This is a genomic window from Bradyrhizobium sp. CCBAU 45384 (assembly GCF_028128665.1).
Lineage (GTDB): Bacteria > Pseudomonadota > Alphaproteobacteria > Rhizobiales > Xanthobacteraceae > Bradyrhizobium > Bradyrhizobium manausense.
The window spans coordinates 173,014-230,684 of record NZ_LBIZ01000109.1; the positions used below are offsets into that span (position 1 = coordinate 173,014).

44 protein-coding genes and 5 pseudogenes (3 of these 49 cut by a window edge) are annotated in these 57,671 nt (G+C 58.1%); 24 read left to right on the forward strand and 25 right to left on the reverse strand.

The features are described from left to right. Window positions 1-15 (forward strand): annotated as a pseudogene (locus tag XH80_RS20410) (IS66 family transposase) (its annotated part extends 163 nt beyond the left edge of the window); the annotation flags it as partial. A gap of 14 nt (window positions 16-29) precedes the next feature. On the opposite strand, the gene XH80_RS20415 reads toward XH80_RS20410, so the two are convergent. The 3 genes from XH80_RS20415 to XH80_RS20425 all read right to left on the reverse strand — a co-directional run bounded on the left by XH80_RS20415 (window position 30) and on the right by XH80_RS20425 (window position 3,265). Further along, window positions 30-938: a LysR family transcriptional regulator gene (locus tag XH80_RS20415; RefSeq protein WP_271600116.1), complete on the reverse strand. Its 909-nt coding sequence runs from the start codon at window positions 936-938 to the stop codon at window positions 30-32. A gap of 295 nt (window positions 939-1,233) precedes the next feature. Beyond that, window positions 1,234-2,106: an isocitrate lyase/phosphoenolpyruvate mutase family protein gene (locus XH80_RS20420; RefSeq protein WP_271600117.1), complete on the reverse strand. Its 873-nt coding sequence runs from the start codon at window positions 2,104-2,106 to the stop codon at window positions 1,234-1,236. A gap of 13 nt (window positions 2,107-2,119) precedes the next feature. After that, window positions 2,120-3,265: a pyridoxal phosphate-dependent aminotransferase gene (locus tag XH80_RS20425; protein ID WP_442869165.1), complete on the reverse strand. Its 1,146-nt coding sequence runs from the start codon at window positions 3,263-3,265 to the stop codon at window positions 2,120-2,122. 518 nt (window positions 3,266-3,783) lie between these two features. Between XH80_RS20425 and XH80_RS20430 the strand changes: the two genes are divergently transcribed. The 9 genes from XH80_RS20430 (at window position 3,784) to XH80_RS20470 (ending at window position 14,057) form a co-directional block, all read left to right on the forward strand. Continuing rightward, entirely contained in the window at window positions 3,784-4,965 is a 1,182-nt protein-coding gene (locus XH80_RS20430; RefSeq protein ID WP_271600118.1) for an ABC transporter ATP-binding protein, read from the forward strand. Further along, a complete protein-coding gene (locus XH80_RS20435; RefSeq protein WP_271600119.1) occupies window positions 4,962-5,936 on the forward strand; it encodes a carbohydrate ABC transporter permease in 975 nt (324 codons plus the stop codon). Before XH80_RS20430 ends, XH80_RS20435 begins: the two co-directional genes overlap by 4 nt. After that, window positions 5,933-6,775 carry a carbohydrate ABC transporter permease gene (locus XH80_RS20440; protein ID WP_271600120.1) on the forward strand — a complete coding sequence of 281 codons (843 nt, stop codon included), beginning with the start codon at window positions 5,933-5,935 and terminating at the stop codon, window positions 6,773-6,775. The genes XH80_RS20435 and XH80_RS20440 overlap by 4 nt, the downstream gene beginning before the upstream one ends. A gap of 221 nt (window positions 6,776-6,996) precedes the next feature. Next, on the forward strand, window positions 6,997-8,103 hold the full coding sequence (locus XH80_RS20445) for an aminotransferase-like domain-containing protein (RefSeq protein WP_271600121.1): 1,107 nt from the start codon (window positions 6,997-6,999) through the stop codon (window positions 8,101-8,103). Between the two features lie 16 nt (window positions 8,104-8,119). Continuing rightward, the gene (locus XH80_RS20450) at window positions 8,120-9,175 is read left to right on the forward strand and encodes a succinylglutamate desuccinylase/aspartoacylase family protein (RefSeq protein ID WP_271600122.1); all 1,056 of its coding nucleotides are present in this window, start codon (window positions 8,120-8,122) and stop codon (window positions 9,173-9,175) included. 77 nt (window positions 9,176-9,252) lie between these two features. Further along, on the forward strand, window positions 9,253-10,239 hold the full coding sequence (locus XH80_RS20455; protein WP_271600123.1) for an alpha/beta hydrolase: 987 nt from the start codon (window positions 9,253-9,255) through the stop codon (window positions 10,237-10,239). A gap of 71 nt (window positions 10,240-10,310) precedes the next feature. Continuing rightward, window positions 10,311-11,537, forward strand: coding sequence for an extracellular solute-binding protein (locus XH80_RS20460; protein ID WP_271600124.1), 1,227 nt, complete (start codon window positions 10,311-10,313; stop codon window positions 11,535-11,537). A gap of 158 nt (window positions 11,538-11,695) precedes the next feature. Then, window positions 11,696-12,490, forward strand: a complete 795-nt coding sequence (locus tag XH80_RS20465) for an MBL fold metallo-hydrolase (RefSeq protein ID WP_271600125.1) — start codon at window positions 11,696-11,698, stop codon at window positions 12,488-12,490. 85 nt (window positions 12,491-12,575) lie between these two features. Continuing rightward, window positions 12,576-14,057 (forward strand): alkaline phosphatase family protein, encoded by a 1,482-nt coding sequence (locus XH80_RS20470; protein WP_271600126.1) that lies wholly within the window; start codon window positions 12,576-12,578, stop codon window positions 14,055-14,057. A gap of 282 nt (window positions 14,058-14,339) precedes the next feature. Here XH80_RS20470 and XH80_RS20475 read toward each other — a convergent pair whose 3' ends face one another. The 4 genes from XH80_RS20475 to XH80_RS20490 all read right to left on the reverse strand — a co-directional run bounded on the left by XH80_RS20475 (window position 14,340) and on the right by XH80_RS20490 (window position 20,599). Beyond that, window positions 14,340-16,538, reverse strand: a complete 2,199-nt coding sequence (locus XH80_RS20475; protein WP_271600127.1) for a hydantoinase/oxoprolinase family protein — start codon at window positions 16,536-16,538, stop codon at window positions 14,340-14,342. After that, window positions 16,489-18,174, reverse strand: coding sequence for a hydantoinase B/oxoprolinase family protein (locus XH80_RS20480; RefSeq protein ID WP_271600128.1), 1,686 nt, complete (start codon window positions 18,172-18,174; stop codon window positions 16,489-16,491). The genes XH80_RS20475 and XH80_RS20480 overlap by 50 nt, the downstream gene beginning before the upstream one ends. Continuing rightward, complete coding sequence (locus tag XH80_RS20485) at window positions 18,171-19,139, reverse strand: thioesterase domain-containing protein (RefSeq protein WP_271600129.1); 969 nt, start codon at window positions 19,137-19,139, stop codon at window positions 18,171-18,173. Before XH80_RS20485 ends, XH80_RS20480 begins: the two co-directional genes overlap by 4 nt. A 194-nt stretch (window positions 19,140-19,333) precedes the next feature. Then, complete coding sequence (locus XH80_RS20490) at window positions 19,334-20,599, reverse strand: extracellular solute-binding protein (RefSeq protein ID WP_271600130.1); 1,266 nt, start codon at window positions 20,597-20,599, stop codon at window positions 19,334-19,336. 924 nt (window positions 20,600-21,523) lie between these two features. Between XH80_RS20490 and XH80_RS20495 the strand changes: the two genes are divergently transcribed. From XH80_RS20495 to XH80_RS20515, 5 genes are all read left to right on the forward strand, one after another. Next, window positions 21,524-23,134 carry a carbohydrate porin gene (locus tag XH80_RS20495; protein WP_271600131.1) on the forward strand — a complete coding sequence of 537 codons (1,611 nt, stop codon included), beginning with the start codon at window positions 21,524-21,526 and terminating at the stop codon, window positions 23,132-23,134. Window positions 23,135-23,737: 603 nt separating this feature from the next. After that, window positions 23,738-24,043, forward strand: a complete 306-nt coding sequence (locus tag XH80_RS20500) for a hypothetical protein (protein ID WP_271600132.1) — start codon at window positions 23,738-23,740, stop codon at window positions 24,041-24,043. A 255-nt stretch (window positions 24,044-24,298) separates the two neighbouring features. Beyond that, window positions 24,299-24,490: a hypothetical protein gene (locus tag XH80_RS20505; RefSeq protein ID WP_271600133.1), complete on the forward strand. Its 192-nt coding sequence runs from the start codon at window positions 24,299-24,301 to the stop codon at window positions 24,488-24,490. Between the two features lie 194 nt (window positions 24,491-24,684). Next, window positions 24,685-25,932: a cytochrome P450 gene (locus tag XH80_RS20510; protein ID WP_442869161.1), complete on the forward strand. Its 1,248-nt coding sequence runs from the start codon at window positions 24,685-24,687 to the stop codon at window positions 25,930-25,932. Between the two features lie 917 nt (window positions 25,933-26,849). Further along, window positions 26,850-29,060: a hypothetical protein gene (locus XH80_RS20515; RefSeq protein WP_271600135.1), complete on the forward strand. Its 2,211-nt coding sequence runs from the start codon at window positions 26,850-26,852 to the stop codon at window positions 29,058-29,060. Window positions 29,061-29,838: 778 nt separating this feature from the next. Here the strand turns inward: XH80_RS20515 and XH80_RS20520 are convergent. Together XH80_RS20520 and XH80_RS20525 are read right to left on the reverse strand one after the other, a co-directional pair. Continuing rightward, on the reverse strand, window positions 29,839-31,965 hold the full coding sequence (locus XH80_RS20520) for an NEL-type E3 ubiquitin ligase domain-containing protein (RefSeq protein ID WP_271600136.1): 2,127 nt from the start codon (window positions 31,963-31,965) through the stop codon (window positions 29,839-29,841). Window positions 31,966-33,518: 1,553 nt separating this feature from the next. Beyond that, window positions 33,519-34,866: pseudogene (locus XH80_RS20525) on the reverse strand (MFS transporter). 283 nt (window positions 34,867-35,149) lie between these two features. On the opposite strand from XH80_RS20525, the gene XH80_RS20530 reads away from it, so the two are divergent. Both XH80_RS20530 and XH80_RS20535 read left to right on the forward strand, forming a co-directional pair. Next, entirely contained in the window at window positions 35,150-35,839 is a 690-nt protein-coding gene (locus tag XH80_RS20530) for a hypothetical protein (protein WP_271600137.1), read from the forward strand. Between the two features lie 743 nt (window positions 35,840-36,582). Next, complete coding sequence (locus tag XH80_RS20535) at window positions 36,583-37,158, forward strand: hypothetical protein (RefSeq protein ID WP_271600138.1); 576 nt, start codon at window positions 36,583-36,585, stop codon at window positions 37,156-37,158. A gap of 1,948 nt (window positions 37,159-39,106) precedes the next feature. Here the strand turns inward: XH80_RS20535 and XH80_RS20540 are convergent. Together XH80_RS20540 and XH80_RS20545 are read right to left on the reverse strand one after the other, a co-directional pair. Next, window positions 39,107-39,385, reverse strand: a complete 279-nt coding sequence (locus XH80_RS20540; protein ID WP_271600139.1) for a type IV toxin-antitoxin system AbiEi family antitoxin domain-containing protein — start codon at window positions 39,383-39,385, stop codon at window positions 39,107-39,109. 71 nt (window positions 39,386-39,456) lie between these two features. Next, on the reverse strand, window positions 39,457-40,200 hold the full coding sequence (locus XH80_RS20545; RefSeq protein WP_271600140.1) for a hypothetical protein: 744 nt from the start codon (window positions 40,198-40,200) through the stop codon (window positions 39,457-39,459). Between the two features lie 188 nt (window positions 40,201-40,388). Between XH80_RS20545 and XH80_RS20550 the strand changes: the two genes are divergently transcribed. Then, on the forward strand, window positions 40,389-41,561 hold the full coding sequence (locus XH80_RS20550) for an NAD(P)/FAD-dependent oxidoreductase (RefSeq protein ID WP_271600141.1): 1,173 nt from the start codon (window positions 40,389-40,391) through the stop codon (window positions 41,559-41,561). Between the two features lie 677 nt (window positions 41,562-42,238). Here the strand turns inward: XH80_RS20550 and XH80_RS20555 are convergent. Continuing rightward, window positions 42,239-42,472 (reverse strand): hypothetical protein, encoded by a 234-nt coding sequence (locus tag XH80_RS20555; RefSeq protein WP_271600142.1) that lies wholly within the window; start codon window positions 42,470-42,472, stop codon window positions 42,239-42,241. Window positions 42,473-43,095: 623 nt separating this feature from the next. Between XH80_RS20555 and XH80_RS44060 the strand changes: the two are divergent. Next, a pseudogene (locus XH80_RS44060) lies at window positions 43,096-43,337 on the forward strand (type IV secretory system conjugative DNA transfer family protein). Then, the gene (locus XH80_RS20565) at window positions 43,337-43,855 is read left to right on the forward strand and encodes a type IV secretory system conjugative DNA transfer family protein (RefSeq protein WP_271600175.1); all 519 of its coding nucleotides are present in this window, start codon (window positions 43,337-43,339) and stop codon (window positions 43,853-43,855) included. Before XH80_RS44060 ends, XH80_RS20565 begins: the two are co-directional and overlap by 1 nt. Window positions 43,856-43,861: 6 nt before the next feature. Here XH80_RS20565 and XH80_RS20570 read toward each other — a convergent pair whose 3' ends face one another. From XH80_RS20570 to XH80_RS20605, 10 genes are all read right to left on the reverse strand, one after another. After that, window positions 43,862-44,875, reverse strand: a complete 1,014-nt coding sequence (locus XH80_RS20570; protein WP_271600143.1) for a hypothetical protein — start codon at window positions 44,873-44,875, stop codon at window positions 43,862-43,864. Window positions 44,876-45,119: 244 nt separating this feature from the next. Continuing rightward, window positions 45,120-45,524, reverse strand: a complete 405-nt coding sequence (locus XH80_RS20575; protein WP_271600144.1) for a hypothetical protein — start codon at window positions 45,522-45,524, stop codon at window positions 45,120-45,122. Next, window positions 45,521-45,829 (reverse strand): MobA/MobL family protein, encoded by a 309-nt coding sequence (locus XH80_RS44065; protein WP_442869166.1) that lies wholly within the window; start codon window positions 45,827-45,829, stop codon window positions 45,521-45,523. Before XH80_RS44065 ends, XH80_RS20575 begins: the two co-directional genes overlap by 4 nt. A 119-nt stretch (window positions 45,830-45,948) precedes the next feature. Continuing rightward, on the reverse strand, window positions 45,949-46,839 hold the full coding sequence (locus tag XH80_RS20580) for a hypothetical protein (RefSeq protein WP_271600145.1): 891 nt from the start codon (window positions 46,837-46,839) through the stop codon (window positions 45,949-45,951). Window positions 46,840-47,008: 169 nt separating this feature from the next. Beyond that, the gene (locus XH80_RS20585) at window positions 47,009-47,251 is read right to left on the reverse strand and encodes a hypothetical protein (RefSeq protein ID WP_271600146.1); all 243 of its coding nucleotides are present in this window, start codon (window positions 47,249-47,251) and stop codon (window positions 47,009-47,011) included. A gap of 9 nt (window positions 47,252-47,260) precedes the next feature. Then, the gene (locus tag XH80_RS20590; RefSeq protein ID WP_271600147.1) at window positions 47,261-47,506 is read right to left on the reverse strand and encodes a DUF2188 domain-containing protein; all 246 of its coding nucleotides are present in this window, start codon (window positions 47,504-47,506) and stop codon (window positions 47,261-47,263) included. A gap of 23 nt (window positions 47,507-47,529) precedes the next feature. After that, window positions 47,530-47,883 (reverse strand): DUF6527 family protein, encoded by a 354-nt coding sequence (locus XH80_RS44070; protein WP_442869162.1) that lies wholly within the window; start codon window positions 47,881-47,883, stop codon window positions 47,530-47,532. Beyond that, window positions 47,880-49,289 carry a ThiF family adenylyltransferase gene (locus tag XH80_RS20595; protein WP_271600148.1) on the reverse strand — a complete coding sequence of 470 codons (1,410 nt, stop codon included), beginning with the start codon at window positions 49,287-49,289 and terminating at the stop codon, window positions 47,880-47,882. The genes XH80_RS44070 and XH80_RS20595 overlap by 4 nt, the downstream gene beginning before the upstream one ends. Beyond that, window positions 49,286-49,663: an E2/UBC family protein gene (locus XH80_RS20600; protein ID WP_271600149.1), complete on the reverse strand. Its 378-nt coding sequence runs from the start codon at window positions 49,661-49,663 to the stop codon at window positions 49,286-49,288. Before XH80_RS20600 ends, XH80_RS20595 begins: the two co-directional genes overlap by 4 nt. Continuing rightward, window positions 49,641-50,168 carry a multiubiquitin domain-containing protein gene (locus tag XH80_RS20605; protein ID WP_271600150.1) on the reverse strand — a complete coding sequence of 176 codons (528 nt, stop codon included), beginning with the start codon at window positions 50,166-50,168 and terminating at the stop codon, window positions 49,641-49,643. The genes XH80_RS20600 and XH80_RS20605 overlap by 23 nt, the downstream gene beginning before the upstream one ends. A gap of 113 nt (window positions 50,169-50,281) precedes the next feature. Between XH80_RS20605 and XH80_RS20610 the strand changes: the two genes are divergently transcribed. Further along, window positions 50,282-51,391, forward strand: coding sequence for an ATP-binding protein (locus XH80_RS20610; RefSeq protein WP_271600151.1), 1,110 nt, complete (start codon window positions 50,282-50,284; stop codon window positions 51,389-51,391). A 318-nt stretch (window positions 51,392-51,709) separates the two neighbouring features. Then, window positions 51,710-53,650, forward strand: coding sequence for a S8 family peptidase (locus tag XH80_RS20615; RefSeq protein ID WP_271600152.1), 1,941 nt, complete (start codon window positions 51,710-51,712; stop codon window positions 53,648-53,650). A gap of 434 nt (window positions 53,651-54,084) precedes the next feature. Here XH80_RS20615 and XH80_RS20620 read toward each other — a convergent pair whose 3' ends face one another. Then, complete coding sequence (locus tag XH80_RS20620) at window positions 54,085-54,504, reverse strand: SET domain-containing protein (RefSeq protein ID WP_271600153.1); 420 nt, start codon at window positions 54,502-54,504, stop codon at window positions 54,085-54,087. A 1,513-nt stretch (window positions 54,505-56,017) separates the two neighbouring features. Then, window positions 56,018-57,271, reverse strand: a complete 1,254-nt coding sequence (locus tag XH80_RS20625) for a DUF418 domain-containing protein (protein ID WP_271600154.1) — start codon at window positions 57,269-57,271, stop codon at window positions 56,018-56,020. Between the two features lie 232 nt (window positions 57,272-57,503). Between XH80_RS20625 and XH80_RS20630 the strand changes: the two are divergent. Further along, window positions 57,504-57,641, forward strand: a pseudogene (locus tag XH80_RS20630) (IS5/IS1182 family transposase); the annotation flags it as partial. Here XH80_RS20630 and XH80_RS20635 read toward each other — a convergent pair. Beyond that, a protein-coding gene (locus tag XH80_RS20635) for a hypothetical protein (RefSeq protein ID WP_271600155.1) crosses the window boundary here: on the reverse strand, window positions 57,575-57,671 show its 3' portion. 59 nt of this gene lie beyond the right edge of the window; only the last 97 of its 156 coding nucleotides appear in the window; its start codon lies off the right edge, out of view; it ends in the stop codon at window positions 57,575-57,577. The pseudogene XH80_RS20630 and the gene XH80_RS20635 sit on opposite strands and share 67 nt — an antisense overlap. Continuing rightward, window positions 57,659-57,671, forward strand: a pseudogene (locus XH80_RS20640) (transposase) (its annotated part continues 299 nt past the right edge of the window); the annotation flags it as partial. The gene XH80_RS20635 and the pseudogene XH80_RS20640 overlap by 72 nt on opposite strands.

A 57,671-nucleotide genomic window follows, 5' to 3' on the forward strand; every position in this document is an offset into this window, starting at 1 on the left:
GGCAGGATCTGCTTGCCTTCTGTCCGTAGCTAGGCAACTTCTGAAAGTGCAGCGTTCTTACAAAGCCGCACCAGCCATCGACAGAACGCCCGCGCGATTTCCGGGTTATCGGTGCGATCAACTGCATACGCTCGGTACTGCATTCCGCTCGGAGTTCGGGATCCTGGGATCACGTTCAAAGCTCCCGAACGTACCAGGTCACTGACAATGATTTCGGGGGCGACCAGCAGGCACTTTCCTGTCATCACCGCAGGTAACGCGAGGTAATTGTGATCATACCGCGCCCCTGATTTTATATCGTTCGAACTCAGGTTCATTGCCCGCAACCAAGTGGGAAGGATGTCGGGCCGAGAGGTAATGTTGAGGATTGGCGTGCTACGAATGACCGCGAGGCTCCTTCCATCAACTTGATTTGGAGAGCCTACGCAAACAAGTTGTTCGCTGTAAATCTCCCAATCGTCTGCCGGCTCGATAACGGGCAGATCCCGCGTGATCAAAATGTCATAATCGTCGGATGACCTCGGTGGGGACAGTGAACTGATGATGTCCACGATCACCCCACCCATCTCGGCGGAAAACGCCTGCAGGTTTGGTATCAGAAAGGAATAGGCAAACGTTGAGAGCGACGTGCGCACTACAATTCGGTTGGTGTCCGTCCGAGCACGGCGCCGCATCCTCTTTGCGGTGAAACAGACGCTATCGAGCGGTTCGGCGACGGCGTTTGCAAACAATCTTCCGAATTCTGTGATCTGGCTTCGCCGGCCGCGTCGTTGCATGAGCTCCGCACCGAGATAGTTCTGAAGCACTGACAAGTAGCGACTGACCGAGCTTTGTGTCGTGCCCAACGTGTTAGCCGCCCGCGTCACACTCCCTTCGCGTGCAATCATCACAAACACACGAATCGCATTCAGCGGCACCTCATCATCTTCGGTCGCCATCTGTTGCTGCTCCAGCGAATTGCGGGACGGTCAGACTGTCTTCACGCGAGTGATAAACATTGTGTTTCTTGCATCAAATTATTCGATATCAACAGTCGGGATCATGCTTATTAGCCCGACTTCATGCAGAAAATCCCCATTCGGTCAGATATTAGTGGAAGCTGCACTCGAAATGCACACGGCCTTCGCCTAGTGTGCCGATAGAGCGAGGCGGGAGGTCGGGGTCGGAACGAGCTTGTCAAGATATTCAGAACTTCGAAGCAAGCGACATCCCTTGACATTTGACCGGAACTCGTTAGCGGAGAAACCGTGTCTCTGCTACTTTCACCTCGTCCATCTTCTGCAGCCTGAAAATCTCTTCAACGGGCAGAATGTCTTTGTGAACATTCTGCACGCCACCATCAGCGATGATCCGGCGGAAAATTTCTTGCATAGCCGTAGTCGCGGCCCGGATCCCGTAATTGCCGTAGATCATCATGCGAATGTTCCCAAGCGCCTTGACCCGGGCGGCGTCGAGCTCCGGGTAGGCATTTGGCACAATCACCAGTGGCACCGCCCCGGTCCACGCCCGCGAGAAGCCCTCTATCTCCGAAGGATTCTTCTTTTTGGAGTGAATTAGGATCATGTCCGCGCCGGCCTCCCGATAGGCGTTCGCCCGATGCAACGCTTCGGACTGGCCCAAGCCGGCTATGAGTGCCTCGGTGCGCGCGATGACTAGAAAGGCCGGATCACCTCTAGTGGCGATTGCAGCCTCAATCTTGCCCTGGAACTCTTCGACCCTTAGTAGCTCCTGGCGGCCGCCGGCGGCTAGGCTGGTGACCTTCGGAAATGTCTTATCCTCGATGACCACGGCGCTAGCGCCCGCTCGCTCATATTCGCGGATCGCATAGACCACGTTAATCGCGTTACCATAGCCTGTATCGATATCGGCAACGATCGGGAGGCTCGTTCTGGCTGCCATCGCTCGCAGCACATCGAGGTGCTGCGTCATCGTAATGAGGCTCATGTCAGCCAAGCCATAGAGCGCTGACAGCTCGAATCCCGACGCCCACAGCCCATCGAATCCTGCCTCTTCGGCTAGGATTGCGGAAAGGGGACTGTGAGCAGCCATGACATGAACGAGACCTGTCTCGGCTATACGGGCACGGAGGCGTTCGGCAGGCGACATCGGGAGGAGCCTTTCAGGACAGGGCGGCGCAAGCGGCGATAATGCGATCGCAGGCCCGGGTGAGATCCTCAGTCGAGGAAGCATACGAAATGCGAATGTAGGGCGACGCCATGAAACCGCTGCCGGGCACCACTGCAACAGAAAAGGCGTCGAGCAGATACATGGCAAAGTCCGTGTCTGTCTCGATCACCCTTCCACCCGGCGTACGCTTTCCAATCACACCAGCGCAGGAGGGGAAGACATAGAATGCACCATCGGGCGCGCGGCAGGAAAGTCCCTCGGCCTGCTTGAGTTTTTGGAGAACAAGGTCACGACGCTTCAAAAATGCTGACGCGAACTCTTGCACATGTTGCCGGCCGCCCGATAGAGCTGCCACAGCTGCATGTTGCGAAATCGAACTCGTATGGGAGGACGTCTGCCCCTGAATGATATTCATGGCTTTGATCAGTGCCACAGGGCCGGCGCCATAGCCGACGCGCCATCCGGTCATCGCATCGGCTTTTGAAACACCGTTGACGGTCAGGGTGCGCTCGTAAAGATCGGGTGCGACAGCGGCCATGGTGGCGAATTCGCAGCCATAGGTCAGCTTCTCGTAGATATCATCGGAGAGGACGTGGACTTGCGGGTAGCGACGCAGCACTGCCGCCAAGCCAAGCAATTCGTCTCGACTGTAGACTGCTCCCGTGGGATTGGAGGGGGAGTTCAACATCAGCCATTTGGTGCGCGAGGTGATGGCAGCCTCTAAGGCGTCCGGACGGAGTTTGAAGCCGTGCAATTCGCCGCAAGCTACGAGGAGCGGCGTTCCACCGGCGAGTTTGACCATATCGGGATAGGAGACCCAGCAAGGGGTCGGTATTACGACCTCGTCGCTTGGATCGAGGCTGGCAAACAATGCGTTGAAAACGACCTGCTTGGCGCCACACCCGACCGTGATCTGGTCTATGCTGTAGTCAAGCCCGTGGTCGCTGCTCAAGCTGTCGCGGATCGCCTTGCGGAGCTCTTTGATACCTGCAACGGGCGTGTATTTGGTGCGACCACGGCGGATAGCCTGAACGCCAGCCTCGCAAACAGCGCTCGGCGTCTCGAAGTCCGGCTCGCCTGCGCTGAGCGTTATCACGTCCGCCCCTGCCTCACGCAGCTCGGCGGCCCGTGCCGTCATTGCCTTGGTTTCCGATGGGCGGATGACTTTGAGACGTTCTGCAAGGAGGGGCACGGTGAAGGACCTTTTAGACCAGGAGGGACGTTCGGCCTTCCAACTATAGGCTGTTGGGCAATCAACCAATTTGACCAATCGCGTTTTTGATTTGATCCATCGAAAATTGAGATCAGTTCGCCCTCTCTCCATGGACTGCAGCTGCAGCTGCCACATGTCGCCAAACTAGAACGTCGCTCAGCGGGAGAAACGGCGTCCGCGATGCGCCGCGAATGACGCGACGGTGGAGAGGGGCAGCGCAAGGCGGCGCGGTAAAGATCGACCGATTGCGCGGACACAATTGAATTTGGGCAAATTGACGCTTTTCGTTCATAGCGATCGTTTCTTTGCAACATCCGATCGAAATCTTGAATGATTGTCATGCGAGCGTAGCAATACCGGGTTCTAAGACCAGCCAGACAAACAGCTCCGACGAACGACGGTGGTGGTCCGCACGCTTGTTCGTGACGGTGTAAGGGACGGCTATGGCATCCGTATCGATCAGCGGTATCCACAAAAGCTTTGGCGCGACACCAGTGCTTCGAGGAGTCTCCCTGTCGATCGCCGACGGCGAGTTCCTGACGCTTTTGGGTCCCTCGGGTTGTGGAAAATCGACGCTGCTGCGCATTTTGGCGGGGCTGGAGATACAGGACTCAGGTTCGCTCTCGATTGGCCCAGAGGCTGTCGATGGTCTCCGGCCCAAGCGGCGCGATGTTGCGATGGTGTTCCAGTCCTATGCGCTCTATCCGCATATGACGGTCGCCGCCAACATGGCGCTCCCACTTCGGATGCGCATGTTCTCGGCGGGCCAGAGGCTTCCCTTTTTCGGCCGGCTTATGCCTGGTTCGGCGAAGATCGAGGCCGAAATCGAAGCAGAAGTTACCCGCACGGCAAAGTCGCTCGGCATTGGCCATCTGCTCTCTCGCAAGCCCGGCCAACTCTCCGGCGGCCAACGCCAGCGCGTAGCCGTCGGACGAGCCATGGTGCGCCATCCAGCTGTGTTTCTGATGGATGAGCCGCTGTCCAACCTCGATGCCAAGCTACGGGTGCAGATGCGAGCCGAGATCAAGGAATTGCACCAGAGGCTCGGGGGCACGTTCGTCTACGTGACCCATGACCAGGCGGAAGCCATGACGCTGTCGGATCGAGTGGCGGTGATGCTCGAAGGCGAGCTGCTGCAGGTTGCTCCGCCCCAAGACATCTATGCTGATCCTGATGACCGCCGGATCGCCGAATTCATCGGTTCGCCCAAGATCAACATGCTCGATGGCATCGTGCGCGAGCGAGACCTCATCGACGTGGCAGGGTCTACGCTTGCCACCGAGGTCGATGCACTCCCAGGCACGCCGCTGACCCTTGGAATCAGGCCGGAAAGCTTGCACCTTAGCGATCATGCGGGCCATGGCACGCTCACAGGCTCCGTGCGGATGATCGAGCATATGGGCTCTGATCTGTTCGTCCACCTTGCTCTGGCCGGACTCGATGCTCCGTTCGTTGCAAGATTGCTTGCCGAACGGGCGCCTCACGTTCTGCCGGGGCAGACCCTCCATGTCGACGTTCGTCCCGATCGTGTGCTGCTCTTTGCGCGCAATGGGCGACGGCTGCGTCGGCAAGCCGAAGCCGGGACTCTGGCATCCGTTACACCCATTCGGGAAAACGTTCGATGAGCGGGGCAGGCGCGATCAGAGGGAGGCCGGAGGCGACGACATCGGCCGGCATCCAACCTGCTCTGCAAACGCTGTCCGCATCGCTGTCGAAGCGTCGTGCCCTTGCTGAAACGACAGCAGGATGGACGCTTGCAGCGCCGGCGGCGCTGCTCTTGCTCGGACTGTTCTTCCTGCCTGTCTTCGGCGTCTTCTTTATAGCGCTCACGGACTGGCAGTTCGGCGCGCGTTCGTTCTCCTTCGTGGGCTTGGCCAATTTTGAGGATGTCTTCGCTGATGCGGGATTTAGAACATCGCTTCTCAATACCCTGATCTACGTTCTGATTGTGGTGCCGGGGACAGTGGTCCTTGGCCTCGCGGTTGCCCTTCTGATTGAAAGCGGAAAGACCTGCCGCGCTTTCTATCGCGCCATTCACTTTTTGCCCTTTATGGCGACGCTCACCGCGATGGCGATCGCTTGGGAGGCGCTACTGCACCCCACAATCGGCCTCGTCAACCAGTCGCTTGCCGCGCTTGGCTTACCGACGGCGAATTGGCTACGCGACGAGACTACGGCACTGCCGGTCCTAGCGATGATCGGCATATGGCAAAACCTTGGCTACGCCATGGTTCTGTTTCTTGCAGGCTTAAAAAGCATTCCGCAGGATTTGTACGATGCGGCGGCCGTCGACGGCGCCGATATGTGGCTGGACCGGCTAAGAACTGTGACCCTGCCGATGCTTGGGCCGGTCTCGATGTTCGTCCTGATCGTGGTGGCGCTGAGGGCATTTGAGACCTTCGATACCGTGAAAGTCCTGACCCAAGGCGGCCCCGGTCACGCCTCGGAGGTGCTGCTTTACACCCTCTACCGTGAGAGCTTCGAATATTTGCGCACCGGTTACGGAGCCGCGGTCGCCGTCGTGTTCCTTGTGATTGTCGTGACGCTCACCTTGGTCCAGATGCGCGTTCTGGATAGAAAAGTGCACTATCAATGAGCCTCGCCAGATCGACGCTGTCGCCGCCAACCGGCGTTCTTCGCCATGCCGCCTTGCTGATGAGCGGAGCGCTTATCCTTGTCCCCTTTGTGTGGATGCTTTCGCTTTCAATCAAGCCGCCCGGCGAGATCTTTCGCGCTTCCTTTTCGCTCTGGCCGGTTCATTTCTATGGTGTCGAAAATTACACAAAGGCACTCACAGAGGTGCCTCTTCCGCGCTACATGGGCAATGGCCTGCTTGTCTGCGCCCTCATCTTGCTCCTGCAAATCTTGGTTTGCGCGCCGTGCGCCTACGCGCTTGCCAAGCTGAGATTTCCCGGACGCGACCTGCTTTTTGGCATGGTTCTGGTTGGTCTGTTGCTACCACATCAGGTCTTGTCATTGCCGCTGTTTGTTCTGGCAAGCCAGCTCGGCATTCTCAATACCTATGCCGCGCTTGTTTTTCCGTATGTGGTGTCGCCATTCGGCATTTTCCTGTTTCGCCAGTTCTTCAAGACGATTCCGGACGATGTCGTTCATGCCGCCCGTCTTGACGGGCTTTCTGAACTTGCCATCGTCTGGAGGATCATGGTTCCCATGGCGCTCCCCGCGCTCATTGCATTCGCCATCTTTTCGGTTGTCGGGCACTGGAACGATCTTTTCTGGCCGCTGATTGCGGTGCGAGACGAGTCTCTTATGCCGCCCCCGCTCGGCATAATGGCCTTCAAGAGCGAGGAGGCCGGCAACGACTACGGGCCGCTGATGGCAGCGGCAACCCTTGTCATTCTCCCCCTGGTCATCGCTTTCCTGGCTGCACAAAAGTGGTTTGTGGAAGGAATGACCGGCGGAGCCGTAAAGTAGGCGCGGAGACCGGAAATGCCTTCCACACGCCGATTGTTCCTGTCGGGCTGAGTTCGTTGATCCTGCCACTGACGCGGCGCCGGCGAGCATCCAAAACAAGCCGCCAAATCACAGCCCGCGCCAAGCTCTCGGGCGGAGAACACTGACGCCTGCATCGAATCCATGACCCACCAGATGCGCCTGCTCGAGACTTGCTAGGCATCCAATCCAAGGGCTCAACTATGATCCTCACCGATAAATCGAACGCGCTTCTCAACATGAGCGGCAATCTACCGCCAAAAGTCCCCCACGCTTTTGACGCCGTTTACAAAGCTGCCGTCCAAAACGTTCTGGAAGCATTCGCACCGAACGAACTCATAGGTGCGCACCAGTTCCGCGGTAGCCAACGCGACCGCAGCCTTGGCGCGCGTTTTCTTGGTCGGCGACTACCGCAGGTCCCCCCGGCTGACCGGGTCGTGGTTGCGAACGGCACGCAAAGTATTCTCATGATGCTCCTGGCCGGCCTTGTCGGCCGCAACGGTCGGCTCGCGCTTGAGTCCCTCAGCTATCCGACGCTGCTGCCCTTTGCTCGACAGCTCGGCTTTCAGCTTTCACCGGTAGCGATGGACGAGGAGGGCGTTCTGCCGGACCACTTCGAGGCGGTCTGTCGCTCGGAACGACCGGCAGCCTACTATGCCATGCCGACACTGCAGAATCCGACCACAGCAGTGATGAGCATAGAGAGGCGCCAAGCGATCGCCGAGATCTGCCGCCAATATGGCGTGACAATCATCGAAGATGACATCTACAGCCTGCTTCCAAAAAACGTTCCACCTCCATTGTCGACTTTCGCACCGGAGATCTCCTGGTACATCCTTGGGACTGCCAAATCGTTGGCGGCCGCGCTGAAGGTCGCCTATGTTCTCGCGCCGACTGCACGGGCCGCAGAAGAACGGTTTTGGCCCGGCGTGCGTGCCACCTACTGGATGTGCGCACCGATGAACGGAAGCGTTGTCTCCTCACTGATCGAGATGGGCGCCGTCGATGTCGTCATCGATGCGGTTCGAGAAGAGACGCGCGCTCGCCATACCTTGGTCGCCGACCGGCTTGGCAGCGCGAACATGCGTAGCCGGCCGGACTGCTTGCACGTCTGGCTCTCGTTGCCTGCGAACCGACCTGCAATAGAGTTTGTCGCAGGCGTGCGTGCACTCGGGGTGGAGGTCAGCGTGAGCAGTACTTACGCTATGGACAATGCGCCCCCCAACGCAGTTCGGTTCGGAATGGGTACCCCGCCGGACCGCGCTGCTTTCGAGCGCGGACTCGCTGCGATTGCAGATGTTTACCTTTAGTTGAGGGGAGCAGAGCATGGGCCCGCAAACTCAACAGTCGTCCAAGATATGGACAACAATCGACATCGACGCGCCAGGTAAACAGGCTGGCTTTCTCATGCTACCATTGGCTGTGCATGATCGCTCAGGCGATGATGCGGGCTACAATTGCGAGCCGATTCCAATTGTGACGATCCGCAACGGAGAAGGTCCGAGTGTGCTGCTCATGGCTGGCAATCACGGAAATGAGTACGAGGGCCAGATCATTCTCATGAAGTTGATCCGCGCACTGCGCTGCGAAGACGTACGCGGTCGGCTGATTGTACTTCCAGGTGCGAACGCGCCCGCCGTCCGAACCGACCGCCGCAATTCACCGCTCGATGATGGGAATCTGAATCGGCACTTCCCGGGAGGTCCGTCGGGCGGGCCGACCTCAATGATCGCGCATTATATCGAAAGTGAACTCCTGCCTCGCGTCGAATATGTCGTCGATCTCCATTCAGGCAGTCTCACCTTCGAATATTTGCCTTGCGCCGTGGTGGCCCGCCCAACAGGCTCAGATGATCTCAACGAAGCGCTAACACGTCTACGTGTCTTCGGCATGCCAATCGGCATGATCATTGAGCATTCGACAGGCGGCGACGGCGCGTTGATCGGCGCTTGCCGGCGGCAAGGGGTCAAACATCTTTCAACCGAGCTGGGGGGCGGGGGCAGCGTGGCCCCTCGCGCAATCGAGATGGCCGAGCATGGTTTGGCTCGGCTGCTTCACCATGTCGGCGCTACGAGCCGGCCTCTCCCCCACTGGCCGCCGCCGGAGTGCCGCCTGCTGAAGCGTGTTTCTAGCAGGGACTATGTCTATGCCGACGCCGCAGAGCGGGGGCTCTTTGAGCCGCTCGTTGGGCTCAACGACACCGTGTGCGAAGGACAGGTCGTGGGGAATATTCACTTTACGAGTACCCCCTGGCGGGATGCCGAACCAGTTATCGCCAAAGCTGATGGCGTGGTGCTCACCCGGCGAATCCCGGCTCGAACCGGGCGCGGCGACTGCGTTTTTGCACTAGGACGTGATTGGGTGCCGTCGTCTGGAAAGTGATGCCCACATTCCATAGCCGCCTTCAAAGCACCCAAATTTGAGGGACGTCCAACGTCCCCAGCGAGAAAGAGAATCTCATGTCTGCGCAGAGCACCGAAGACGGGCGGGCCGTCTCAATCGACTTGATAGATCCCGATATGGCGATCGCCATGGCCAAGGTGGCAGAAATGGTCGCAGCTGATGGCGGAGCGCCTACCACCTTCCAAGGGGACCGCGACCAGCAAACAAGGTTTGCTCCGTTCTGGAATGAGGGTTCTCCTGACGTCGAGACGATCCTGCCATTGACGATCCTCGGCCCACAAGGACCGCTTCGCGCCCGCCTGTACAGGAACGGTTGGAAACGTGTTCCACTAACGCTGTTCATGCACGGGGGCGGTTTCGTTCGGGGCTCGCTCGACCATTGCGATTGTATCTGCCGGAGGATGGTTGCCCAGGGCGATCTCGCCGTTATCTCGACTGAATACAGCCTCGCTCCAGAACACCCCTATCCGGCGGCGCTGGAAGATATGGTCTCAGCGCTTGATCAGGTATTCACCCTGGCCGAAGACCATGGGCTGGATCGAAGCCGCATCTCCGTTTGTGGAGGATCGGCAGGTGCAGCGCTTGCCTTGACATCGACGCTCCGGCGCCGCGACGAAGGGAAGGAGCTTCCGGTCGGCATGGCACTCTTTTACGGCGTCTATGACATCATGAACGCCGAAAGGCCCAGTTATCGACTGTTCGGAAGCGGACAATTCGGCATGTCCAAGGCTCGCATGGAGCATTATGTCCGGGCTCTCGTACCAAAAGGCATTTCTCCTTTCGATCCCTACCTTGCCCCCCTACACGCCGACCTCAAGCGATTGCCACCCGTCTGGATGGGTATCGCCGAGCTCGATGTTCTTCGGGATGAGCAGCTCGAAATGGCCGAGCGGCTCCAAGCAGCAGGGGTCTCAGTTGATCTACAGCGCTACGAAGGCCTGATCCACGGCTTTGCCAATCGCGCCCGCCTCATTCCGCGCGCCGATGCCGCTATTGGGAGTGCCGCACGATTTCTGGCGGCGTTGCCCGCCGCCAGGATTTGAAGGCGACGCCCGATAGCTACAGCCTTGCTTTCCTGCAAACCTGGTGCACAAGGTTGAGATCTGAACCTCCGATGATGATCAAAAAATCAATTCTCTTGCTCATCTGTTTGGACGCCGCTCTCATCGGCCAAGCCCACGCCACTAATGTGGACGTTCTAACATTGGGTTCCCTGATACCAGCCCAATCTATCGAGACCTTCAAGGCCGACAATCCGAGCATCGACCTGAAGGTGCGTCCGGCTGCCAGCGATTATGACGATCTTACCCAGCGCCTGCTGCGAGACAACGTGGTCGGCACAGTACCTGACGTTATTTTTCAGGGCTATAACCGTTCTGAACTGACGATCCGCAGAGGTTTGGCAATTCCGCTCACGCCGTTCCTTAACCAGGATAAAGCCTGGGCCGATACCAGCTACGAAGCCATTTCTAACGAGCTCTGCCGCAGCGGCGATACACCTTACGGACTGCCATACATCGTCTCTGTGCCGATCCTCTATTACAACGCCGATCTCGTCCACAAGGCAGGCGGCGACCCTGACCACTTGCCAAATACCTGGCCAGAGATCACGGCTCTCGCTGCCAAGATCACTGCTCTCGGGAATAACCGGATCGGCGGCTACTTCGATTACGCCGCGGCCGGCAACTGGACCTTCATGGCCCTGATCGAATCCCAAGGTGGACGGATGATGTCCGCCGACGATCGCACGATCACCTTCAACGGACAGGAAGGCTTGCGCGCCCTCGAAATTGTACGCGATTTCGGCAAGGCTGGCCAAATAGATATGCCACGTGAACAAGCTTATCAGGCATTCTCAGCCGGAACGGTGGGAATGCTCGTGACCTCGAGCGGATTTCTGAAGACGCAGCTCAAACAGGCCAAGTTCGATCTGCGCACGACGCCGATTCCGATCACAGACAATGGCCGCGTGCCGGCGGGCGGCGGCTGTATCATGATGCTCGCTCGCAACCCCGACCAACAGAAGGCAGCCTGGACTTTCATGAAATTCATGGAGAGCATGCCTGTCCAGCACCTGGTCTCAGATGTAACGAGTTATGTGCCGGGTAACCGGAAGGCAACTGCCGACCTCGAAGCATCGATACCGCCTCAAGATGCACGGATAGCCTCAATACGGGCCTCAACGAAGGCCGGGGGATGGTATTCGTTCCCAGGAGACAATTCGCTCAGGATCACGGATCGAATTCGCGTGCTGCTCCAGGAGGTCGTGACACTTCGCCGGTCCCCGGAAGAGGCTCTGGAGGAGATGACTAAATCAGTCCAACAGTTGCTCCCGAAATGAGATGCCGGCTGAAAGAGACTGGCACTCCGGCGGCCGTTGCCCCTGGGTCAGCGAGCGCAGCAATCGAGCATTGGTGAGCCTCGTTGTCTGGATAACCCTTCGTCAGCTCGCCAATCCGCAACAACATCTCCCGTTCCCGTCTACCAAAAGCAATCGCCATGACTAAATCACTCTACATGGTTCGATTTCATGGTGTCGCCGCTTATGAAATCGTGTCAGCTGACGGCAAGCGCATTTTGCTCGACCCGTTCTTTACGGGCAACCCGGCGTGTTCGATCGAGGTGAAAGACTTCGAGCGTGTTGACCTGATCATAGTGACGCATGCGGCTCGCGACCACTTGGGCGACACCCCCGCCATCGCAAAACTTACCGGCGCATCCGTCCTGTGCGGCAACGAAGTCCAGGCTTACCTCAGGACCATGAACGTCCCTGCATCTCAAATTCGGCCGACCGCCTGGGGCATGCGTCTGGAGATCGCTGGCCTTGAGATCCAAACGCTGGAATGCCGCCATTGCTCAGGCGTGAGCATGCCGGACGGATCTTTTGTCTCGGGTATTCCACTCGCCTTCATTATCGAACTCGGAGACGGCATACGCTGGTATCATCCCGGCGATACGTCGTTGTTCTCCGACATGCGCCTGCAGGGTGAGCTCTACAAGCCGACCATCGGTTCTCTCGGGATAGCCAATCCAACCGGTATTGCAGATGAGAGGCCCGGTCGCAAACTCACGACCGACCTTTCACCGCGGGAAGGCGTCCTGGCAGCACAATGGCTTGGTTTGAAGACGGTCTTGCCCTGCCACTACACCGACCAAGACGACCCGCTGGTCCACCAATTCGAACGATGCCTCTCGGATGCGAGAGCTCGAGGTGAGCGCGTCCCAGACTCGCTCGTCTTGGCCCCAGGAGAGTGGATCAGCTTAGATTCAGACGGATGTGTTAGGCGACACTGAGTCTGCAAACAACCCCAATCAGCACGCGCAAACCTGCAAGCGCTATCGACTCGAAGCGTAAAGCCCTCACGGAACGGAATTGCGGATGTTTGAATCGCCTCGAATTCTCGTCGTCAGCTTCGACGGGCTCCGCCCGGACCTGGTCAGCGCGGAGCTGACCCCCAATCTGTGGCGACTGAAAGGGAGGGGTGTGACACTCGCAAACCACCGCACCGTCTATCCAAGCGAAACCCGTTCTGCTTTCCCAAGCCTCGTCACCGGCGCAACACCGGACCGACACGGAATGGTTGGCAACAAATATGTCGATCGTGCGCGCTCTCCATTTCGCTATATCGATACCTCCGATGCAGTCCTCCTGCGCCAACTCGATCTAGAGAGCGGCGGCAATTTGTATTCGGCGCCCTCACTCGGCGAGCTCCTGGCCAGAAATGGTCGAAGCCTTGCCGTTCTCTCCACCAATACGGCAGGTACGACACGGCTCTTTCACCACAAGGCTGAGGACTTCGGGCATATACGTCTGTCCGGCCACTTCAAAGAGGCCTGTACGCCTGAGAACGTTCTTGCCGACATCGAGGCGCAGCTCGGTCCATTGCCCCCAGCGCTTCCAAAGACGGAGCCGGACCGCGCTGGCCAGGATTGGATTACTTCCGCTTTCTTGCATTTCATATGGCCCAGGTGTCGACCCGACGTCACGATTCTCTCGTTTGGAGAACCCGACGTAACGTCTCATTTCCACGGCACGGGTGCGGGAGAGACCAAATCGATCATCGCACATTGCGATCGGCAGTTCGGCCGCGTGCTCGATTGGTGGGACGCCGAGGGCAGGGCAGCCGGCGTACAGATTTTTGCTATATCCGATCATGGTCATATCACCGGTCATACGCGGGTCTCTATTGCTGACGGCCTGCGTCAGGCTGGCTTCAGCCCAGGAGTAGCGCCGGCTACGGGCGTTGATGTGGTCGTCGTGCCAGGACAAGTCGGTGCACTCTATCTCGGTGAGCCTGATGAGGCGAAACTGAAGAGCCTGGTTGCAACTATTACGACCGAGCCATGGTGTGGCTCGGTCTTCACGCGTGCCAGAGATGCGATCCACGGGATTGCGCCGGGAAGCTTGTCAAGGCACCTCGTCTTTGCAGATCATCCTCGCGCCCCGGACGTTGCGTTTTCCTTCCGGACCGACGACAGCATCGACGAATTCGGTCTTGTTGGAGGCACATTCTATGACAACGATCGGAGGACCGGCCTCGGCCTGCATGGCGGTCTTCATCCAAAGGAACTTGCCGCACTCGGTCTCGCGGCAGGCACCGCATTTCCCGCAGCCGGGACCTCGTCCTCCCTGCCTTCCGGAATTTGCGATGTGGCGCCCACCGTCCTACATCTGCTTGGGCTAGACAGACCTGCGACTATGACAGGCAGGGTGCTACGTGAACTGCTCGAGCCGTCTCATGGCTGCGGCATCACTCGCGAGGAGGCCTTCGAAGCGCATCTCGGATCTTATCGACAATTGCTCAAGCGCGCGCATGTTGGCGAGGCCAGCTACCTTGTCGGTGGCTGGGTTTCATCTTGAGGAAAATCTCTAATTTTTCGAAATGGCCTCAGGTTGAGGCGTGCGGCAATCTAACTCGCAAACTTCCTACATTGCCTTTGCCGTATCACGCCGTTTGTTGCAGACTGGCCAGGATCGATCGCAGGGACACATCGGCATGACCGCCGGTTCGTTGTGGCGGGGCCGTTTTTTCGACCCGAGCAGTCGTTGCCCCCGGGTTTCAGGACGCTCCTGAATGGCCTAAATGGATCGGCTCGGTGGGAGGCAACATGACGCCAAGGCCGAGCACGGAGGCCTCCCGCTTTAGGCGCGTGACAGCTCCTCTGATTTGACTGCCTCCAGCCTGACGCCTCGGCTGAGAGGGCTGGTTTGCGCCGAACCTTCCGCAATATCGATGATGAGACTGAGCGAGGGATCGACCTCCACTTTACAGCCAGGTCCGATGACCGTGGTGGACTCGCGCTCTTCGACGACCGCAGGCCCCTCAAACTTCATTCCCGGGCGTAGGCGATAACGGTCGAGGACATCAGCCGCCAAAAATCCGTGCTCGCCGAAATAGACCTGTCTGGATGCTTTTCGCAGTTCGCCTACATGGCGCTCGGGGCCCGCGAAGCGCAAGCTCACCTCGGGGGCCGGACCGACCGCCTCAAGGCGCCAAGTCAGCGCTTCGATCGGTACGCCAACGACGCTCCGTCCAAACCGAAGCTCGTAGGCCTTTCTGAACCGGCCGATGAGCGAATCTGCGGTTGCTGCGTCCAGGATACCGTTGGGAACGTCGACCGGGACCTCGAAACCCTGTCCGAGATAGCGCATGTCCACGCTCCGCCGAAAGCTAACGCAATGAGGCGCAATGCCACTGCCTGTGAGAAACGCGCTTGCCTCCTGCTCCATAGCCTCCAGCAAGCCGTTAACGCGCGGCCAATCCAAAGCTAAAACACGTGCGCTGTAGCTGCGTGACAAAGTGATCGCCGGTGCGGCCACGAGAAAGCCTAGCGCAGACATGACCCCTGCGCCGAGTGGAACGACCAGACGCTTGATCCCCAACAGGCGAGCCAGCGAATGTGCATGGACCGGACCTGCTCCGCCGAACGCAAGAAGCGCGTATTGGCGAGGATCGCGCCCTTTCTCCGCAATATAAATGCGCATGGCGGCCGCCATTTTTTCATCAACAATCCTGCGGATCCCAACCGCGGCCTCAACGACTTCAAGTCCGAGCGGTTCGGCGATGTGCTTAGTAAGCGCTCGCTCTACCGCGGCCATGTCGAGCGTCATCTCGCCCCCGAGAAAATAATCCGGTGATAGATAACCGAGAACAAGATCAGCGTCTGTCACCGTTGGGAGGCTGCCTCCCCGACCGTAGCAAACCGGTCCCGGCTCGGATCCCGCGCTCTCAGGGCCGACCTTGAGCAGACCCATTTGGTCGACCCGCGCAATCGACCCGCCGCCGGCGCCGATCTCGATGAGGTCGATAACCGGAATTTTCAAGGGCAGCCCCGATCCCTTCTGAAAACGGCTGACTCTGGCTGTCTCAAATTCGTTCGAACGCTCAGGTTGGCCACACTCGATCAAACACATTTTGGCGGTCGTGCCGCCCATATCGAAGGAGATCAGATCGGGGATCTGAGTGATCCTGCTGTAGAAGGCGGCCGCGGTCGCCCCGGCAGCCGGACCCGATTCGATCAGCTGAATTGGCTCCGACTCGGCAGCTTCCAGTCCTGTGAGACCTCCACCGGACAACATCAACGAGAGCGAGCCGAAAAAGCCTCTCTTACGAAGACCGCCCTCAAGCCGCCTCACGTAGCGATTCATCATCGGCTGTACATATGCGTTGGCGCACGCCGTATTGCCGCGCTCGTACTCGCGGATCTCTGGCGCAATACCGTGGGAGACAGTTATGGGCACGCCTGGCAATTCCGACGCCAGAATCTGCTTTGCGCGCCGCTCGTGAGCCCCGTTGGCATAGCTATGCAGGAAGCAGACTGCGATCGCTTCGACAGAGTCGGCCTTGAACTGCTGGGCTGCGGCTCGGACATCGGCTTCCACGAGCTCCGAGATGACCTCACCCGTAGCATTGATTCGTTCACTTGCCTCCAGCCGTAAACGCCGAGGCACCAGCGGTTCGGGCCGCCGCAAGAATAGATCGTGCCTGTCGTGGCGGATCTCCTTGCCAAGTTCTAGGAAATCGCGGAACCCTCGCGTCGTCAAAAGTCCGATCTTTGCGCCCCGTCGTTCGATGATGGTGTTTGTGACCAGGGTCGTTCCGTGAACGAGGTGACCAACGTGTTCTATTGCGCGGTGGGACTGGTCCAAAAGTCGCTCCAGTCCTTCCAGGATCGCACGGCTTGGGTCCACGTGTGTCGTAAGCTGCTTACCAAGAAAGATCGTCCCGGTCTGCGGGTCGACGAGTACCAAATCTGTAAACGTCCCTCCGACATCGACGCCTATCCTAACGTTATCTCCTGACCGCTGATTCACCTGCAATCTCCTCAAGCCGTACGCCATAGTCCCGCTCTAAACCGGCAATCGTTACATAACCGTCCTTCAGGTCGCGCAGCATCTCGTCATGGGCGCGCTTCGAAGGATCTCCAAAGCCACCAGCTCCGGCATAGCGCAAGATCAATCGCTGTCCTGGCGATAGAACGCTGCGTGATTTCGGATGCGGCTCCGATCCGTCTTGCCGCCGAATCGAAACAGCTGCGCCGCGCCGTCCGCCCATCAGGCCCTCGGGCGGATTTTTCTGACGGTCAGCCATCAAGGAAAGCTGGATGTCTCCGTTGGCAACGACTTCGACTTCGATCTCCTGACCAAGCCCCCCGCGGTACTGGCCAGCTCCGCCAGAATCGGCGATGAGCTCCTTGCGCCAAACGATCAACGGAGCTGCAACTTCAAACGCCTCGATGCTTCCACAACCCGTATTGGTCGGGAACGGCGTACAGGAATGACCGTCAGAACGAGCGCTTGCTCCCATCCCGCCACTGCCGAACAATACTTGCGAGAAGCGGTTTCCAAAACGATCATTGCCGCTGAAAACCGAGCGCAGAGTTGGCGCCGTCCCTGACTCAGCGATGACCTTGTCCGGAATCACCTGGGCCAAGCACTTGTAAATCGCTCCGGCAAGCAGGTGACCGGTGAGCTGCCGCGCGTTGCAAGCCGCCGGGTAGATTGGATTGAGAATGCTGCCCTCAGGAGCAGTCACGATGATCGAACGGTACGATCCTTCGTTACGAGGCGTTGTAGGGTCAAGCGCACACTTCAAAGGATAGACCGACAACGCGTAAGTGAAGTTCATAACCGAGTTCAAGCCACGCGCGATCTGCTTTGAGCTCCCCGCATAGTCGACATGAAGCTCCGAACCGTACACCTTTACTGCGCAAGCGATCCGGGTCTCCTCCCCATCGTAGCCGTCTGCCACCAGGACTGAACGATAAGTGCCATCGGGCAGATCGTCGATCGCCGCTCTCATCGCACGGTCGGCGCGATGCTGCAACGCAGCCGATATTGCCGTGAGATCTTTAAGACCGGACACTTCAAAAAAGTCAGAAATCTTACGAGCGCAAACCGCATGCGCGGCAACCTGAGCATAGAAATCTCCGATGACCTGTTCGGGGACCCTCACGTTAGCTCGAATAAGCGAGGCAAGGTCGTGATTTTCCTCGCCTCGTCGCAGGAATTTGGTCGGCGGAATGCGGATTCCCTCCTCAATCACCTCGCGACAATCTGCTGAGAAGAGCGCGCCCCCGATGTCGGGCAGATGGGCCATAGATCCGGAAAACCCAATCAGTCGGCCGTGACGAAAAATGGGAGCAAGCATTGCAAGATCCAGGAGGTGCCCAGCGGTCATCCAGGGATCGTTGGTGACGATGCAATCTCCCTCTTGCCAGTCTTCAATCGGTATTTGGGCCAAGCATTGGCGCAGGGTTCTGGGCAGAATGCCGACAAAGGACGGCGTTCCGATGTTGGTGTCGGCGATACTGTCTCCATCTGCATCCATTAGAACGACTGTGAAATCATTTGATTCCCGCACAACCGTCGAGAACGCCGTCCTAAGGAGCGCAACAGCTGCCTCATCGACGACCGAGAGCAGCCGGCTCCAGAAAATCTCGAGCTCGATCGGGTCGAAATCCGCGCCTGCCTTCATGTATTTCCTATCCGCATTTCGGAACTGCCAAACAGATCCAGAGCGCTCCGTATCTCCTCGTGGAGGTCCTCCAGGTGAGATACGGTGGCACGTGCGCCGTGCGCTCCGACGAAGAAGAAATGCCCGCCGGGTAGGTACCTGGCCAGACGCCTCGGCAGGTCAACGACGCGATCCCGTAGACGCAACCAATCATGCGTGGAGAGCTGGGAAGGCGCCAATTTCGGAACGACGTTGTGCAGAACGCTTTTGATAGTGATGGATCCCCAGACCGCCTCGTCCGCGAGTGCATGGCGATAGTCTCGCGAATCCATCGGAATAATCGCCGCGCATATTGGGTAGTCGACGCCAGAGAAGCTGCACGCCTGCAGAAACGCACCGGGCAAATCGCTGGTCACCTCTTCATTGAAGAAGGGCGCCAGCTCAGGTCCCCACAAGCCTGGCGGTACATTCGTCCGGTAGAAAGGCCCGAACATATCGGGGGCGATGACAGTGTGCCCTTCGGCTTTAGCGATTGCGACGAGCTCTTGCAACCACCGCTCATCTCTGGTCAGGCCGTCTCTCGTTCCAGCCGAGAGGTCCCACAGTCCGTTCGGCGCAAGACGCTCCGGCGGCCCGAAGCTATCGTCAGTGCGGGGGAATGGCGGTGTTGCACATAGAGAAACAAAGCACTCAAGCTCCTGTCCCTGGAGGCGCAGTGCACGGGTCAGCGCAAAGGCGAGCTTGCCGCCCATGCTCCAGCCAGCGGCAATGATCGGACGCCCCTTGTCTTGGCCTACCGTCTCAGCAACAAGAGTTGCAAGCGCCGAAGCCCAGCTCTCCAGGTCTAGATCAGACTTCGGACTTACGAGCGCCGGATGGTCGCCCGGGTAGGTTGCTGCCACCAGACCCCAGCCTTTCCGCTCCAACCAGTAGTCCAGGAAATCGCTCGCGTTCCCACTGGGATGGCCGTACGCAATGCGCGCCATCACGCCGCCCCCGGTTAGAAATATGACCAGAGGCTTGGTGGGGTCTCCTGGTCGACCATAGACCAACATCGGGGTCGCATTGATGCTTGACCGCACTTCACCAGGGAAGAGTTCGGACTGCGACTTGGTACATTGCGTTTGAACCATCGTTTTCGAGCTTCACCTTCAAGCTTGCTGAATGAAGAGACCGGGGTCTAAAGGAGCTTTTTGGTTTGCGCCGCCATCTCAGCCAATGCCTGCTTAGGCTCCGAGCGCTGGGTAACGACCTTGCGCATCTCTTCCGCCATCATGTCGACGATCTTGACAGTGTTGTCGCTTGGAAACGAAAACTGATCGCCCGTAATCGACATCCGCTCAGGGAGTGAGCGGTGGTACGGGTGCTCGGCAAGATAGGCTTCGAGAAACTTCGGATCCTTGAGAGCAATCGTATTGATCGGGAGGTAGCCGGTGTGCTTGGCGAGGATGGCTTGGCCTTCCGGGCCGGCTGCGAAACTGATAAAATCCCACAGCCGCCGTTGGCGCTCGGCATCCTTGGTAAAGATGAAGAAGCCGTGCCCAGCGCCAACAAGCTTTCCGTGTGGGTCGGGCACAGGCAACTGGCCAATCTGCAGCTCGAATTTGCCCGAGGCTGCCTTCGCTACCGAGTTGATGCCGCTTGCTGTTCGGATATGCACCCCGGTCATTCCGGAGTTGAAGGCTTGCCGGGCCTGGTCCTGCGTCATGTCTACATTGTTGGTCAGGCCGAACTGGGCAAGAATCTGCAGCGTCTGCAGTCCTTCGACCGAAGTAAAGGTAATCGCGGTCTGCGCCGGATTCATCATATTGCCGCCTAGTGTTGCGAGAATGTTCTGAAACATCCATGCATTGGTGGACATGTATTCGATATAGCCGCCGTTGACGCTTTCTCCGAGGCTCGCAACGCGCTTTCCAGTCTCAATGATTTCGTCCCAAGTTGTCGGCAGCTCGCCTTTCTTGTATCCGGCCCGTCTCAAGAGCCCCATGTTGTAGTAGACAACCGGGATCGTCGTCCCGAACGGCAAGGAATAGGTCTTTCCTTTGACTTGGGTAGCTTCGATCAATGGTTGCGACAGGCCCATACCAACGAGAGTCTTCGCATCTTCCGTGAATGCATCCATCGGCTGCGCTATGCCGCGCCTGGCGAGGATGCCCGCATAGGTCAAAGATTGCCAAGTCGCATCCGGCAAATCATTTACCAGAGCCGAACGGAATGTGCTTTGCAGCAGCGGATCCCAGTTGTCGCCCCCCGCAATAAAGTCGACCGCTACGCCAGGATACTTGGCGGAGAATTGCTGCCCGAGCTCGGCCAGCATCTTCAGATAGGGCGGCGCGCCATGGCTGACCGTCAGTCTCGTTGTCGCTGCGTGAACTATGGCTGGACAAGTAACTGACCCAATAGCAAAAGCTCCAGACAAGATGAATTTTCGTCGCGTGATCCGCATTGCTTAATCCTGTGGTTTTGAGGAGCCCTGTTTCCGACCAAGATCACGCGTACTCAGGCCGTGTACCGTTCATCTTGGCTCAATTCTGTTGGGACGTGGCGCACGCCACCCACTAGCCCGATCTCCAGTCGATGTTGGTGCCCGACTGACTTAAGACCGCCTTTTCACGTCGTCACCTCACCCGCTTTTATAAGAGCTGTGGCCGAGGAAACAGCCTGCGCTGTGTAGGGCTAGCGGTCGCAGATAGCTGGGCTTCGGTTGGTCGCGCCTGAGAGGCTGTCTCTATCTCTCGGCTTAAGACTTTCGAAATTGCATCTCGATCTCTTCCTAGGCACCGGCGCGTCCGTCTTCCAACAGTAAGAAGCGGGATTTGCTACGCTTGAATGACGCGCATCTAATTTTGCGATGTATTTGCTCTATTATGCGATGGACGCCACGTCTTTAAGCGAAGCCAAAGAGCCTAGTTGCGCGGAAACGAAGCTCCAGGCTTGTTAGGCGCCATCCACGTAGGTCCCGCAGCCGGCACGCCCAATGGCACGAAGCTTTGTAAGTTCTATGCCGCGATTGGCGCCCGCCGTTCGCCTCTTGGTGTTCTCGTACGGGCCACGATATGGGTTGCGGCTGAGTGAAGAGCTGTTGGCGATCAATGCAAGTATCTGCGACCAGTCAATGATCTTATGTCCTCGCGCGGCGGTGTGACGACCGCACCGTCGCACTGATTTGACTGAACTTAAGCCAACGTGTTCTTAAGATGAGCAGAACACGTTCTTCGGTCGATCGGGCTGCATGTACCGTCCTCGCGGGATCGCGTCCGGCCCGAGTTCTCATCGAGTTATTCGATGAACGTCATCCCAGTGTTGCGGTACCAATGCGATTGGAACGCCCATCACAAGTCTCAAAAAGCTGCTTGGGGGCGTTATGCGAGTGAATGGAAGTTTTTCGGAACTGATTGCTATGCATGTTGACGGCGATAAGCGAGATAAGACACCTCGCTGGCTGCCGATACTGATTTCAAACAAGGGCAGAAACGTCGTTGCCATCTCATTGGCAGCCAGCTTGATCAGCAATGTGGCCATGGCAGGGAACGCCGAGACCACAAGCGGAAAGAGCCACGCGCCCGATACGGCGCTCAAGAGCAAGCTCACCAAGAAGAACAGCCATGCCGCAAAGCCCGAGGAGCGGCCCCGGCCAGGAGCGGAGGGCCTCCGCGGCGCCTCGGCCCTAGCCCAAGGCGCCATCGCTCCTAAGCTCGCGCGCCACGATATCGTGGCACAACCGGCTCAGGATGAAGCAAGCAAGTTTGCCAGATTCGACAAGCTTCGTGAGAGGGGTCTGGAGATCAACATCCCGGCGCCCATAGATACGGTAGACCAGGATAAGACTGGTTTGCGATCGGCCTTGGCCGATGTCGGTGTCGGCTACGTTGCCTGGACCGTGAACAGTTATGTGCAAAACGTGCTACCAAACGCGGCCAGAAGCACCATCGCCAATCAGCTCTACAACGGGCAGAATCCGACCTTCAACACCGTGAACTATGTGATGGTCACTTATGATCTGACCCGATACGGCATTCCCGACGGCCAGATCATTGCGGGCATGGAGCAGCAATCGTGGACGTGGCAGCCTGGTGGTCCGGACAGGCTCGGCATCAATACACTGGCCTACTACCAAACCTTCTTCGACCGGGCGCTCGAGCTCAAGTTCGGCTACCTCAGAAACTCACATGAGTTTGCTGGCACATTGGTCGGCGGCAACGCAGGCGCAAGCATCTTTGGACCTTCGTCTAACGTGCTGTACCAGGGCGGAATGAGCAGCAACGCAACACCCACGCCAGCGGTCAACCTTCGATATAATTTCGACAGAAACTTCTACTCCAAGCTTTCGGTGCAGCGCTCTATCAGCCCGGATGGTGTTGCGACAGAAGTCAATCAAAATCCTGAAGGCTTGTACTGGCGCACACCCAATACCGGTGTTCTCGCCCTTGACGAGACGGGTTATCAGACCAAGGCAGCTCCGGGTGTGTTTGATACCTGGCTCCGCGCGGGCATTGGTTACAATACCAGCCACTACACGAACATCCCATTTCCAAAGAACCCGAGAGGTGACGAGAACACTTTCTATTATGTCGCCGCCGACCGGCAGTTCTCGCAAATCGCCCCTCAGGGTGCGGCATCCCGCGGCATCTATGGCGGGTTTTCGGTCATGGGCGCGCCGCCTGACCAGAACAAGGTCACGCAGTACTATGAGGTTCGCCTTTATGCCAAGGGCCTGTTCGACAGTCGTCCCACTGATCAGATCTCAATAGTCGCCACAGATACGGTTTGGAGCAATTTCGCCGTGCAGAACGCATTGGCCGCAAAAAATCTCGCCCACAACGATAGCAAGGCGATATCAGGAACATATACCGCGCACCTGGGCCCCGGCGTGTATCTCAATCTCGGCCTGACTTACATCAACAATCCGACGACGATCACCTACACACCGCAAACAGGGCATGCCCTGAATTTCTCGGCGTCGACCTCCATATTCTTCTAGCGTAGGCTAATCAGAAAGCCGCCGAGCCGGGTCATACCGGCTCGGCTCGCGCTATGGAAATCTTGGAACGGCTGATCTGTGGTCGCACAAGTATCTTTTGGATCAACAGTTTGGGCCATTGCACCCATCAGACCTGGCGTTGAACCGCACCGTTCACAGGAATTGAGGTTAACAACGAGCGACACTATCCGCTCATCTGTTCGCTCTAACCGCCTCTAACCAAAGCCAGAGATCGTCAGTGATTCCGAGTTCGCTGCATCGACGCTCGACATAATTGCAGCCTTCCTTTACGAAAACCTCCGAGCCGTGCGCGGCCTTAAATCGGTCGATTTTCGGAAGATCGAAGGTGAGTGACCACCGTCCTGACTTGGACCAAATTGCTATTCCGAGTTCGGTCATTTCGGCTCCAACAATAGCGCAGGCGCTCTGAAATCTCAGTCCCGTGCGGCGGATGCTAGCAAGAAGATACCTCGATCCTCCGCTGTCTCCAAGCCCGACCGAGGGGCCGTATCGCCTTTTGGTCAATTCTGAATCTGAGAGCGGTCAAGGGAGTGCGGCAGCCCAATTTGTTGCGATGGACGAACAGACGACAGCGAGCGTCGCGTGAAGCGGCCTGACGAGTATATTGCCCACCTCGAGCAGCGCGCTGCCAAAGCAGCAAGTATTTTTTCGCTGTTCGATCTTACAGCATACGAAGGAGGAATACTTGTTGATCATTCCTGCCTTTTTCTATCCCCGTTGCTGATCGCTTGCAGCGATTGGGGTTCGGTGGACGATCGTGGGGGGCGCTGGGAAGCCTTCTCGCGTGGCCCGCACATGATGCACATCCTGCTCGGTCCCGCGATCGCGCCTTCCTCGAAGACCGCGCGAGGGTCGAGGGAAGGCTCCACCGCGACAGTCGGCTCTTGATCGGCCGGCTGTCTGGCAATCCGGAGGATAGCGGACCACGATGTCCGCCGCCGACGGCGAACGGATTGTGCGCCTGGTTGCGAACCATGTCGGCGCGGGGGGGGCGGATGCGAAAAAGCCGCGGCGTCTCCGCCAAGCTTCCTAACACGGGGGAGACGTTCCAGGCGCTTCTGCGCCCGTCGTTGCGGCGCGGCCCTTGCGATCCACAAGCCCGCCGTTACAGTCTTCACCTGGATGACTACGCGGCAGCGCATCATGACCTTGGGTTCAGCGGGCGTGCTCTGCGAAGCCGTCGCTGCCCGCAAGAACATCCTGGTCGCCGGGGGCACATCGACCACGATGATCACCCTGACAGATGCACTGCTGCCCGAGATCGCCGGCACCACCGATTGCGTCGTCCTCACCGAGGATACGCGAAGAGCACAGACCTCGTTCAGGCCGTGGTGACAGCCCTCAGCGATTGATTGAGTGGATCGAGTCGGAAAGTCAATGCGATCCTTACTGCCCGACATGGTAGGGCTAGGCTACCTGCACTGTGAGGTAGTCTGATCGAGCGGCCCGTCGCAGCCAAGCGTAGCGGCAGCTCGAAGCCCTGGATGGCGCTGCTAGGCCGTAAGCTCTCGAGAGCAGAATCTGCAGAGATGATCATGACAAGGCGATTCAAAGATTATAGAGCTGACGATTCGTGTGCTATCCCACTCAACAAGCTGGACGTAAGTGAGAGCAAGCGCTTTCAGGACGACAGCATATGGGCTTGCTTCGAGCGGTTGCGGAAGGAAGATCCCGTTCACTACTGTCAGGACAGCGCTTCTGGTCCATATTGGTCCGTAACGAAATACCGGGATATCGTAGCGGTAGACACAAACCACCACGCGTTCTCGTCAGAGCAAGGTGTCACTATTGTCGACGTGCCTGGTGAGCACTGGACCCAGAGTTTCATCAAGATGGGGCCGCCCAAGCACACCGAGCAGCGCAATAGCGTGAGCCCGATTGTCGGACCGGAAAGCCTGACGAAGCTCGAGACCCTGATCCGCTCTCGTGTTAGGTCGATTCTCGATGGCCTGCCGCGCAGTGAAGACTTCAATTGGGTGAACGAGGTCTCCATAGAGTTGACGACGCAAACACTCGCCACGCTGTTCGACTTCCCATTCGAGGATCGGCATCTCCTGACCTATTGGTCAGACGTAGCTGTTGCCGCTCCCAAAGCAGGCCATGCAATCGACAGCTGGGACAAGCGAAGCACCATCTTGTCCGAGTGCCTGGACTATTTCACCGGGCTTTGGAACGAGCGGATCGATGCCGAGCCGCGCCTCGACCTGATTTCGTTGATGGCGCATTCGCCCGCCACACGCCATATGGAGCCAAGTGAGTTTCTCGGAAACCTGATTTTGCTGATCGTTGGCGGCAATGATACGACGCGCAACTCGATTACCGGCGGCCTCCAGTTCATGAGCCAGTACCCATCCGAACTGCGAAAACTAATTGACAGTCCCAAGCTGGTCTCGAGCGCCGTGTCCGAGATCATCCGATACCAGACGCCGATCGCACATATGCGTCGCACTGCTGCGATCGACAGTATCGTTGGGGGCAAACAGATCAGGAAAGGCGACAAGGTCATCATGTGGTACATCTCCGGCAATAGAGACGAAGAGGTCATTGAGAACGCCAACAGTTTCGTGATCGACCGGAAGAATGTGCGGCAGCACCTTTCGTTCGGATTCGGAATCCATCGCTGTCTTGGTCGACATCTTGCGGAACTGCAGTTGAGAGTCCTCTGGGAAGAGATTTTGGACGCGAGATTAGAGGTCAAGGTGGTCGGCGAACCCGAGCGAATTGCGTCCAACTTCGTGCACGGCTATTCCGCTCTGCCCGTGCGGATCATAGCCTAGGCCCTGATCGCGCCCGTTCGGACCGCGCGCGGTCGGGCTGCATTGATTTTGAACTATCCTGTTCAAGCTGCGCAGATCGCCCGATGGACCGAAACAATTGCTGTGGCCAGCTACTCATGAACCGGAGAGATGTTTGGAGGGCCTGTGACAAGCGACATGTTTCTCCTGATATCCTTCGGTGACCTCTTCCTCATTTTCCGATAAACGCTGGGCGACGTGCATCTGAAGAACATCTGGATCATTGCCCCGAAACAGGGAGCTATTCTGGTAGTGGAGCCCATACTCATCTTTCTGCTCTTCAGAGTCGTGCCGTCAGGCGGTTCGCTGATCAGGGTGACGCTCGGTGTGCTCAGTACGCTTGCTGTCATATTTCTATGAGGGTAATTTAACCGGCCTAGGCGCGGCCCAGGTTTGGCGAGATGTAGTTGAATGATGCGCAACGTCGAGTCTGCTCAGTTCGGACGGTGAGAATGTTGTTGCTGATAGCCTCAGGCGTCTCGCCATAGCCGTGTATGGCTGGTGAGTTGGTAAGCTCTTCGTCGAAGTCTATATGCTGGATAGCGGGACGCGTGTTGCCAGCGCAGTTCTGCGATCGACATACGCTGGCCATTTCTGCTTGGCCAAAATTGCCGTCCAGAAGGCCTTTGGAGTTGGCTTGTCCCAGTTTGCGCGCACAGAGGCACCGCATTGGAGCGGGATTATCTGGCGGGCGGGGCAGCTCGGGCCCCGGTCACGTCTCAGCTGATCACACGGCACTGATGCGGCTAGTTCAGCAACGCGAGGGGCTGCGATCAAAGTGGAACTCAAGGCGAGATCTTCTTTCTTGTGCATCCGGTTGAATGCTCTTGGTCAGCTGGTCGTCAGCAAGGCGGCCTATCCAGACAGGCTGTGCACTCTCGACTGTTCGGAGATGAAGTATGAAAGGTATTGGCCGAGCTGATCCCTCACCGGGTGAGGCGGCGGGAGCCGACAACACGGGGGAATTGAGCCGTTCGAGCCTGGAGCGTGGTCTCTTCCCTGGGGAACGTGGTCCATCCTTCGATGCCGTCCTGGAGCGGATGCGCTCTGGGCAAGGCAGAACAGCGGCTTCAGAATTGGCGGCGCCGAGGCGCCACGAGATCAATGCAGCAAAGCGAAACATCGATGGCCTGCTTGAAAAGTTTGAAACTTGCCGTCGAGCGGCTATGCAACCCTGCAACTTGCAACAGGCGCAAGAGCTGATCGATCAAGTCGTCGAAGCAGGCTCAACAGCTCTTGAATATTACGCGAATCTGCCTCCGAATTTGGCCCGTCGTATCCTGCCCGACGATCAGGCTCGCCGGCTCCGCGACGACACGCTGGATGCGGGCAACCAATGTAACGAAGTGGCCACCCAGATTCTGTACCCACTTGAGAACAGGAGAAGGCAAGCAGAAGCCCTGCTCGACAAGATCAAAGACACCGCTCCGCCCGAACAGCTGACCCGCGTCATTGCGGGCGTCGCGAACCAGTATGCTGCCTGCATGGACTCGTGGGGAAAGAAGGCGTTGCGCTTCGAGCGGATGCAGTCAGTCTGTGCGGCGACTGCCCACTTGCCAAGCAGCACGCCCGAGATGCGCAAGGCCGAAGAGGCCCAACTCAGGCTCAATACGGGCTGGGCGCTCAATACCAGGTGCATGTATCTGCAATCGCGGATCGCTCTCGCGCAGCTCTTGATTGAGTCGCGAGCGAGCACGTTAGCACCAGACGTGCGAGCCGCCCTCACGGACGAGAACGGGCGGGTACGTCTGCTCGGGACCTTTATTAGAGATGTTTTTCCGGCATTTGTTTCGACGGCCGACGCCGTTCTCGGAGGAGCGGTGCTCGATGCCGAGCACCACGCCGTTCTGGAAGGAGTTATGGAGCGGCTTTCGGAGTTTGCTTCCCAACTGAGGGGCATGCTTGACCCCCTGAGGGAGGCTGGAACGGAGGCCGACCTTCCTTTGCAGTTACTGGGCGAGATCTTGGACGGTGCGTGGGTGACGGCCAACGAGGTCATGCGGCTGCTCGCATTGCAGCCAAAGACGGAAGTGACGATTGAGCCGCCGGCTTGGGCTGCGCTGACAGAAAACACTGCCCCGGTGGGTGGAGGCACTCCAGTAGGCAGAAAGGGCAAAGCAAGGCGCGCGGCAGCCGCAGGCGAGGGGAGTTCGACGGCCAGCCCACCGGCGCCGCAACTCGCCAGGCCCGATGCCGCTACGGCCCCCACGGGCAAGATCATAGTGCTCTCGGATCTCGGTACAAAGAAACTCGCCACGGCGGAGGAGGCAGCCGCGTCATCCTCTGCGACCGATCACCTCCAGATGTGGCAGGCTCCACCCTCTATCAAAGCACTGCCGCGATTGCTTGAACGATTGGACGAGCTGTTGCAGTTCGATCTGCCGGCTCAGCAAAGCGCCGCCTCGCAAGCGCGTCATATGAAGCCGGAGGACGCCGAATACGTCTTGGATCGCGTGATCAAGCGCTTGCAGACGCAGTCTGCCGAGATTGAGGCCTGTGTAGCCGCGCTGGAGGAGCCTCGCCGAGGGGGCCTGCTCACGGCTGCGCAACTGCCCGAAGTTCACGAAAAGAGAGCCCGGCTGCAAAGGATGTGGTCCGAGGTTCAGGGGCAGGCAAACTCATTGAACGCGCGAAAGGCAGCAATCACCAGCGATTGCAGGAAGACATATGCATTTCCGTCGCAGAAATACCTTGTACAGTTACGGGAAGCGGGGGAACTGGCGTCAGTGGATCCACCTCGCGCCTTGAAGGGAGAGCCAGGGACGCTGTTCGAAATCAAGCTGCAGCCCATGGCGCTGAGCAGTGGTGCAACGCCAAGGCCGATGTGGGTGCACATCCATACCAAGCGGCCGGTACAAGCCTGGCAATTGGCAACCCTGAACGATCGTGAATTCGCCGCTTGCCACGTGAAGTCCGACGAGCAGCGCGGCCACAATCAGCACTGGCAGAACGCTCGCGCCGCCGAGGGGCACGAGAACGTCGTCATCCATCGCGGCAAGCTCACTCCTGCGTTCTGTAAGTCCTTGTTGAGCACCGCCGCTGGCCTGCCGTGGCAGCCCCTTCCCGATCCGGAGCACGCTTCAGCTCAGATGGCTCGACTGGGGATCTAGTGAGCTGGTTGTGTCGCGGCGGTGAGCCGTTCGGCGGCAGAGTTCATGCCTGCGGATCGGCTCGGCGGACTGCCTGAGCTGCGCCGAGTCCCGTGGGGATCCAGCTTCCACAAGGATGGAGCCTGGCAGAAAACACTGCTGACGGGAGGGTTATCGGCTGGCCATCCGGAGGATTGTCGGTCGTCGCACAAGCATGCTGCCATTGCCTGCTGTGGCGAACATCGACGCTCGGGCGAGAAACTCGACCGCTACTATTAGAGGCGCGAAAGGCATACCTCATTCTGCCGGTGATCCGCACGGATGTCACAGTGCTTTCACCTGCCTGCCCGCGGCGGACTGGCGCGCAAACTCTTCCGGCGAGCTTGAACGGATCGCGGATGGTCCGGATGTACGGGAGCTGAGCGTCCCGGCCGCTTTGACGAATCAAACCGGGCGGTGCACAATAACGCAGCCTATTTGCTACTCTTGCATTAGGCTACGACGACCCCAGCATCGCGCCTTCTTGGCCCCCAAAAGATGCTGGGGCTTGTCGTTCTTCATTGAGCGTTCAAGTAAGCCGCAGCTTCTTCGTTTCAACTGCAATGGCGCCGAGCGCCGCGGTGGCAATTTCAGCACACCGGCGTATGGTCAGTCATTTCCCTGCTTTTTCAGTCGCCTACGAGCTTAGCAACGCTGGCATCGGCGGAAGAGCAGGCTCCGTCGCTCGATCAGCTCTGGGGAATTGAGTGATGGCCACGAGCTCACGACCGCAATCCGTACGACGGATCTGACTAATCTCTTACAGCTCGATGCCGTGCGCCCTAAGCACCCGGTGCATCACCTCGCTTTTGATCTCGCGGGCGATCTCGTTGACGATTTGAGGTCCGATAATCCGCTCGGCGTCGGCATCGCCCGCAAGACCCGCTTCGGCGAGCCGTTGGTTCAGCCGAATTTGAAACTCCTCGCCCATCGCATCGATGAGCCGATCGTCCATTGCTGCGTGCGCTTCGGGGGCAATGCGCCTCAGCACCGCTTCCCAAGGTTGCCAGCGCGTCGCTAGATAGTCCGCAAAACCTGTCGTTTCCTGCTGCCGCACCGTTATCATCGCCCTCTCAACGTCGTTGCTCGTGACGCCAGAGACGGTCAAAAAGCGCATGTCGGGGGCGACGTGTCGCAGCTCCAGTGGATCGCGCAATTGCGTCTGGTAGGCGAGATAGACTTCGGTCTCGTCGACCGGTCTGGAGTGACGAAGGACATTGACCGTCTGGCGCGCTATTCCGTCCAGCGCCTCCAACCGGAACATGACGCGGGCATGCTGGAGCAACTCGGGGAGCCGATCGTCGTACAGGCCATCCTCGATGTCGGCGTTCAGACGCGCGGTCTGCATCCCGTTCCAGGCCAAAGTGATCCGATCTTGACAGCTCGCGCATGCATCGGAGGCCAACTGGAAAAACAGCTCGCGCAGTCGAGGCCTCGCCGATGCCTGCCGCAGATCCTCGACCACGGCCTGCCGGAATTCGCTATTGCCGTAGTTCACGGTGCCGGCAAGCCGGTCGAGGAAACGAACGTAGTCCTGCACACCAGGCTCGTCGGCGAAGCTTTGCCATGTTGCGATCATGGCTAGGTCCTGCCCAAACCAGTCTGCGACAACCTCGTGCAGCGGCCGGGGCGCAGGTTCCATTGCGTCTTCGCTCAACGAGAAAAGGATTGGCGGGCCGGCATAGTCCGCAGCACTCCTTGCTCTCAATAGATTGCTCTGAACCCGCTCTCGCAGCGGATTGTCCGTCAAATCGATGGCCGCATCGCTGGCTAGCTGCAGCAGGCTCGCCGGTACGTCCGTCAGTCGATTGTTGCTAACATCTAGTATTTCGAGGGGAGCGGGGAGTTCCGGCAGCCGGACCAGTTGATTGTCGCTGGCCGTCAACAATTCGATCGCCGACGGGAGCGGCTCAGGCAGTTCGGTCAGCTGATTGGAATCGAGAACCAGGCTTTCAATGCTGGCTGGAAGATCGGGCAGGCTGGTAAGCTGGTTGCTTGGCGCGACAAGATCCCGGAGCGTTGACGGAAGCGCGGGCAGACTGGCCAGTTGATTGTCACCGGCGTCCAGGTCCTGAAGCCCGGCTGGAAGGTCAGGCAAGCTGGTCAGCTGGTTGCTTGCAGCATGGAGCTCCTCAACCGTTGCTGGAAGAGCGGGCAGACTGGTCAATTGATTATTCTCGACGACCAGGCTCCGCAGCCCGGTTGGAAGGTCAGGCAAGCTGGTCAGGTGGTTGCTTCCAGCGTAGAGCTCCTCAAGCGTTGTTGGAAGAGCGGGCAGACTGGTCAATTGATTATTCTCGACGACCAGGCTCCGCAGCCCGGTTGGAAGCGGAGGCAAGCTGGTCAGGTGGTTGCTGTAAGCGCTGAGTTCCCGAAGGGTTGCCGGAAGGGCGGGCAGACTTGTCAGTGAGTTTTCGCCGATGATCAGGGACCGGAGCCGGGATGGCAGGTCGGCCGGCAGGCTGGTCAGCAGATTGCGCGCTGCATTGAGCAGGCGGAGCCCGTCAGGAAGTACGGGCAAGCTCGCCAATTGATTGTCTCTCGCGTCAAAGACCTGAAGCTCGGGCGGGAGGGCGGCGGGCAATGCGGTCAGGGAGAGGGAGGAGAGATTTAGCGCCACACTCCCATTCTCGGGCAAAGCTCTCGTTTGAGTAATGGCGGTTTGGCGGTTCTCGTCTTCGTCCTGCCCCTCATCAGCCGTCCGCGCGTCCACAACGTGGTCCTGCGGCCCTGCCGCAGTGGGAGCGGACGGCCCCGCGTCCGTCAAAGCCTCGTCCCAATGCGCCGCAACGGGAGTGCCGGGTTCTGAGGCCTCGGATTGGGTCGCTTCGGAGCCGGAAACTGAGAAAAAGCCGTCACCGTCAAGCTGCGTCCGATCTGTATTCATTGTTGTCGCCTCGCATGGCAAAATGGAGCAAATGCGCTGGAGCGCCGCTTCCGCAAAGCCGGTCTCTCGTTGTGACGACGATCCATCAAGAAGATGAAGCCGGCGATCATGGTGCGCAGCCCAACTTGGAAGGGCCGAACGCGCTGGCTGATCCGGCGCACCAGATATCGCGAGATGCCCGCACGAATCTGATTGTCGGCTCGCTATCTTGAGGGGGATCGGGCTGCTCCCTCTTCCAGATTGAGCTGATCAGGTCGAGCCTCTTGTCTGGTTCGAGGTGTTCTCAACCTAGGACGCTGAGCTGTCGAGAAGCTGACTAGTCTTGTCGCTAGAGAAAGTCCGGGCGTTGCAGCTCTGCTAAGCGCCTCTTGTCAATACCTGAGAAGAGTTCAGCCGAGATGAGGTCATGGTCACTCTCGCGTCTTCGCTCCTCGGCTGACTAGTCTTACAGGATCGGGAAATGGCTGCGCCAGACAACCAAATCGCGGCGCTGGCAAGTTCTGGTGGAATGCAGTCGCGCGCTAGACTGCAAGCATGCCGCCGCGGTCGACTGGGTCGAAGCCTTGCCCTATGGCCCGCAGCGCAGCCGAACAAGAGAATCGGTAAGCGGTTTTCGCGGTCATCTCACTTGGTGATGAACAATTGCGCGACCAATTGTGACGCAAGTGCGTTCGGACACATGTGTCGACACATGCAACCGACTGTGGCCTGCTCCGGACGATACGAGTCAGATTCAACAACACTCTCTTGTCGGTCGCTCCGAGAAATGCATCGACGCAGGCGCGTCGCGCGTTCGATCATAAAGCAGGTCTGCAGGTGCCGAGCGGGTAGACAGAGCGATAAGGTGATGCCCGAATTCATCCATCCGGTCGATAGGTCTGATCGAGAAAATCAATTTTACCGCTTGCAACGTCGTCATATAGACCGTCACCCCGGCTGGGGCTAACTTAGGGAAGCGATTTCTCAAATGAAAAAGTCTGTTTTGGTGACTGCGAGCGCCCTCGCGCTTGCAACCGCCGCGGTACCTCCTTTTGCTGCGGATGCTGCCGCGCAACCGCTCACCGCCAGCGTGGAGGTAGCCGATACATCATATCCTCAGTGCGCGGACGATCCATTGAATGGTCTCTGCGATCTGTTTTTTTGCTTAACTGATCCCTCGTGCGTCCTGCACTGACGGGAAAACAATCAAGCAGAAAATGAGGATCGAGCCTCGGGCGGTCGCTGCTTCGTCGGCGGCCGCATCCTTATGCCGTGCGGTTATGCTGGTGGATGGTACAAGCGGCGCTTGTTCTCTAACGTTGATCAGAGTCACTGCCCACCGACAGCCGCCGGTCACTGCCGCCAATCGCCCAAGTGCCGCATCGGCGAAGGTTGGATAAACCGCAAAGCCCTTTCAGACCGCGATGCTACCAATCCGGCAGGACCCTGCTCGATGTCAAGCTGGTCCAATATTTTAGGATCGATTGCCTTTCATGCTACTCTCTTAGCGTCTTCCTGCGCAATATTTCGCACTTCGGACGTCATAGATGTCATCCTAGCCTGTTTGGCTACGCCTAGGGCAGCGGTCGTGGCGTTCCAGACGTTCGTCTATGGCTGGGCACCAAATTGAGTGGGGCCGTCTCCGGCATCATCCGCATGGCAAAGAGCCCGGCCGCGCTAGCGAAAAGCATGTACCAAGCGGGCGCGAGTACGCTCCCGGTGAGATAGATCAGCGAAGTGACGACCAGTTGAGCTGTGCCTCCGAAAATCGCAATCGCAAAAGCGTAGATCGTCGCGAAGGCGCCACCACGAATGTTCCTGGGAAAACTTTCGGCCATGCTCACGTAGAAGGCGCTATACGGAATCGTTCCGATCAGGGTGAGCGCGCCGAGACCTCCTAGAAGTGCGAGGGCACTGCGGCTCTCCGCAATCCACAAGAATGTTGGATAGGTCATCAGCAATGCAGCGGCCTAGCGGCCATATCATGATGCGCCGACGGCCTGCACGATCTGCGAGCAGGCCGCCCAGCAGCGCTGCGGCAATGCCTGCCATGTTGCTGATGAGCGTGGTGCCGAAGGCGAGAGGTGCCGAAACGTGGAGGGTGGTCAACGCGTAGGTAGTCATATATCCGGTCACATATGTCGTGATCGTGCAGCTGGCCAAGATGACAAATCCCAAACTCATGATGCGGCGAGCGGCAGGCGGTCGCCTGACCGGCTGGGTGACCAGAACCGGGGCCTCCGGGCGGTGCAACGTCTCGGGTAAGACGCTCCGCAACCAAAGGCCGAACGGCAACGTAGCGGCGCCGAGCAATAGCGCGATCCGCCATCCGTATGCATTAAGCGCCTCACTTGTCATAGTGAGCGAGAGAATTTCTCCAACCAACGCTCCAGCCGTCGCCGCAACCTGTTGGCTCGCGGGCTGAAAGGAGACCGCCAGACCGCGGGCTTCCACCGGAGCCGCTTCCATCAAGTAGGCCGTCGTTGGACCGACTTCACCTCCGAGAGCAAAGCCATGCGGCAAGCGTGCGAAGATGGCTAACAACGGAGCGGCAAGCCCTATTGTCTCGTACGATGGCGTGATAGCCAATAACAGGACCGCGGCGCTCATCATGGCAAAGCTCGCGGTCATCGCGGGCCGGCGGCCAGCCCGATCCGAATACGAGCCGGGCACGATGGCCCCGATCGGCCTGGTCACAAAGCCCACGCCGAAGGTTCCGAGTGACAGCATGAGGCTGGCGAATTGGTCGGTTGCCGGGAAGAACGCCTGAGCGATCTGTATTGCAAAAAAGCTATAGGTGCCGAAGTCGTAGAATTCGAGGATATTGCCCATGGTTGCGCCCAATACCGCGCGGCCCGTCAAGCGTTCGTCTGCCGGGCCACGGACCGGCTCCAGCCCCTCTCGAGTAAATTGCCTCGCCATCTTCGACCCAATCTGGAGCGCGATCCCGGCCCGACCATTTCGACCAGACAGGTCGCGCAAAGTTGCCTTCCACTTGCCCGAACGCATCCCTCACGGCCATTGCGCCTCTTCCAATGTAGGCTGGAGTGCGTCACGACGAACCTTACGGTAGCGTCTGCAATAAAAATGCCTGGTTTCGCGGCCCATTTAACCCTTGATCTGATCGCTGGCCTTGCCGGCGAGACAAACATGAGAAGCTGCTGCAGTTATCGGGCTCCGCAGACATTGCGCTGCCGCGGCGAGTTTGCGACACAATTGGCTGGCGCCGAACACGATCGACGACAACTCGAGCCATTTCATCGTCGCCTGGTTGCGTCCGCTCCTTCAGGATCCAGTGGGCGACGTCTTCATCGCCCAGACGCTTGCCGCCAATCAGCACGCCTGCGGCGGTTTCGCGCGCGCGAGCAAGATCACCATTCATCGGTGCTCCACCTTTCCGTCGCGGCCGGCTCGCCAGCCAGCAGGCAAACCGCCTGCTCACGGGCCGCTCGCGTCTTTCGACCATCAAGACTCAGTCGTCCGTCATAAGGTGCGTTCGGCGCCGCTCGCCGTGCATCTTGGCAATCTCCTGCGCGAGCGCGTCACCCGGGACGGGGAGAAGGCCCGGCTATTCGGCCCGGACACCGAGGATGCCGACCTCAAGTCTTTGGTGAGCGCGGATGTCAGGGCCCTACATCTTGGTGAGCCACTTGGGGGGCTGTTCAGTCAACCCAGTGGAGCTACACGCAGGAGCTACCGTTCGTGTGCCCGGATGGGCGAGCAAGAAAGCGGCCTACGTTTCTTCGCCAACGGCAGCTTAGAGGGAGCGGACATTTCAGCGGCGACTTCGGCACGCACACGAATTACGACGATTTTCCTTGTTAAGGACGCGAGTGAGAATTCTCTTGCCAACGGGCTGACACGAGCGCCATCTCCTGACGGAGAACGTCACTAACGGCTGGGACAAAGCTAGCCATTCGCGTTGCCTCACCTGAGGATGTAACGTTCCGCTTTTTCGATGCAGCCCCGGCTATCAGTCCGAGGTTGCAGCATGCGTCAGGATCGGAAGCACGACGCACGTTGCGGAGTGCCCAATATAGGCCGCGGCAAACCCTGTCCCGGTATCACCGGCACCGCCGCAGTTTGATCGGTGCGCGGGATGATCGTTTCGGCTGCTTTGCTTCTGAGCAATTTCGTTCTTCATCTGGTCAGGTGAAGAGTTCGCTCCGCGCTTACCCGACTCTTCCGTAAGCGCATTCCGGTGTCTTCTCTCGCCGGCGGCCGGTTAGCGGCTCGCGCGTCGGCTCGAACTGTGAGCCAGAACGACTGGTCGTTAGAGATCGAAATGCGCGTGTTCGAGACAAGACTTGGTCTGCTGCGGTCCGCATCACTCGAACCTCCGAACCGGCCTTACCGCCAGGTGAGCGTGAGGCACGGCGCAGACCGGCGCGCCGATTGCGAGGTCAGGTGCAATGAGACTTGGCTCGGAGGGTGAGCGCATCAGACGTGGCAGGTACGGCCGCGGGTTTGTCTTTCTTCTTCGCTCTTTGTCAGCTTCTCGAAAGCCAGCCTGTTTAACACTCGAACTTGGTCTCTCGATGAAAAAGCCGCCATGTCCGAGTCCGTGACGAACTTCAGCTCAGCCCCTGGGGGTGATCTTCAAGAGGCCTTTGTTCTCATAACAGCAAGGAGAGCTTCATGGATCCGAACTCGATCAATAGTGCCCGTTCACCAGAATCACCGACGGCACACGTCTGGACACAGGAGGATCATGACTTGTTCAGTCAGATCATGAATGAAGCTGGACCATCATCATCTGCCGCACGAGAGGAAGCGGTAGATGTCTCATTCGCTGTTCCCCAGAGATTTTCGCACGGCTCGCAAATCGCTCCTGACTCGATGGTCGAGAGGTTGTTTCACGGAGGCCTCTTGCCGGACTCGGACCAGCCGACGATGACCTACGAAATCCGAGGTCACCGCTACACGGCCGGTTTAGATGAGTCCAATCGCGTTCGTCTTGTTCATAACCCTGCGGAGGATCAAGTGGTTAGAGTCGGCCGGGCGGGGATACCGGACTTCGGAGCCTTCATCATAGAGAACCAGCGCTACGGCATGCCGCTACCACGGCAATCGGCCACACCTGCCCTCATGGACAAGCTGCGCGAAGAGGGATACATGCCGACCGCTGATAACCCAACAACAATCCTGCTTAACGAACGGGCCTACAAAGCGGAGCTAGACGAAGGAGGGTTCGTTAAGCTTACGCGGGTTTGAGAAGCAACCCGACGGTCAGCCGATCACGGCGGACTGGAGCCCTGCGATCACTTCGGTTGTCCTTACCTGGATAGACAAGTCACCGCTTAGCGGTGGATCGTTCGCGCCGCCAGTGGGTACGCATCCTCGGACCCACTGGCAGCCCACGAGATGCGTCGTCATCCTGGCATTCGTCTGCCTAGTGCTGACCTATCATCTGGCCTGTAATATCTCCCCCCATTGCCTCACCCGAGGATGTTACTTTCGCTTGACCAATGTAGCTCCGGCTGTCCGCCAGTCCGACGTTGCGCCATCGCGCGCAGGATCGGAAGGACGGAGGGACGTCGCCGAGTGCCCTTTGCGCGCAGCCGCGCCGTCCCGGGATCCCTGGCCGGTGCCGCACCTTTAGCCGTACGCCGGATCGTCATCTTTGCGTCTGGGCGATCTTAACAAGCACTGCACCATAGTGCGCCGCTGGCCGAACTGTTCGGAGCGTTGCTCCGCGAAGTGATCGAGAATTGCCAGCGCCGTCGGACAGGGTTGGGCTGCCAGGCAGCGCTCGATGTGGGCTGAGCTCGCGCAAAATTGGGCAGCCAAACCGTTGACCGTCGAAGGCTTAATCGAAAGCGCGGAGGCCCTGCCGGTGCGAGCCTGATTGTCTTGACGGACGCGGTGGTATTCTCAAGGAGTGGCAGCAAAGGTCGCTAACCGCAACGATCACACCCTCGCAAGTGGCGCAGTTGCTTTGCGTGGCGGTGAAATCGTGTGAACCTATGTATCGATAGAATCCTGTCAAATGGCACTACCAGATCTGGGTGTTTTGCAAGCAGTAGCTCCGCCATAGGATCGGAGCAAGATCGCATGCACATACGCGTGCGCGATCAGCTTCGAAAAGCGGAAAAGAACGCTATGCGAACATCAATCTCAGATCACAATCTTTTTGTGAGTGCGCGCGCCGGATGGCGAGCCGCCACCGCCCGAAACGTCATTGAACGGAGAGCGCTGGCCCCGAGAGGGCGAGCTTTCCAGATGATACGAGGAATGAAGCCGATAGCGTGGATGGTCGCAGCAATAAGGCGGGCGCTAGCGATGTCCGATCTCGACCGGTGCTGCGCAATCTGGTGGCTTTATCGCCTTCATTTCGGCTTCACGGGCGACGTGATGTTGGGGCTCGCTGCGGTCGCAGTTGCCCAGGAAAGGTCCCGCCGCGGAATTTAGCAACACAGGCATCGAGCATCTTCCATCCAGGCTCGGCGGCCGAACGCAGGTTACGCGTTTGGCTCGCGAGCAAAAGAGTGGCCTAATGCCAATCGCCACAAGTCTCGTCCAGCGACCAGGGCCGCATTCACACCTAGCACCGACGATCTGCCCGGGGGGGCGCCAATGGCGCCGGTAAATGCGATTAGCAGATCGCGACGCCCGAACTTGTGCTCACTTCACACCATCAGCAAGCTGAAATTGATGGGGCCGATGATGCCGCGCGTGGAGGGTCCCAGAGATGTCAGACGACTGGGCCATAGCGGCGAGCGCCGGAATCGGGACGCTTAGGAATGCTTGGTAAAGTCTGGCGATCGGGAGCAAGGATGCGCGGCTTGCATTCCATCCGGTGATCTTCTGCGGTTATATAAAAAATGCCCCACCTGAGTTCGCATCGCGATGAAGGGCGGGTCGAGCAGCAATTCTGGCCGAGTGCCTTGCGCTGGATTGATCCTCACGCGAAACCTTCGGCACGCTGCGTCCCCGCGTCTTGATTCGTTCCTGCAGACAGCCAGCCGCTCAAACGTCCGCCGCTGCTGAAACAAGCCGTCGGCGCCGTGCTGCGTGGGCATTACGGCTACTATGGCAAAGTAAGCGTTTAAGAACGTAGTTGTTGAGGAGAAGATCGAATGGCTGGCGGCGCCGCTTTGAAAGGTTGAGCAGGCGCGACCGGACGGACGCGCCAATGTTCTTGATCGGAGGCTTCGGCTTCTTAGGCATTCGCCGTGATAGCCTCAAGATAGGGTTGCACGACTTTCCAGACCCCGGCTTCCTCTGCATAGCGGGCAATTTCGGCAGGCGATGCTTTGCGCTTTCGTAGTGCCTCGCGCAGGCCTTCAAGTGCGAGATTAAGGCCGGGACTTTTTTGATAGCGCTTTCCGGCGCTCCGTCGATAGCGGAAGAGATCGACTACCGTTTTTGCGGGATTGTAGATGCGAACGCGCACACCTTCGATCGTGTAGTCTTTGGTGCCGGAGGTGAGTCGCGTCACGGATTTGCAAGAAGGTCGGTGTTTGGCGGGTGACGGATTTGCAACGCCGACACTTAGTAGCGCCACAAATACTAGACTGTAACGATCGGAGTTCGCAGCCACTCCTCGATCGTGCGCTCCTGTCCTGCGGGTGAAGCATTCTTGTAGGGGAGAAGCGCAGCTTGCGAAAAAAGAACGCGTTGGATGCCTATCTCCTCAATGGCAATTGTCCCAAACAAGGCTTTCCCCGGCTCATCCGGCACACGCGCGGTAAAGGTGCCGTAGAATATGCTGGTCGGCGACGCGCCGAGAAAAAATACCCGCTCGTTTCTTTCGAAGACAAAGCCGTCACATCTGCGGCTGCCTTTTGAGTGTGTAAGTTTCATTTGATAAGCAAACTGGAAGACCATGGAAGGTAGCTTTTCGGCCTGCCTGATGAGGAAGCTGCCCCTAGGTCTGATTTCGGCCTTCAAATTGGAATAGAAATGATAGTTGCCCACGTAGTCGGCGATCGAGCTGACGTAGTCGTCGCTCTCTGCTGAAAGGCCCAATTCTTTGATGATAAATGAATACGCAACCTTCTGACGCTCTTCGTGCTGCTCAAGGATGCCGGGCAATTCTTCCATCGCTTCGACGAAGCTGACGATCATCGTCTTGCCCGCGGCGCTTTGCCGGTCTTTCATGTAGTTGGTGACGGTTTTCCAAACCGGCTTTCCATCCGAACCGTCGAAATGCTCCCGAAGAAGGTCTTCTCGCCCTGCTTGCAAGTATTCGTCGTATTTCCTGAATGCGGCTGTCAGGCGCTCTGCCGCAACTCGAGGCTGGCGGGGTGGCATGAAAATTTTCCGGGGAGTGAGAATGATTTCAAGAATCTGGAAAAATTAGCGTGTACTTGGCGGAATTGTCCACCCTGGGTGCAAACTTTCCTGGCGTTTGGAAATAAGTGTATGATTTTATTGTGTAATTTATGTTGACGGGAGTTCCCTAGCCGTTAACTTTATCCTGCCGGGTGAAGGAGGCGAGGATGGTCTTAAAGAGGGATTACGACGCAATTGTCATCGGTGGTGGATCGCTTGGATTGTGGGGGGGGCATTTCCTGAGCACGGCCGGGATCCGAGTTCTGGTATTGGAGCGCGAACAGGGCGTAGGACGGCTCTCGACCAACCAGAACGCGAGGCTTTATTCAGCGCTCTTCTATTCGAATGCCGAGGTGGCAAGCCTTACGAGAGCAAGTCTGCCGTTTCTGGATTGCGCAAGCAGCCGCTTCTTTCGTGAACCGCTGACCCGGCCGATTCAGGTCTTCTATTGCGTCGCCAAGGAAAACCGCGACGAAGAGATCAGGCGACTGTTCATGAAGGCTGAAGCGAGCGGGTCGCGTGATTGGAGGGACGTTACCGGGACTGATCTTGCGGCAATGCTGCCTTACGTGTCCTGCAATCGCCGCGCGGCAGGAATTCTGGAGAACGGCAGAAGGCTGAACGTGTTCGCGATCACCTCTGCCCTGAGGGCCTCCATCGAGAACCCCGGCGGCTATGTTCTCGACCGCACCGATCTTCTAGACGTCGAAAGGACCGCGGCAGGGAGCTGGAAGCTTATCACCACCAACGGAACGTTCACCGCTCCTGTTGTTGTCAATGCAGCTGGTGCGAAATGTGATGTGGTGAATCGCTGGTTCGGTATCACCGAAATCGGCATCCAGTGTTTTAAGCGTCACCGGTTAATCGCTCATATCCGTCAGCCCGACCGGCTGCCGCCGCTCAACCAGTTTGTGTTTCTTCAATCGTTCTACTTTGCGACCGAGGACGATGGCCAACTGATGATGAGTGCTGAAGATGAAACCCTGAGCCACCCGACGGACACCGTTCCGGATCCGGCCGAGATGTCAAAAATCCGGCGGCTGGCCCAGGAATGCCTTGGCGTGTCATTTGTCGAAGAGGAACAATGGGCGACAGCCGGTCACCGGCCCTTTGTCGCTGACCGCGTGCCGGTTATCGGGCCGGATCCTGAGGAGCCCAGTTTTTTTCACCTTTCGGCGCCCGGTGGGTACGGCATGCAGGCGGGGCCCGCTATGGGGCTGTCGCTTGCTTCCCAAGTGCTCAGGCGCAATGTCCCAAGCCAGCTAGAGCAGTACGGCGTGACCTGGGAAGCTATGCTCCCCGCCCGCCTACGAAAGCCAAGCGCTCAAACTGTCGGCTGACTGAAAACTAAAAGGGATACGGCGAAATCGCCGTATCCCTTTTTCTTCATGTGCAATGGCCTGCATCGGCCCTGAAGAGGTGAGCGAGCATTCGGCAGCACCGAATGTCGCTTCCGTAGCGCTCAGTTCGCTGGCGCGCCTGCTTCCGCTCGAGGTAATCGGCGACGGCATCTAGCGCATCAGCCTTCAAATGCTCAACGATGACGTGGGCACTCCGATCGGGAAACTCGAACGATGTTCGAAAGATGCCGCTCTTAGGCACTCTCGCACTCCATAGTTGAAAGGATTGAGGTAGATAGGCCTGACGTCAATGGCGACATCGTGGTCCGTTGATCAGAATAGGCAAGAAATTTTATTTCAGTCAATTCGATTAAATTGGAATTAAATTTCAGGCAAGAAGATCTCTCAACTGGCGACAGAGTCGGGGCCACGGATTTGCAAGACGGAATGGCCGATTTGTTGCCAATACGTGGCTTCGGTCGTCTACCCAAACCTACCACATGCGGTGGGATTAGCGAGAGACTCAGGCCTGCATGTGGCCGGTGGCGGGGTTGTAGCGGTTCTCGCCGTAGTCGGCGGGGACGAGCAGGTTTCGCTGCCGGTGCCGCCGACCCGCACGGTGCCTGAGGTGTAGATGCTGTGCCGCTGATGGTGCCGGAGACTTCGAGTGTCGCGTTTCAGCGCGCGCGCAAACGCACGGTCGTGCGCAGCTTCTCCAAGCGGGCTATGGACTGCTGCTCCCGTTCGACCTGCCTGCGGATCTCCGCCGCCAGGGCGAGATAGTCATCGGAGCCGAATTCGGTGCCGGGGCTTCCTGCGGCTTTGAGCGGATCGCCCAGCGAACTTTCGAGCCTCCTAAGCCGCTCTTTGCTGTCCAGCAAGGTCGCGTTCAACCTGTCCAATGAAGTCACGCGTCATTTCTCCGTGGATAGTGGCCTCCAGCTTGATGAGGAGGAAGCGGCGCATACGCTCAAGCTCGAAGCGTGCGGCATCGGTCGTCGCCGCCTCCTGGCGCGCGACCAGCGGACCTCGACGCCGGCGATGGTCAGATGTTGGACCCCTTTTGCGCCTCTGAAAATTTCGTAGCTGAGCGGACGCCACTGCCGATCTAGTACAAGGTGGCTCGCACCTCGTTCAGCTGCATCACCGCCAAACCTCAGTAGAGTGCGTGCTGTTCGTGGTCTTCGCGGGCTATTTCTTGATATACGGCAATTCTCTTAATACCCAACCGTCTTTCACAGGCTTAGCTCGATTGCGCGCATTGCAATCTTGGCTCCTCACCAAGTCAAATGCCACATTGACCATATGGTGCAGATACGGCTGTGGCTGCTTCAGGCCACCGCGCTGGCGGTGCGTTTTCTGCTCTCGGCAGTCGTTCGCATTTCGAAGATTCTCTATACGATTCACCGATGGCCCGGTTTTAATCCCGGTGGCACACTAGGCTCCGCACGCTTCGCCAGCCGATGGGGAGCCGTTCTGGTCGGGGGCGCGCCGAGGATCTGGACCCATTGTCGGCCGGGTAGGCCGTTCTTTTTTGCGCTTCAACACGGATGGTATGATCGCCGTGTTCGCACCGATGGGCGCGGGCAAGGGAGTGGGCGTCGTCATCCCAAACCTCCTCGACTATGCGGCTCCATTGTCTGTACCGACATCAAAAGTGAAAGTAGCGCGATTACACGTCGGCAGCGCGCAAAGCTCGGCAAAGTTCGAAACCTAGATACCACAAACCCGCAGCATTCGGATCACCTCAATCCCCTCGACATGATCTTTACGTGATGCGGCTCGAACCAGAACAGCGCCAAGTCCGTACCCTCTCCACGCTCCCCCGAAATCTTTCAACGAGCTTCTGCAGACGATCTGCACCTCGGGTAGGGTACGTGCATGCCTACTGTACGCCTTTGTTGGTCTTCCAAGACATGAGCCAGCTCCGCGCAATCTACTGCCGCGCAGGGTCGTTTCTCGCGAACGCGACCTGCAAGGTGTTCTTCAATGTTAGCGACCTTGAGGCCGCGAGGTTCGTTTCTGAGATCGTCGGTCAAACCACGTCATTATCCTGCAACGAAGGCGTCTCGCAAGCGAACGTTGATCTTCTTCGCCAACAGCACTCGACGGGGCAATACGAAACGGGGCGCTGGCTCCTTGACCCATCGGAAGTGATGCGGCTGCCCGGCAGGTACGCGATCGTGATCTACCGCAGCGGCATCCTCCGCCACCCGGTGCTCGCCACGAAGGTCAACTATCGTTCGTGGCGCAATTGGCACTGGCGCGGCAAGTTTGACGGCTGGCCGGCCTAGTAATGTTCACTGGCGGCTTAGCAATTCATCCAGGAACGAGAGCGCGGCTACATTTGGTGTACGTGACATTGATTGGCCAATCCGCTTGCCAGTGTTCGGACCTGGCGCGAACGCAAACGTCATCTTATTGATTTTGACGCCAGGTAGTCCTGTAACAGCGCTGGTATTCTCGAAACTTGTAAGCATCCAGCCGTCAGCGTCGTTAGGATTCCCTGTGACCACGAACTTCATTGTTTGGCCGAAGGCGCCGCCTGACGCCGCCGGCGAGGAAAGTGTCGGCCCCGTTGCCCGCGCGCCGTTATCAACTGCAGAACCAAAACCAAGGGTCGCCGCCAAATTGCTCGGACAGTCGTAAAGGTTCGTGCCACTCTTCCATTCCAAATAGATGTCTCGCATCGATTTATTGAGAGGCTGCGTAAAGTTGCGGGTGTGGGGCAGGCTGATGTTGTCTGTTCGACTGATGGCTAGATCTCCAGTATCGACGACTTCAAGTGACAAATGTATCGCCACGCCGTAATCCCCATTGAGCAAAAACGCTCGGTGCCATGACATAGGAGCATTCGGTGCATCGTCCCGCACCAAGTCTCTTAGTTCGCAAAAAATGCGAGCGGTGAGTATCCTCACTGGTAGCGGTTTTGCATTGGCAGATGGAAGCACTAGGGTCTTCTGCTCGGCCTGTCCTGACCTCATGGGAATAGTCGACGAGATCGCGTAAGCTGCAAGTGCTAAAAAGGCGAGACCGAGTACGCAAACAACAACCGACGTGATCAAGAAGCGTCGCGCACGTGCGCGAATTTGCTCTATCGCAACCTGAAACTGCTTCTCTCTTGTCAGGATTTCTGTCTTAACGTCAAAAAACTCTAACTCAGCTTTGACGAGCTCGGTTCGAGCCGTTGGGTCCGCGGTTTCGATCAGGCGGGCTCTCGCGTTCGACGTCCGGACGATCGTGTAGAAAGCCGCAGCAGCGATGAAGGCAACCAAGCTAAGCGCCGAGGTTACATATTGAATTCCCTGCCACATCAAAAATCCCCGGCGGACCGCAATCGGCTAAAGAATTTAAAATCATCGATAGTCGCCCGCGCTTCGTCTTTGCAATGAGAGCGCAGGACGCTTGGTTGACTAGTCTACTGATTACTACCATCTTGATTGGGTTTCGGGTAGTGGCGCTGATTGCGGCAAGTCGGACCGGGTTGCAAGAGTCGCTGGGGGGCGGGATAGTCGCGGTATAGAAATCGACGCGTCGGGTACCTGCCTAATAAGGCATTCAGGGGCGTCCCCGGCCGCCCGTGCGCAAATGCTCGCGCCTACCTAAGAACCGATTGGCCCATACGGAGCGCCGGACCAACTGGGCTTCGCGAAGGCCAAGCAGCGCGAGGAAGAGGAGATCAAGCTCGTTGAGCCAAAAGGCAATCTCGGCCAGCCGATGGCGTGCATGCGCCTTCCGGGCCGCCTCTCCGCGCTCGCTATGGTCACGCAATCGTTCATCTTCGCGGGCGAGCCTGGCGTAGTAGAGCTGCCGCTCGCGCAATCTTGAGGCCTGGCGTTCAGCCTTCGCGGCTGCTTTAGCGTAAGCATGTGCGTTGTGGGCTAGCCGGCCCATGGTCCATTGCGCGCGGCTGCCTTGATCGAACTCTGGATAGCGAAGCTCGTGTTCGCTTGTGGCTTTCATCCCTTCGCGATTCCGCTTCGGTCCGTCTTCCGGACCTTGCTCTCCGGCCGCAGCCCGACAGCGTTGCTGACTTTCGGCCCGACATGGACCTCGGGGGCACGCCGCAGTGTGGCTGGCAGCTTACGATCGCCTTTGTGCAATGCCTCGGCGCGTTGTTTGGCAAGCGATCGATGATCGACGCGCGCAGTGTAACCCGCGCGTCCAAGCGCCTTGTTCTGGTGCTCGGCCCAAGCCCGACGCCAGCCGGCAAGCATTTGATCGCTATTCCAGCCCCGCGTCTTGACGCGACGTAGGCGGCAGTCCAGTCGGGAGACAAAAAAGTTTCCTGTGCCGGTATTGACGGCAAGCGGTTGATGTCAGGCTAAAGAGAAAATGGCCGGGGTACTATTCCCTGTTGGAAATTTGGTAGGACGAACGATCAACCCTACTTCTTCCGCACAGTTGCTTTCCGTCTCAACCGGTCGTCATTGTAAGCTTTCACGTATTCCTTCGGAATGAAGATGTTGTCCTGAGCCCATTGCCAGAGCTGGTCTGAATCTATCGCCTGTTGCGCATCCCCGGAATCGAGAGGTTCGAGGATTCTCCGCACCAGCACTGGGTTTGCTGAAGAGGCGCCATATCTTAACGGTGGGTGCGGATAGTCAGCCGGGGCAAATGGTATATTCCAGTTCAAAGCGACCTCTCTCAGGAGCGGCCCCCGCCCACCGCCCGCTATTTGTTCAAACGTCGACTGAAGGTCGGAGGACGAAGGATGGTCCCGCTCCATGCGCTGCCTTTTTGACTCATCCGGAACGCCATGGCGGGGTTTCCCGAGAAAATGAACCTCAAGCGGCTGGCATAGTCGTCGAATGGCGAAGACGAGAAGGTCGAACTTGAGTAAATCCTCGCTGCGGCAAACATAACCGGTTAGCTGGTAGCGGTTGTGCTCGTTGCCCATGTCGTACAGCCGGGACACGAATTGCTCGATGGGCTCTTCACGCCAGTAGGGTTCGGGCAGAACGTCCGGCCGGACCAGTGTGGACGGTATGAGTTCAGGAGCGAGCGGACGGACCGCATCGAGCAGCTCAACGATATTATGGCGAAACAACCTACGTTTGCCGCCGTCAGGGAAATCTTTGCCGGAGCGACCATTCATCAGCAATGCAGCCTTGAGATACTTCTCAAGACCATGCACGGCGTTCCAGAAGAAATCGACGTTGAGCTCGTTGGCAAAGCAAAACCGCGCTGTTACGTAGTTCTCATCGGCGGTCTTGATAAACAGCTCCTGCGCAATGCTGTGCTTACCGGCATGGAGGCGTTCGAATTCTTCTGCCACGAAAACATCTCTCCCAAGAAATTCCCCTCAGAGAGGCTCACAAACGAGAACCGGTAAGCTTGTATACCCCGCTGCTACCGAGCCGTAAAACCGATGAAAGCCGTTGTGGACCGTAAAGAGGTACGGACCTGACGGAGAGCGATAGACCTCGATCGGAGGCAGCGCACATTCAAGAGATTGAAAAGCAAAGAGGACCGGCACCATTTTTGTATTTCTTTAGCATGGGGATGTCCGGCCGTCGTCGCGGCGGCTCAACATCGGCAATAGGCACCGCGTCAATGTCTTTCTCGGCACTTAGCCGATAGGGGTAGTAGCCACCTGGACTCGGTCGGAAGCCTTCCATGTTTGCGAAGCGCCACCAATCGTCAGGTATCTCGAACGTGCCGGCACCCACAGGAAAATCGAAGCGCATAGGTTTCCCTCAGCCTTTTGACTTAGGCGGGTCGGCACTCCGCGGGAAAGTGCGCTCTTCCTGGTACCCTCCAGAAATCTTCTCGATCTTAACTGAGCCACCCTCTTTGCCGAGCGCGCGCGACAGCGCTCCGCCAGCCGTAGCGTCTGCCTTGGTATCGAACGATTTGACGAGATCGCGTGTTTTATCTTGCCGAAGTTCCCAGCGATCCCGGCTATCGTTATGCGAGAGAGTATATTTTCGAAGTTTTCTCATCTGTATCTCCTAGGGTTGATTTATTATGGACCTCCGGCCCATTCCACGTCGCCGCGCTTTATCCAGAAGTGGGATCGGCAGCCGGCAGGTTGGTTGATGGAAGGAGCGACCGTCGGCCGTTGAAGCCAGTCAACGACAACTGACCACGAAGGCCGTCGATCCTTCTGTAGAGACAGGGCGATCTTCTGACCGCACCCACATGGGCATTTGAAACACGCCCATTTTGTGAACCCACCTGACTGAACCACCACAAGGTCGTTGTCAGCCAGTTCGGATGCTGAGGGATGTTGTTCGGCAAAACGTGCCTGATAGCGCGGCCTCTTGACTAGGCCGAGCCAGACGAGCAGCAGCAAAATAGTCCGGAGAAGTGCGTTCATCCGACTAAATCGAGGAAGGGTTTACTGTCCGCCATGCCCCAGTAAAACTTGCTGGCGCATATTGGGCATGAGCTGCGGGGGGAAGCAGAGGTCGCTCGATCCTCGCAAAATAGGAAGCGTCGCCGATGTTCGCTTCCCATTTCGCGTTTGCGATAGCCAACAATGCGATTGATAAGTTCATTGACGGCCATGCAAGCCACTTCAGTCGTGAACGTGACGACGGCCGGGTTAGGATTGCCTTCGCCGCGCACGTAGGCCTCTCGCTTCTGACGGTCATATTCCGTTGGGTTGCGCCGCCGCAGATCTTCCTCGCGAGCAAGATCGGTGTCAACAGCATCCCGACAGAGCAGGCAGGTCTCGGGGAGAAGAATAGTCGTCACGCGAGCCGAGATCTCTGCCATGCCCTTCGCAGGCGGCTTTGCTACCGCCATTGCCAGTCCCATATCGATGACTGGAATGAAATAGAAGTAGGCCAACCGATTGAGGAAAATGCGGCCTGAGTTGTCGTCGGTGCAGCAGAAGATGACATCGCACGATTTGAGGGCGTCTCGAACGTGAGGAGCGTTGGCCCAACCCTTCAAAGGCACCACTCGAACACCGAGACCCATCCGAGCGATTTCGCGAGCGGCCACGTCAGCTTTGCCGTTCCTGACGTCGGCGTCGCTCTGGGTCGCGCCGTGAAGGCGATTCAAATTGGTCGGTTCGACGATGTCGTCATCCACGATAACGATCTGACCGACGCCAGCCCGGGCGGCGAGCATTGCCGTCGCACTGCCGGTGCCGCCACCGCCAATAATGCCGACCCTCAAGGCTTTGAGCTGAGACATAAGAGAGTCACCGAAGGCGAGCACCTGCCGTGCGAACACCTCTGAGACCGGTGACAAGCCACCAGGGAGATGAACCCTGAACCTTTCACCAAATACAGCTACGGATTTGCAGTCGGCTTTGTGCTCGGGAAATTGCCAAACGCGTGCCCGAATGCCACCGTCGTCATAGAATAGGATGCTGACGAGCTTGGTTCCTGGCCCGTTGCGGTTGCACGCAGTCCTGAGCAATTCCGCCTCGTTGAGGTCGTCTTGTTCGGAGAAGTCGCGAGGCCCGTGGGGATGGCAGTGCACAATGCCAAGGACTAGATCCTCGCGTTGGCAGCGTTGCAGAAGTGCAACGAAGCCCCTTGTGTCCCAAGTGACATGCTGCGCGCTGGACGACACTCTGTGCTCGGCAGGGATAGGGACGACTTCGCGCGCCACGAACTTGGTCCGCGAGCGTCGATCCCAAGGATCGCTCGCGATCTTGCACTCACGCATCAACACGTAAGCGGCGCCTTCGACATCTTTGGTCGCGAAGACCAGGTCCCGCAGTTCGGCCTCTTGCTGTTCAAGGAGAACGACATTGAAGTTGCTCATGCGGCGGCCTCCAATGCCGTGTCGATGCGGCGTAGCATGGTCCAGATGCCATCGACTCCGGGCCTCCATTGGTCGTTGTGACGTGACCAACGCTGCCAACGGCGTCCGTGGAAGTCGTGGGCTTGATCCGCCGCCCGTGGATACTGCGCAGACCTGGAAAGCTTGATCCAAGGCATAGCGAAGAACATGTCGGGGCGGACGTCGGGATATCCTGGTGGCAACAGCACCAAAATATCGGCCTTTGACTGATCAAAGCGCCCGGCAGGCAGGACGTAATCTGGAAAGATTACACCCTTCTCGTTGCCATCGACTTCCTCGAACGCGATGCCGCGCTCCGTCAAATAGGCACGATCACGGATGGGAAGCACTGCCATCATTACCCTCTGTGGTGTGTTTCATGACGGTGTAGAACCGCTCGACCCCCTTCTCGGCGAGGTCAGCGGGATGGCCGCTCAGCACTTCCTTGTCCGGCGAATTCTTGAACTCTTGCCAAACTGAGAACTGACTGGGGTCCTGGCCGGCCAGCGCCAGCAACGCTTCACGAGTAATGGTCGGCTCGGGCCACTCCTGCTCCTTGCCGTCGATCTCGAAGCGGTAGTCACGGTCGCTCCGCGCCACGATGAAACGTTCGACACCCGGCTTTCGCAGATCGGCGGTCTCGTCCAGACCCAAGCGCTCGAGCGAACCACTGGCGGGCCACTGGAGCACCGCATATTCGTCGGCTGGCTGGGCGCCCGTTGCGTCAATGATTTGACGACCGGTGGGCTCCGGGTCCGTCAAGCTCAGGGGGCGAAACTGGAGGTCGGTTCCGGCCACCAGAATCTGAAAGCTGCCCGGGCGAGGGTGCAGCTGGCTGGTAACTTCTTGATTGTGCAACATGTTCGTATCCTTTGTCGGTTTGACTGGCATACTTTACAATAAGAATGTTTCACTTGTCAAATATGCGAAATTACTTTACAAAAAATGGCAACCGGAAAATCGGAGAAACTAGCGTGCCCCTCGACCCTAAACACCTGATTGAACTCACAGATGCAGCTCTCGCGGCGGACTACACGCGCGTGCGGCGGGTCGCGGGAAACCTCGCGCGTGAGCTTGCGAAGGCTGGTGACGAAGGGGCTGCAAAAGAGCTGAGGGCGCTGATTCGTAAGCGCGGCGTGCCGCTGCGTGCGTCTGGATACGTTGAGACATTGCCGGTCGATTCGAAATCGCGGCTGCCGCTGGTTGAAGAGCAGCCGTGGCCAGCCAATCCACTTTTCCTGAACGAAGAGGGAAATCGTGTTTTCCGCGATTTCCTAACAGACACTCAGCACATCGATGAACTTAATGCCAAAGGGCTCGCGTCCCGACTCAATCTGCTGCTGTCGGGGCCGCCCGGTACCGGCAAATCCTTACTTGCCGGTCATATCGCGGCAAGTCTCGGCCGCCCGTTCTATGTGGTTCGCCTCGATTCGGTAATCACTTCTCTGCTTGGCGATACCGGGAAGAACATCAGAAGCGTGTTCGACTTCGTGCCGTCAAAGAACGCGGTGCTGTTCCTGGATGAGATGGACGCCATCGCAAAGCTTAGGGACGACAAGAACGAACTTGGCGAGCTGAAACGCGTGGTCAACACGGTCATTCAAGGTCTGGATTCCCTTGATCCGCATGCCGTTGTCATCGCAGCGACCAATCACGCTCACTTGCTTGATCCGGCCATCTGGCGCCGCTTTCCATACAAGATTGAGTTTGGGCCACCAGAAGTCGAGGTTCGCGCTGATCTTTGGAAGCATTTCCTCTTTGAGGATCAGGACGGCGAGCAAATTGCCGATCCTCTCTCGGTTCTTTCGGAGGGCTTGTCCGGAGCGGACATCGAGACCATCTCACTTACCGCGCGACGACATGCATTGCTTGACAGGCGTGATCTCGACTTCGGTGCTGTCGCCCTAGCAATTCTCAACTTCAGGGCGGGTGGCTCCTCAATGCCGCAGCGTACGCCGCTTGGTCCTGAGCAAAAGAAACATCTCGCGTTGGGGTTGAAAGAAAAGGTTTCTGCAGCCAATATTGCGCGTTTGCTTGGTGTTACGCGCCAGGCCATCTATCAATACTTTAAGCAGGAGGATTAGCCTGTGGCGGACAAAGCGCCTCCCTTACTGAATCCGGTTTTAAGTCTACAGATGGACCCGAAGCCGGAAGCTCCAACTGCACGCGGAAAGAGCCAACGGAGCGTGGTATTTGCGCGGCTTCCGGCGCAACAACGCATCCTTGCCGCTTCTGCTCGGAGCCTCTTCAGTTCGCGAAGCGTCCTGCCATCTTTTGCTGGGACGGCTCATTTGGTCGTGCGTATGTTTTCGGAGGATTCACTCGCTCCAACGCACACACCCGATGATCTCTTTAGTCCGGTTAATGGTTGTCGGCTCGTGGCCCCGTACCGCGGCGGGTATTTGATCGAAGCTGATATCAATCACCTCGACAACTTAGCTCGCGCGATCGAACATCCCGTAAACTATCCAGTTCAGGCCGATATCTCCCGGGTTGAAAGTTTGTCGTCTTTCACTCCAGCCGATCGCACGCGGGGCAGGTCGCTTGATGATCTTTGGCAGGCCGCACCCGAGGAGGATGGAGGGCGGTTGTTTGTGGTTTGGCTCGCGCCGTTTCGTACGCGACAAAGCCGCGAGGTTCTGCTGGAAAAGGTAGAGCTGCTCTCTCGGCAGCAAGTCTTGCTGCCGGCTTTCCCTAGCGTCCGCTTGCTTCCTGGGCCAGACGGGGCTGCGGCGACGGAGCCGCCCCGAGATCTAGCTTCTCAGCGACAGTCGGGAATCGCGCGGGCGATGCGAAACTACCGGAACACGGGGGTGGGCCGTGGTACCGTTCGCATTGCGAGCCGCGACGCTCTCGGTGCATTGCTCGCTTCGGGAACTTCTTACAGGATTGACCCTGTACGCACAGTTCGGGTTGCCGCCCCAGGCGAGGGAGCACACCCCGCCATTCCGGTCAATCTTGATGATGCGCCCATCGTAGGAGTTGTGGACGGTGGACTCCATGCGGCCAGTTATGCGAGCGCGGAAGCGTGGCGCACGCGAAAGCTGGTGACTGATGCGCAAGCCGATCGAAAACACGGGAGCGCCATCAGCTCTCTCGTGGTCCAAGGACACGCTTGGAATACAAACAGAAATCTGCCTGACCTCAATTGCCGGATCGGCACAGTCCAGGCCGTTCCGGCGCGCAACAGTAACGCCAGGGTGGACGAACAGGATCTTATCGACCATCTCGCCGACGCGATGAGGGCGCACCCGGAAACCAAAGTCTGGAATATTTCGGCAAACCAAGTCAGCGATGATCCTGAGACCGTCAGTCTCCTTGGTCATGAGTTGACGGGCCTAAGCCGCCACTTCGGTGTTTTGCCTGTTGTCTCTGTCGGCAATGTTTCTGCGACCGGGGGCGCGAGGCCAGAACCGCCGGCAGACTGTGAAGCCGCCATCGTTGTTGGTGGCCGTCAGGCTAACGCGGGCGGCAATCCTGCGGATCCTTGCCCTCGCTGCCTTGGCGGGCCTGGGCCGGATGGAATGCTTCGGCCGGATGTTTCTTGGTTTTCCGAGCTTCGGATGCTTGGTGGCGTTACAGATATCGGCAGCAGCTATCCGACGGCGCTGGTCTCATCCCTCGCAGCGCACACGTTTGCCAATCTCCGCAACCCGACGCCTGATCTGGTGAAGGCGCTCTTGGTGAGCGCGAGCGAGCTCGACGAGCATCATCCGCAACTAGGGTGGGGCACTCCGTATCAGGGCACCATGCCCTGGTCCTGTGCGCCCGGAACAGTTGCGCTGACGTGGACTGCACAGCTCCAGCCGGGAGTTGCGTACTATTGGTCGGGTATCCCGATTCCGCCGGAAATGGTGCACAACGGCAAATTTCGGGGACGCGCCACTCTCACGGCTGTGCTCAAGCCGGTTGTGTCTCCGTTTGCGGACGCAAATTATTTCGCGACACGCCTTGTAACTTCTCTCCAGTATCCTGTGAAGCCGGACGACTGGAAATCGCTACTGGGAACGATGCTGGAATCGACTATACCGGAGGGTGATGCGCGAGAGAACTTGAAGAAGTGGCAGCCCATACGGAGACATTGCCGAGATTTCTCAAAAGGCGCGGGCTTGGCCTTCTCCGGTAATCAACTCCGGCTTTATGCGCGTATCTACGCGCGGGACCTGTATCAATTCGGGTGGCAGACCAACAGTGATGTCGGCGCGCAAGAGGTCGCCTTCGTTCTCACGTTGCGCGGACCAAACGATGAGCCGTCTATCTACAACTCGACCGCTCAAGCGTTAGGCAACTTCGTAGAAAGCGCTGTCATCAATCAAGAGATCGAGATCAAGAACGAAAATTGAGGCGTGATGGCACTTTGGGCCCTAGATTTCGTTGGTTCGCGGCCGACACAGGCTGGGCGTGCTAAACCGCGGCTTCTGCTACAATGTGCTAAGGGTCTCAGGCTCCGTCAATCCCTGATCAAGACCGTTTGTGAACAGCACATCCGCGACTCTGACATTAACCGGCGCAATCAGCGTATCCCAAGGATAATATCAGGATATGTCGGGCCACCTCAGCAGGTGATTGGGAATCGATCGAGGGTCATCAATCGAGGGTCATCAATTTTCAAGTAAGTGCGAGATCGGGCACATCGGCGGAGATCTTGCCTGAAGTAGGCGAGGCAGCCCAAAAAAAGCTAGCGTCCGCCGATAACCTCAACGAGTTGCCGAAATTCTTCCGGGCAAATTCGGCGACGAAGGCGAAGTGGTTAAACGCAAACTCAATCTACTACCGCCTAGCCCGTTGGAGCATCAACGTTCGCCGATGGTTCTTTGTTCCACGATAGGTCACACTTTGGATCGAGAAACAAGTAATCGCAAGTCAGTTCTTCACCAGGTTGTACGTCACGCGCCGTTAGAATACGGCAATGATCGTCTTGATATGTGTTTGGCTGACTGCTGTGGTTCATGAAGCGGGCGTTGTCAGCATTATACTCCATAACGCCATCGCTAGCCCTGTAATCTCTTGGATAGGCATGCTTATCGAGTAGAGCTTGAAATGTTGGAGCTAGAGCTTCGTACTGCTCAGGCGTCACCGCGATGTCAACGATAGGATTATGAATCCAAATCAACGAATCTTTAGGCAAAAGAGTGGCTGAGAATAGTCCAATGCCGCCAAACCGGTCTGGTTTCAAAATAGTGTCAACGATCAACATTGGAGAAAATCTCCCAGTCACGATCACCGCAAGCTACGTGACCTGAGTCCCGAATTCTCCTGCATAAATTGATAGGTCGTCTAGTCGCGCCTCCATCACATTTGGATTTTCTCGATTCGTTGCCGGCTGCAGCCTCCGTCGTACCGGCATGGTGGTGGCGGCGGTGAGTTCATATCGCGTGATCGTGACCTTTTAACCCTATCAGCGCGGCGACACGCGAGGCGTTTCGCGGACCTGCAAGCCGCCGACAACGCCTTCACCAAGGCCTTCAAGAGCCGCTTTCCAGCCGAATGCCTCAATGTCCCACTTGTCCTTGTGTCCCTTGCGGATGCCCCGGACAAAAGTGGAGACATGGGCAGACAATAATGCGAAGAGCGGCCCGGTGGGCAGTCAGGCGCCGGCTCTGCTGCATAGCCCCGACTGCGCAACCAGCCCCCCAACGTGATCACGGCGGCAAGCTCGAGTTTTGGCGGGCTAAAGTTCGGTCTCGCTGCAAATTCCGAGAAATGACGCCGCTGAATGAAACTTCAGTGGCAGGCCAGGTGCAGGATAGTTGCGCGCGCATATCGACCGTATCGGTGATCTGAGAGCGATCTACCGCTGGGCGTGCGCAGAACTCCTGGTGATTGCGTGCTACTTCCGTTGCCACGCCGCCAGATCTTCACTGAGCATTTCGCCGCAAGGGATATTGACGCCATCGACGCGAGGGGCGGCGTATCGAACCACAAAATAGGTCTACGCGCTCCGTCCGTTCCTCTGAGAGCTTCTGGTCAAGCCGTGATCGCGCCGCGGTTAAAGAGAGACGACAGTCGTGTCGGGAAACACGCCCCGCGCTCTATTCCTGAGCACGGACACTGAAACACGCAACAATGTACACCGCACGGCCAGCGCACTATTGGTCGCAGTGCGGCAGGGGGATGCAAACGCCGTGTGAAATTGATCGCCCTGCCCGAGCCGAGCCGGCCCGATGGCCTGGTCGCCGTGCGGTACGCCGGCTTGGTGCTGACTACGGCCAGGAAGGCTTGCATGATCAGCCAAGGTAGAAGATTGTCGCGGCAATCGTCAATTGAGGCCGGTGGCAAGTCCGAAATGCCTCGTAGTTTGCGTCGGCGAGCCTTGCTGCTTTAGGACTTGTCTAGGCATCAACGTACGCGCGAGATGTGCTGCCGTTCACACATGATGGCCGCGATATGGCTTAGATGGGGCCGCAGCCTCGGAGTCGGAGTTCCTGGCGCTGACATTCAGCAGCGAAAGCTGGTCGCGGGACAGACACAGCTCTGGTGCTCGGCAATCATGTTGTCGTGGCGCTTGTCTTTGCAGCTAGTTCGCAATTTTGAGTGGTCCTCAAACACGGCCGCGTACTCATTAAGCGACTGGCCGCCTGATGTCCGCTCACCCGCATAGCGGCGGAAAGGCGGACGTCTCCCGAGATTACTGAAGAGCCAAAACCAGCCGTACTCGCTTGGGCGGCTTCCGCTAGAAGCAGCACGCAGCTTGGGTATCTGGGCCCCTATCAATCTGCTATCGTCGCGTGCATGATGGCTAAATTGACCTTTGCCCGCATCGGCTGCAGTACCCCATACATGCACGAGCGCCAGAGCCACTCGACAGGACCGAACCGATAGCGGCGCAGCCACCACGCACTGAACACCACCTGCGCGACATACACGAAAATGCCGATCGCCAGTGTCGCGGCCACGCCAAGGCGGCCAAATTGGCCTAGACCATAGCCGTAGAAGATCCAGCCGCAAATTACAGATTGCGCCAGATAGTTGGTGAACGCCATGCGGCCAAGCGGCGCGGCCCAACCCAGCATCCTCCGCCCGCCCGAGAGATTCACAGCCGCGACGACTGCGGCCGCATAACCCAGGGCCAACACGACCACCCCCAACTGTTCTACCGAAAAATGCGCGCGCCCGAGCGACGGCCAATCGAAGAGCTCCTGTCCTGCTGCCGCGAGACTCAATCCGCCGCCGAGAAGAATGCCAAAGGTTGCGACGACGAACAGCAAGGACCGGTTCGCCGAAGCCCGACGCAAGACCCCGCTGCGCCACGCGAAGGCGCCGACCAGAAAAAGCGCGACAGTGGACGGCAAGCCCATGACTTGCAGCGGAAAAATCACCGTTACCTCACGGATCCGGAACGCGAGCACATCGAAAAATCCGCCCGTGCCGTAGGCACGCGTCGCGTCCGCGACAAGAGCGGCCATTTCGGCCGCATGCGGCTGCAGCACGATCGGCGGTAGCGACGGCATGGCCACGTAGAGCCCCAGGAGCAGCAGGGCTGCACCCGCTATCAGCCACCGTGCGCCGCCGAGGAAGGGCAGCACCACGAAGCCCGCCAGCGCATAGTGGACGAGAATGTCGCCGCTCCAGATCAAATAGAGATGCACCAGGCCAATCCCCAGCAACATCACCAGCCTGCGCACGAGCAAGATCATGCGCCGTGGATTGCCGGCAAGCCGCTCGAATTGGATGGCGAGGCCGACGCCGAACAGCAGCGACAACAGCGTAATCGCCTTACATTCGACGGCGATCGTCAGCACAGCCGCCACCGCCCGGTCGAGCGGCCCCGCCGGCTCCGCGTTCGGCAAGAACGGCGCGAAGATGGAGACCCGAAATATGGTCACGATGTTCATGGCGAGCACGCCGAACAGGGCCAAGCCCCGCATCACGTCAATCGCGTCGAGCCGCGCCGACCGGCTCATCGGCTTTGGAGGCGAGTTACTCGCCGGTGCGGTGCGCGAGCCGATGCTTCCGCCGGTCATTGCAGGACTCCCCCATTTTCCGATGCAGAGATTTAGATGCCGCCTCGTGCAGCCTCAAACTACCTGAATTGGGGGGGCTGAATCGAACGTGACAATATGGTTCAGCGCCAATACGCGAGGAAATAAACATAAACTTGGATTGGCGAAATTTCTCCAATGGCTCAACGTGATCTCCCGGTATTGCCGCGAGTGTTATTTCGATACCGTTCGATAACAGACGAGAGTATCCTATCTCTATCGAGCTCGGAATCTGGTCGAGCGCTTCGTCACCAAGCTCAAGCATTGTCGGCGCGTGGCAACGCGCTACGACAAACTCGCCGCCAACTTCCTTGCGTTCGTCCAACTTGCATCAATGAGGCTGTGGCTGCGCGTAAATGCTAAGGACACCACCGAGCCGCCG

Bases quoted from the DNA above. Each gene is read 5' to 3' on its own strand.
- XH80_RS20460 (WP_271600124.1), top strand. From the start codon at position 10,311: ATGATGATCAAAAAATCAATTCTCTTGCTCATCTGTTTGGACGCCGCT.
- XH80_RS20520 (WP_271600136.1), bottom strand. From the start codon at position 31,965: ATGAATACAGATCGGACGCAGCTTGACGGTGACGGCTTTTTCTCAGTT.
- XH80_RS44070 (WP_442869162.1), bottom strand. From the start codon at position 47,883: ATGAACGCACTTCTCCGGACTATTTTGCTGCTGCTCGTCTGGCTCGGC.
- XH80_RS20595 (WP_271600148.1), bottom strand. From the start codon at position 49,289: ATGAGCAACTTCAATGTCGTTCTCCTTGAACAGCAAGAGGCCGAACTG.
- XH80_RS20505 (WP_271600133.1), top strand. From the start codon at position 24,299: ATGACCTTGGGTTCAGCGGGCGTGCTCTGCGAAGCCGTCGCTGCCCGC.
- XH80_RS20465 (WP_271600125.1), top strand. From the start codon at position 11,696: ATGACTAAATCACTCTACATGGTTCGATTTCATGGTGTCGCCGCTTAT.
- XH80_RS20625 (WP_271600154.1), bottom strand. From the start codon at position 57,271: ATGACCGGCGGAAGCATCGGCTCGCGCACCGCACCGGCGAGTAACTCG.
- XH80_RS20435 (WP_271600119.1), top strand. From the start codon at position 4,962: ATGAGCGGGGCAGGCGCGATCAGAGGGAGGCCGGAGGCGACGACATCG.
- XH80_RS20570 (WP_271600143.1), bottom strand. From the start codon at position 44,875: ATGTGGCAGGGAATTCAATATGTAACCTCGGCGCTTAGCTTGGTTGCC.
- XH80_RS20490 (WP_271600130.1), bottom strand. From the start codon at position 20,599: ATGCGGATCACGCGACGAAAATTCATCTTGTCTGGAGCTTTTGCTATT.
- XH80_RS20605 (WP_271600150.1), bottom strand. From the start codon at position 50,168: ATGTTGCACAATCAAGAAGTTACCAGCCAGCTGCACCCTCGCCCGGGC.
- XH80_RS20415 (WP_271600116.1), bottom strand. From the start codon at position 938: ATGGCGACCGAAGATGATGAGGTGCCGCTGAATGCGATTCGTGTGTTT.
- XH80_RS20420 (WP_271600117.1), bottom strand. From the start codon at position 2,106: ATGTCGCCTGCCGAACGCCTCCGTGCCCGTATAGCCGAGACAGGTCTC.
- XH80_RS20590 (WP_271600147.1), bottom strand. From the start codon at position 47,506: ATGAGAAAACTTCGAAAATATACTCTCTCGCATAACGATAGCCGGGAT.
- XH80_RS20565 (WP_271600175.1), top strand. From the start codon at position 43,337: ATGCGGCTCGAACCAGAACAGCGCCAAGTCCGTACCCTCTCCACGCTC.
- XH80_RS20425 (WP_442869165.1), bottom strand. From the start codon at position 3,265: ATGACGGCACGGGCCGCCGAGCTGCGTGAGGCAGGGGCGGACGTGATA.
- XH80_RS20480 (WP_271600128.1), bottom strand. From the start codon at position 18,174: ATGAAGGCAGGCGCGGATTTCGACCCGATCGAGCTCGAGATTTTCTGG.
- XH80_RS20440 (WP_271600120.1), top strand. From the start codon at position 5,933: ATGAGCCTCGCCAGATCGACGCTGTCGCCGCCAACCGGCGTTCTTCGC.
- XH80_RS20450 (WP_271600122.1), top strand. From the start codon at position 8,120: ATGGGCCCGCAAACTCAACAGTCGTCCAAGATATGGACAACAATCGAC.
- XH80_RS20550 (WP_271600141.1), top strand. From the start codon at position 40,389: ATGGTCTTAAAGAGGGATTACGACGCAATTGTCATCGGTGGTGGATCG.
- XH80_RS20485 (WP_271600129.1), bottom strand. From the start codon at position 19,139: ATGGCGCGCATTGCGTACGGCCATCCCAGTGGGAACGCGAGCGATTTC.
- XH80_RS20545 (WP_271600140.1), bottom strand. From the start codon at position 40,200: ATGCCACCCCGCCAGCCTCGAGTTGCGGCAGAGCGCCTGACAGCCGCA.
- XH80_RS20585 (WP_271600146.1), bottom strand. From the start codon at position 47,251: ATGCGCTTCGATTTTCCTGTGGGTGCCGGCACGTTCGAGATACCTGAC.
- XH80_RS20430 (WP_271600118.1), top strand. From the start codon at position 3,784: ATGGCATCCGTATCGATCAGCGGTATCCACAAAAGCTTTGGCGCGACA.
- XH80_RS20455 (WP_271600123.1), top strand. From the start codon at position 9,253: ATGTCTGCGCAGAGCACCGAAGACGGGCGGGCCGTCTCAATCGACTTG.
- XH80_RS20600 (WP_271600149.1), bottom strand. From the start codon at position 49,663: ATGGCAGTGCTTCCCATCCGTGATCGTGCCTATTTGACGGAGCGCGGC.
- XH80_RS20535 (WP_271600138.1), top strand. From the start codon at position 36,583: ATGGATCCGAACTCGATCAATAGTGCCCGTTCACCAGAATCACCGACG.
- XH80_RS20445 (WP_271600121.1), top strand. From the start codon at position 6,997: ATGATCCTCACCGATAAATCGAACGCGCTTCTCAACATGAGCGGCAAT.
- XH80_RS20510 (WP_442869161.1), top strand. From the start codon at position 24,685: ATGATCATGACAAGGCGATTCAAAGATTATAGAGCTGACGATTCGTGT.
- XH80_RS20475 (WP_271600127.1), bottom strand. From the start codon at position 16,538: ATGGCGTACGGCTTGAGGAGATTGCAGGTGAATCAGCGGTCAGGAGAT.
- XH80_RS20620 (WP_271600153.1), bottom strand. From the start codon at position 54,504: ATGTTGATCGTTGACACTATTTTGAAACCAGACCGGTTTGGCGGCATT.
- XH80_RS20575 (WP_271600144.1), bottom strand. From the start codon at position 45,524: ATGAAAGCCACAAGCGAACACGAGCTTCGCTATCCAGAGTTCGATCAA.
- XH80_RS20470 (WP_271600126.1), top strand. From the start codon at position 12,576: ATGTTTGAATCGCCTCGAATTCTCGTCGTCAGCTTCGACGGGCTCCGC.
- XH80_RS20515 (WP_271600135.1), top strand. From the start codon at position 26,850: ATGAAAGGTATTGGCCGAGCTGATCCCTCACCGGGTGAGGCGGCGGGA.